Consider the following 57,671-nt stretch of genomic DNA (forward strand, 5'->3'; position numbering starts at 1 on the left):
ATACTAATCCCGAGCCGGCGGAGGATATCCAGGGACAGGCAATTATTCCCGGTAAGCGTCAGCGCTATCTGTCCAACATATCCGAGACCATTCGGGATTATCACAGCTGGGCTGAACAACAGGTAGATATTGCCAGCAAACTGGATGAAGTAACCGGTACCATTGAGCAGATAGATAACTGGGGCCCGGATGAACAGGATACTATCAAAGATAAATTGAAAACGATGCGCGAGCATTGGATCAGTAAGCTTGATTCGCGCTGTAAGAAGATTTTAGAGCAGTGGGATGATCTCTATGAAGAGTATCGTCAGGATTATGTGGAGGTTCAGGTCCGGGATAAAACATTCAAAAACAAAATGTTTCGTAAGTCACTGAGCGGACTTGAAATCCCACGCGTGGCACTGCCAAAGACAAAGCACAAAGGCGAACAACTGAAATTTGCACTTAAAGAAAATCTGCCTGGCTATTATCCTTTTACGGCCGGTGTGTTTGAATTTAAGCGAGAAGGGGAAGATCCCACGCGGATGTTTGCCGGAGAAGGGACCCCCGAGCGAACAAACAAGCGTTTTCATTATCTGAGTGAAGGCATGCCCGCTGCCCGACTGTCAACGGCTTTTGACTCTGTTACGCTCTATGGCGAAGATCCGGATCATCGTCCCGATATTTATGGCAAAGTTGGTAATTCCGGGGTAAGCATCTGCACCCTTGATGATATGAAGAAGCTCTATTCCGGATTTGAGCTCACATCCCGCAAAACATCGGTGTCAATGACAATTAATGGCCCGGCCCCGATGATTCTGGCGATGTTTATGAATACCGCCATCGATCAGGAAATTGAGCGCTGCCTGAAAGAGAACGGTAAGTGGGAAGAAGCCCGGGAAAAGATCCGGGAGTATTTTGATGAGCGTGGAGTCGAGCCACCGCAGTACAACAATGAACTGCCAGATACAAACGACGGTTTCGGATTGGGACTACTTGGTATTACAGGAGATAAATTAGTGGATGAAGAAACTTACAACGAGATCAAGGAAGAAGCACTTTCAGTCGTCCGCGGAACAGTACAGGCCGATATCCTCAAGGAAGACCAGGCACAAAACACCTGCATCTTTTCCACAGAATTTGCCCTGAAAATGATGGGGGATATTCAGCAATATTTTACCGATCACGAGGTACGTAATTACTACTCGGTTTCTATCTCGGGTTATCACATTGCTGAGGCGGGAGCTAATCCCATTACCCAGGCGGCATTTACGCTTGCTAACGGCTTTACCTATGTGGAGTATTACCTGTCGCGCGGAATGGATATCGATGACTTTGCCCATAACCTGTCATTCTTTTTCAGTAATGGACTGGATCCCGAATACGCCGTAATCGGACGTGTAGCCCGACGGATTTGGGCGGTGGCAATGCGTGAAAAGTACGGCGCAAATGAGCGATCCCAGAAACTCAAATATCATATCCAGACGAGCGGACGTTCGCTCCACGCGCAGGAGATTCAGTTCAATGATATCCGCACGACACTACAGGCATTGCTGGCGATATACGATAACTGTAACTCATTGCATACCAATGCTTATGACGAGGCGATCACTACACCTACCGAAGAGTCGGTCCGACGCGCGCTGGCTATTCAGCTAATTATCAACAAAGAGATGGGGACGGCAAAAAATGAAAATATCAACCAGGGATCGTACTTTATTGAAGAGCTGACAGACCTCGTTGAAGAGGCGATCCTTTCAGAGTTTGATCGCTTGACAGAGCGTGGTGGGGTTCTTGGCGCTATGGAGAATATGTATCAGCGGGGAAAGATACAGGATGAAAGCCTGCACTATGAATCCAAAAAACATAGTGGAGAAAAGCCTATAATTGGTGTCAACACCTTTATAAACGAGGATGCGGAAAGTGCTGAAGAAGAGAAAGAAGTTGACCTGATCCGTTCTACAAAGGAAGAAAAGGAGCAACAGATTGAAAGTTTGGAGGCTTTCTGGGAACGAAATGAAAAAGAATCCGAAGAGGCTATTGAGCGACTGAAAGAAGTAGCCCGCAATAACGGAAATATCTTTGAAGAGTTGATGGAAACGGTGAAGGTAGCTTCACTGGGTCAGATTTCTGAGGCACTCTACGAAGTCGGTGGTCAGTATCGACGGAATATGTAGATTTTCTTGATGCGTAATGCGTGATTCGTGATGTGAGTTCTTTGCAAATCACTATGTCATGCTGAACTTGTTTCAGCATCTGTAAGCAATTGTACTTTAAAAGATCCCGCAGTAACTGTCTCTATAAAATACATATAAAACTAAAAGTTGGTTTTTTCGATTTTAGATTTTGATTATATGATTAGGTTCCTATTTCTACTATTTGTTGGTATTTTCTTATCTGCAGGATCTGTTTCTGGTCAAATAACTGACTTTGAAGCAGAAAAGTATAGCGATGATGATGGCAATGAACTTAACTATCGTATTCTGAAGCCTGTCGATTATGATTCCAGCAAAAGCTATCCGCTCGTACTGTTTCTACACGGAGCCGGAGAACGGGGCAGTGATAATTACAGTCAGCTTAAGTGGGGCGTTTCTCATTTTGCTGATCCGAAAATGAGAAAAAAATATCCGGCCTTTGTTGTGGCGCCACAGGTCCCAGAAGGAGAATACTGGTCCACACTTGAATCTGTACGCGATACCACCTCGTTTTCAGTTCCGATGCTCGAAGAACCGGCCGAACCAATGCGTCTCACAATTGAACTCCTGGAGCAGCTACAAGAACAGTTTTCCGTTGACAGGAACCGGCTCTATGTCACCGGTATTTCAATGGGTGGTTTTGGCACATTTGATTTGATCGAACGGCATCCGAATATGTTTGCCGCTGCAGTGCCTATTTGTGGCGGGGGTGATGCTACTCGTGCTTTTTTCTTAAAAGATACGTCGATATGGGTGTTTCACGGGGCAGAGGATGAAGTTGTTCTGCCGGAATACTCGCGAAATATTGTAAATGCTATCCGTGTTGCAGGCGGTTCACCGGGTTATACCGAATATCCCGATGAAGATCATATTGGAGCATGGGTGCAAGCCTACAGCAATCCCCATCTATACGAATGGATGTTCAGTAAAACATTGAGGTAAGGTCTTACCACTAAGGGACAAAAGTTTGTCACAGATCTGCACCGATAGGACTGATTAGTCTCCCTATCCCTCTTTCAGTCGCTCTGCGGCTCACTCCACGTTAAAAGTTATTTCCGCTATTACCGGCAAGTGATCTGAGGGATAATAGTATTCACTGAAAGTTGGGATAATAGCATGTTTCAGAACCTGCACTTTATCATTTACAAAAATATAATCGATGCGGCGATTATCTTCATTTTTATTGCGGACTTCAAAGCCTTCGTATGTAAATTGTGGACCCAGGTGAGGTTGGGATGAAGCTTCATAGGCATCCTGTAATGAACTGTTTTCGGAGGTTAATGTAGCATAGGGCTTAGTATCAGGAGTGACGTTAAAATCACCCGTAAAAATTACTGGTTTACCTTCGGCTACCTCTTTTACTTTTTCAACAACCAGTTCTGCACTTTTAGCACGGGCCGTTTCACCGGCATGATCAAAATGAGTGTTGAAGACATAGAATTGCGAATTATCAGCTTTATTCCTGAACTGTCCATAGGTGACTATCCGGGGCAATGCTGCATCCCAGCTTTTACTGGGTTTATTCGGCGTTTCGGAGAGCCAAATTGTTTGTTCAGACCCCTCTACAAGTTCAGCTTTAGTGGTATCATAAAAGAGAGCTGAAAATTCTCCCTCCATACTGCCGTCATCGCGTCCGACTCCAATCCACTTATATTTGGTCAGTTCATCTTCAAGATACTCCAGCTGATGAAGTAGTCCCTCTTGTGTGCCGATAAAAGCGGGCTCGTAAAATCGAATTAGGTTTACCACCTGATCCTTGCGGGCATCCCAACGATTGGGACCGTCGTCAGGCGTATCAAATCGTAAATTGTAGCTCATTACTAACAAACTATCCCCGCTCCTGATATTTTGAGGGTTAGAATCAAAGCTAAGCCAAAAGATACACAGAAAAACAGCTACTGGTAATGCTAAATATTTGGGGATTATAGGTGGTAGATCAAATTTCATAGACAGTAGCTTAATTTTGATTTACAGCAAAACTAGGATTAGAAAGATGCTCTGCCTGGGATTCTGGTCCTTTCGACAGACATTACGATAAGTCATAAGCATTACTATGATGATTCACGTGCTTTTAGATTTACAGGTACTAAGCTTAATACTCCTTCTTGTTGATCCGGATTAGTAAATATTTCTTTCATTTTCTCCATTGTGACCAATCCCAGTTTTTCATAATCGGTATGAATTGAAGAAATGGTAGGGCGATGTCTTGTACATATAGGTAAATCATCATATCCTACAAGTGCTAAATCTTCCGGAACACGGTAGTCATTTTTTAGTGCCTCCTCCAGAAAGCCATGTCCCATTACATCATTACTGGCAAATATACAGCGCGGTTTTTTATCAGCTTTTTCAAAAGCTTTAAAAGCTTTTATACCTGATTCAAAAGTAAAATCTCCCTGATATTCCCAACACAGCTCCATATCCGAAGTTTGATAAATAAAGTCGCGGAAGCCATTTGACCGATAGCGGGCTTCAGCCTTTTTAAACGGACCTTTTATAATACCGCAACTCCCATATCCTTTTTTTCTAAAATGTTCTCCGGCAAGAAATCCACCACTGTAGCTGTCAAAGCTTACAGTTGATACTACCGGGTTTTCAATAACCGCGTTTGATACAATGGGATAATTATGAGGAAGTTCTTCTCTTAGCTGTTCATAATTTTGTTTATGAAACTCGGGGGCAAAAATAATAAGTCCCTCATACTTTTCCTGGCTTAGTTCTTTTATATCCTGCAGAGTTTCATCAAACGATTTCTTTATGCTAATCATAGAAAGCTGGGCATTATGTTTCTCAGCAGCATTATTTAGCCCATTAAACATTGAAGCATAAAATTCACCAATGTGGAATCCTGTTACCACAAAGAATATTTTAAGAGCATCAACAACTTTTTCACCATTTTCGCTTCTATAAATGGGATAGTTAAGTCGTTTGGCGGTTTGATAAATCTTGCGGCGTGCTGTTTTGCTTATTTTATCAGAACCATTGAGAACCCGGGAAACTGTGGAGATGGAATAGCCTGTTTCTTCAGCAATATGTTTTAAAGTAACTTTCACAATTAATGTTAATTAATATTGAATAAAGTAATTAAGATTACGAGATATAACTGATTCAATTTTAAAGCTTCACAAAAAATGGTTTTTTAAATTTCCTTTTATTCCATTTAATTAAAGTGAGAAATCTTTACTACCTACCTGCTGTTTGTCTCTACAAATCTATAGGTAATTTTAAAAAAATCTAAATAACAGATAACTCTTGCTATATAATGGATATTTCGCAGCACTGCCATAGTATTTGCCCACTTTTTATAGGTCTTATGCTGTTTGTTGGTGCTTGTAATTTTGAAAAAAGTGCTTCAAGATTCGAGAGTATAGATCCGGTGCAAACAGGTATTTCTTTTGAGAATATTGTTGCTCAATCTCCTGACTTTAACATAATCAATTATCTATATTTTTATGATGGGGGCGGTGTGTCCATAGGGGATATCAATAACGATGGATTACCGGATGTATATTTGACAGCCAATATGGGGCCGAATAAACTATATCTGAATCAGGGAGATTTTAAGTTTGTCGATATAACCGAAAAAGCGGGAGTTTCGGGTTTTGGAGATTGGACTACCGGCACAACTATGGCTGATGTGAATGGAGATGGTTTGCTGGATATTTATATCTGTAATGTTAACTATCGATCGAAAGAGGGAAGAAATCAACTATATATTAACAACGGTGATTCCACTTTTAGTGAGCAAGCTGAAGAATATGGCCTCGACTTTAGTGGGTATTCAAAACAGGCGGTCTTTTTTGATATGGATAATGATGGTGACTTGGATATGTATTTATTGAATCATGCAATTCATACTGAGGATTCATTTCGGCCTTCTGATCGTCGTAATAAAAGTAGTGATGAAGCAGGAGACCGTCTTTACCGTAATGATAACGGTACCTTTAAAAATGTTACAGAGGAGGCCGGTATCCACAGTAGTATTTTGGGATATGGATTGGCAGTGAATGTCAGCGATATAAATGATGATCACTATTTAGATATATATGTATCAAATGATTTTCATGAGAACGATTATCTATACTTAAATAATGGGAATGGAACGTTTCATGAGGTTTTGGAGCAAAGCATGGAACATACCAGTCGGGCATCAATGGGAAATGATATTGGTGATATCAACAATGATCTGAAGCCGGATATAGCAGTGCTTGATATGCTTCCTTCAACTGAAAAAGGGTTAAAAACCGCCGTGAGTAGTGAGCCCTATGAAGTATACTCCATTCAGAGAGAATATGGTTATCATCCACAGTATATACGTAATACGTTACAGTTGAATTTGGGGGTAAATCCCGATTCGATGCCGGTTTTTTCCGAAATTGCGCCTTTAGCTGGAGTACATGCTACCGACTGGAGTTGGGCACCCCTGCTTTTTGATATGGATAACGATGGTATGAAAGATCTGTTTGTCACGAATGGCATCTATCGGCGGCCCAATGATATGGATTATCTGAAAATGGTCAGAACGGATAATATGCAGAGATCTTTGGATCAGGGGGTTACCGATGAAAATATATCATTGATTGACAGTATGCCACATACTGAAATATCGAATGTAGCTTTTCGCAACGCAGGCAATCTTCATTTTACTGAAAAGACCGAAGATTGGGGACTAGATGCACCTGGTTATTCGAGTGGAATGGCTTATGGGGATTTGGACAATGATGGGGACCTGGACTTGGTGATCAACAATGTAAACTCAACTGCTTCAGTTTATCGTAATCTGACTACCGAAAAAGACAGCAGCTCATATCTGACAGTTAAATTGAAAGGCCACAAGAGTAACACTCAGGCTATTGGCAGTAAGGTTATTGCTTATGCTGGGGGAGAGTCACAATTGGCACAGCTATCAGTCACAAGAGGGTTTCAGTCCTCCGTTGATCCACGCATATTTTTTGGATTTGGTAAAGCTAACCGGGTAGACAGTCTGGAAATTATTTGGCCCGGAGGAGAAAAGACTGTCGAAACAAATATTCCAGTCAATCAACAGTTAACATTTCATCAAGATAGTTCCATCCAGAAAGAGATAGGAAAAAAACAGAAAAAGGATCGGCAACGGGTTAATAAGATTCAAAGTCCGTTGGATCAAAATTTCAAACATGAAGAAAATAATTTCAACGGATTTAAAGCTCAGCCGCTAATGCCCTACCAGCTTTCGAAAATGGGGCCTCCTTTGGCGGTTGGTGATGTAAATGACGATGGACTTGATGATCTTTATATAGGCGGATCCAGACATCAGAGCAGTTCACTGTTTATACAGCAAAAAAACGGTGTCTTTAAAAAACAACCGAATCAATCTTTTGAGAATGACTCTCTCTACGAAGATACTGATGCCATTTTTTTTGACGCAAATAATGATGGTACCCTGGATTTATATGTAGTAAGTGGAGGGAATGAAGACAATAATAATGTGGTCAATTTTGATGATCGTCTCTATCTTAATAACGGAGATGGGAAGTTTGTTCATGCTGTAAATGCAATTCCCGATTTCAAAGTAAATGGTTCTGTTGCGGTACCTTTCGATTTCGATAGTGACGGAGATCTGGATCTTTTTGTTGGTAGTCGATCGATCCCCGAAAACTACGGTTTAACACCTAAAAGTTACTTGCTTGAAAATCAGGGGGATGGAACTTTCATCGACATGACCGGTGAGAAAGCGCCCGGTCTCAGTAAAATAGGAATGGTTAGTGACGCTGACGCGGCAGATATTAATGGTGACGGGACACTTGATTTAGTTGTGGCCGGTGACTGGATGCCTGTGACTATTTTTCTAAACAATGGTGATAGACTGGAAAAGCTTAATGATCTCGTAACTGGTTCTGGATTGTGGCAAAGTATTCATGCTACTGACATAGACAATGATGGGGACACCGATATTTTGGCGGGGAATATGGGCTTGAACACTACTTTAGAAGCTTCTGTTGACCAAACGCTGGTGATGTATCTCAATGATTTTGACAAAGATGGCAACGCTGAACCTATTATTGGACAAACCCAAGATGGGGAAGTTTATCCTATAGCTCCGCGTGATCAACTGCTTGAGCCTTTTTACTATTTGCGGCCAAAGTTTCCCACTTATGAATCATATGCAGAAACCTCGATTCCTAATATTTTCGGTCCCAAACGTATGGAAGGGGCCTCTCGAAAAGAAGTTTCCAACTTGGCTTCTGTCCTTATAGAAAATAAGGGGAATAACAAATTTGAAGTCAATCAACTTCCTCGGGAAACTCAATTTGCACCAATATTTGACTTTCATACAGGAGACTTCAATGGTGATAGTTATAAAGATGTGGTTATGGGCGGAAATTTATTTGATGTACAACCTATGTATGGAGGACGCTATGACGCAAGCTTCGGTTGGTATCTCGAAGGAAATGAAGATGGAATATTAAATGTGTTAGAACATGGGAAGAGTGGATTTTATATAAGAGGGGAGATAAGAAATATTGTTACGGTGAAGCAGGGGGGTAAAAAAGAAATATTAATTGTTGGCATTAATGATAAAAGTCCCGTTTTTTTTGAGATACTTAAAAATGAACACTTAGTTAATAACTGAAGTGGCAGATCTGAAAATCTTCTGATTTTTTGTTATGAGAGACAATATTACAGATATCTTTTACTCATATTGTTGGTTTCGGTTAATAATAGTGGGCAGTATGTTAGCTGCTTGTACAGGTAGTTCTCCTACAAAACCAGATGTTGCATCAGAAGAATATAAAAAAGCTGTATCTGATTTTTATGTGAGCTTGTCCGCTATCCAATCTAATCAGACATTATTTGCTATTGATAAAATGCAGGAGGTGGCCAATACTTACCCGTCAGAGGCTGCGGCGTGGGCCAATTTGGGAGTTTATTCAATGCGACAGGGTAATTTTGAGCAGGCAACGGTATACATGAATAAAGCATTGAATCGGAGTAGTAACAATAGTGATATTGAATTTTTGGCTGGAAAATTGGAAAGCCGGAAGGGAAATATTGAGTCCTCACTTGAACACCTGAGAACAGCTGCCCAACTCGATTCTACAAATGCCAAAATTCTCTTTGCCTTAGTTAACGAGCTGGAGCGACAGGACCCAGAAGAAAATGCTCCGGAAATAATGACATTACTGAACCAAATATTGAAAGAGGATCCGGGGAATCTTGCCGTATTAGTGGAAGTCGTACGTACGGCTGCGAAGTGGGAGAATCAAAGTGCTATGGAACAGGCTTTAAGTAAGATGGAAGAACAGTCCGAAAATTGGTCTGAACAGCTACAAAGGGAGTTTCAGAAGCAAAAGAGTGCTATTCTGGAAAAGGAAGGGAAGAATATTACTTTTGAGCTGGCTTTTTTGCGCAACAATTTAAATGAAACAGATCGTTTTCAAAATGATCTTCAAAAGATACAGTTTCCATCCAACCAAGTGGGATTTTTAATCACCGAATTTTTGTGGTTACCTAATCCTGAACATTCAGCTACAGTGATGGATGATGAATTGACTTTTTCTGAGGAACTGTTAACCGGAAAGGCACAGCTTTTTAAACCAGTGGCATTGGCAAATGAGCAGGCAAATACCATCACCATCATAGAGAGTACAGCGACTATTAACGATGATATAACGCTGGCATTTCCCAATAATAGCTCTGAAGATAAGTTATCTCCGGATGCGGTAACAGTATTGGATTATAACTACGATTTTTTAAGCGATCTTGCATTTGCCGGCCCCGGCGGATTTAAATTCTATGAGCAGCAAGATGATTCTTCATTTAGTGAAGTTACTGAGTCGCTTGATCTGCCAGCTGCTGTTTTGCAAAAATCATACATCGGATCCTGGGTGAACGACTTTGATCTTGATGGCGATCTGGATCTGCTGCTGTCAGCCGATGATGGAGAATCATTTGTGTTAAGAAATAATGGAGACGGTACCTTTGATAAACGGGATCCCTTTGGTGCAACATCTAGTGTTCGAGATTTTTTATGGGCCGATTTTGATCGGGATGGCGACCAGGATGCGGTGATACTTACAGAGTCAGGAGAAATTCACTATTACAGAAATGAGCGTGCCGGCAAATTTACACAGGATACAACTCTTGCCATTTCTGATCCTGTACATGCCTTTGATTTCGGAGATCTGAATGCGGATGGTACTTTTGAGATAGTCAGCTGGCATCCTGATCATATCAGTGCTACCAGCTATAGTGATTCGACAGGAAACTGGCAGCAAAAAACGCTGGTAAATCTGGGGGATTCTGAAGAAAGTTCAGGGTTATATCCCCAGCTGTTTATTGCAGATTTGGATAATAACGGTGCCTTGGATCTGATGATTTCCGATCAAAATGAAACCTCATATTGGCTGAGTGATGAAAATGTTTCGTTATCTTCTAACACTTATCAGGCCTCTGGCTCTGTGGTTGGTTTATCGGATGTGGATGGTGACAATCGCCTGGATCTACTTGGATTAGCTGAAGAGGGACAAAAAATAATCCTGACAAATAATGGATCAAAGGATTATAATGCTCGCATAATTAGTCCCCGGGCATCAAGTCAATCCGGAGATCAGCGGATTAATTCTTTTGGCATAGGGGGTGAAATTGAAAGCCGATCGGGACTGCAATACACTAAGCAGCCCATCGACAAATCGTGGGTGCATTTGGGGCTGGGTACTTATGAAGAAGCGGAGATGGTGCGAATCAATTGGCCGAATGGGACAATGCAGGCCGAGTTTGCTGAATTGGGTTATGATGATCAGATACAAAACGAGCAGATATTGAAAGGATCATGTCCCTGGGTGCAAACCTACAACGGCGAAGAGATGGAATTTGTCACCGATTTTCTCTGGCGCACGGCACTTGGACTTAAGATCAATGCCCAGGGAGAAGCCAATGTAATCCACAGTATAGATTGGATAAAACTGACCGGTGACCAGCTGAAACCTCGAGATGGATTTTATGATATTCGCATTACAGCTGACTTATGGGAAACCCACTTTTTTGATCATGTTTCATTGATGGCTGTTGATCATCCTGAAGATACAGAGGTTTTTGTTGATGAACGGTTTATCCTGCCTGCTCCGGAACAAAAACTCTATCCTATGCAGGAGCTTTATCCTGTTGCGTCGGCAATTGATCATAACGGCAACGATGTTACGGAAGTAATTGCTGCTAAAGATGAGAATTATCTCGATTCCTTTTCTCTGACTCCGTACCAGGGACTTGCTGAAGAACACTATGTGGAGGTAGAGATCGGGGATGAAGTGCCAAAGCAAGAGAAATTAAAACTATTAGCCTCGGGTTGGGTTTATCCTACTGATACATCGATTAATATTGCGATTAGCCAGAGTAATTATGATCCACCGCACGGCATTAGAGTAGAAGTGCCTGATGGCGAAGGAGGATGGCAGGTAGCTCATGAGAATATTGGATTTCCCGCAGGAAAGAGTAAAACGGTGATTGTAGATCTGGAGGATGTATTTGAACCGGATACCGAGCGCCGCGTTCGACTGTATACAAACATGGAAATTTACTGGGATGAGATTCAGGTTGGCGTCCAGAATGATGAAATAGAATTAAATACTCAAAAACTCTCTGCCGATGTCGCCAATTTACGATATCGCGGTTTCTCGGAACTGGTGAATAAAGATCGCTTTTTGCCCACCAAATCTGACTATCAGCAGATTTCCGGTACTACTCCAAAATGGAGAGATCTGATTGGTTATTATACCCGTTTCGGTGATGTGCGAGAGCTAACGAAAGAAATAGACGACAGATATGTAATTATGAATGCCGGCGATGAGCTGGTGTTTAAATTCCCTGCACTTGAACAGCCCAAAGAAGGATGGACCCGCGACTTTGTCTTAATTGGTGATGGCTGGGTGAAAGACGGCGATTATAACACCGGATACTCTAAAACGGTTCTTCCGCTTCCTTATCATGGCATGGAAGATTACTCTGAAGAACCAGGTTTATTGCAGGATGATCCTGTTTATCAGAAGCACAAAGAGGACTGGGTCAAATATCATACTCGTTATGTGACTCCTCAAAATTTTAATACCGCATTAAAGTTTAAAAAATGATGAATATTTATAAATTTAGTTTACAGAAAGAAATCGGGGAAATATCAACTGTTGAGTTTCTTCGGGATGATCCAAAAATCTGCACGCTCAACTAGGTTTGTTAGCAATAATTGATATGCAACAGGCAAAAAATCCTAAAATACTACTCGCAATCTTTTTTGTAGCTCTTCTTGCTACACCATATCTGATTGCAAATTATGGACAGTTGACTGATTTTGGAGACCGTGAATTTGATCCACAGGCTGCACTGGACCGCTATGGATTTTATCTGGAGGATGTAACTTCGGAATGGGGCGTTGACTTTACACATCAGGCGCCCAGGTTGGATCCCAAACTCGAGCATATTATGCCGCAAGTGGCTTCGGTGGGAGCAGGCGTATCGGTTGTAGATTTCAATAATGATGGCCTGCAGGATTTTTATATCACCAATAGTGCTCATAAAGAACCCAACGCTTTATATCAAAATTTGGGTAATGGCTCTTTCGAAAATGTTGCCGAAGAAATGGGAGTAGCCAATCTTAATAATAAAGAAACCGGTGTTTCAATGGGATCGGTCTGGGGAGATTACAACAACGATGGATATGAGGATCTTTTCGTTTACAAATGGGGCAAGCCGGCACTTTATCATAACGATAAGGGTGATGGGTTTTCAAAAGTTGAATTGGGTTCGGAGTTTCCGGAATGGGTTAATTCCAATATAGCCGTTTGGTTTGATTATGATCAGGATGGACTGCTCGATCTGTTTATGGGTGGATATTTTCACCAAAGCATAAACCTCTGGGATTTGACATCCACCAAAATTATGCCCGAAAGTTTTGAGTATGCAAATAATGGTGGAAGAAAATACCTGTTTCATAACTTGGGAAATGGAGAATTCGAAGAAGTTAGCGAGGAGTTGGGTATTGTAAGTAATCGCTGGTCGTACGCTGCTGCATCGGCAGATATAAATGGCTCCGGATATCCTGATTTGGTGATTGCAAATGACTACGGGGTTGATGAACTATTTTTAAATCAACAGGGTAAAGGATTCGTCAATGCCGGAAATGAAGCGGGTATGGGTTTTGCTCCCAAAAGCGGTATGAACGTTTCGTTTGGAGATGTGATGAATCGTGGTGACTTATCGATCTATGTGACGAATATTTCAGAAGCCGGTGTCCTGCTGCAGGGGAATAATCTGTGGATCCCCACAACAGGGAACACCGAAAATGTGAAGCTGCAGAATATGGCTGCAAACCTTGGCGTGGAAGAGGGGGGATGGAGTTATGGAGCCCAGTTTGGTGACCTTAATTTGGATGGATATCAGGATTTATATGTAGCAAATGGATTTGTATCCGCGGAAAAGGGAACAGACTACTGGTATGACTTTTCTAAGGTAGCAGGGGGACATAAAAAAATAATTTCAGATGCCAAGAATTGGCCCAATATGGAAGGCCGGAGTCTTTCAGGGTATCAAGAAAATAAGATCTGGATTAATGATGGGACTGGAAAGTTTCGCGAAGTGGCAGAAGCAGTGGGGGGAGCGCTGGATCTTGATAGCCGGGCTGTTGCTTTTGCCGATTTAGACAATAATGGAAGATTAGAAATACTCGTTGCCTCGCAAAATGCTCCATTTAAAATTTATAAAACGAATGTTGCAGAAAATAAAAACTGGATTGCCTTTGATTTAAAAGGAACGGAAAGCAATAGCAGTGCAATTGGGGCCAAGGTTCATGTATATTGGGATTCAAATCAACAGGTTCAGACTGTAAGCTCGGCTAGTGGATTCAGCTCACAAAATCAGCGACCATTGCATTTTGGACTCGGTGCATCTGATCAAGTTGAGAAAGTGGTTATAGAATGGCCGTCGGGTAAAGTTGATACTCTGGATCAACCACAGGTAAACAAAATGCATACAATTAAAGAAACTGACCGGCCATCATGAAAGGAACCGGTTCGATTACTGCAAAACTGAAAGGTTTTAGCTACAGTCATAAATACACTCCTCCTCTTTTAATTACCGGTATATTACTGGCTGCACATCTTTCTTTTGGGATACTTGAGAGTTACCCAAAACTAATTACAGCAATTATTGCCAGCTTTGCTGCTGAACTGATTTTACACCGAATTATAGTTGGTAGCTGGCGTGATCTTTCCAGCGCCTATATTTCGGGTATAAGTGTAGGGATACTCATCCGATCGCCGTATCTCTGGCCTTTTGCGTTGGGATCTGCGATTTCTATAGCTTCTAAATATGTATTGCGATATAAAGGGCAGCATATCTGGAATCCATCCAATTTTGGTATAGTTGCTATGTTGCTGCTAGCCCCGCAAAGTGTGGCTGTATTAAGCATTCAGTGGGGTAACAATATGTGGGCAATGCTAGTCATCTGGATTGTAGGTGCAATATCTATATACCGGCTTCGCCGTTTTCATATTTGTGCGACATATGTAATTTCATTTCTTGTTCTTGCTCTATTCCGTGCCTGGATAACGGGCGATCCTTATTTGGCAGAGATTTCTCCCATAACAGGTCCTATGTACCAGTTATTTACATTTTTTATGATTACTGATCCCAAAACAACAGTGAGCAGCAAACGGGGACAGTATATAGTGGTAGTAGCAATAGCATTAGTAGAAATGGTATTCCGATTTTATGAAGCGGTATATGCGCCATTTTATGCTTTATTCATAGTGGGACCTATTGCTATGGTTTTAGAGATCTGGTGGAAAGACAAAAATAAAGAAGTTTCAGAGAGTGTGGCAATGGAAGAAAAAGCTGCGAATCTGTAAGAGGGATAAAACCATACTAATTACATTCTTCTTGATCATTGATAGCAGCAGAGATAACTGCCTTTTTTGTTTTGGAATTTATAAATCCTTTCGAACAGAAATCCGTCTGAAGAAAAAAATCTAATAATTAGTAGCTCCTTTCAAGACATGGTGGTAAATAAGCTCCTCAATTTAGTTTTTGCCTCCCAATAGTTGTTTAATGAAATATATTTCCAAATATATGTAAAACTATCACCATTTTATGGGAATTAATTTACTTATTTTGCAAAAATTTGATTTTTTGAAAAAAAGGTTAAATTATATCAAAGGGTTTTAGAGTAATAGAAAAAAACGTGGTTTATAGGGGCAGTATAAGAGCAAAAAGATGAATTCTTACTTTAATGAATGATTTATAAATTTTAATCTTAATTGGGATGGTTTTTAATAAGCAAGTATACTTGTCTATTTGATCATAATAACAATAAAAAGGGGACACTATGATTACGAAAGCGATACAGAGAATTAGTATTTTGCTAAATCTCCGATCTGTGAGAAGTAAGCTACAGGATGGTCTCGGATCTTTAATTGTCCGAATGTGTCTTGTGGCTTTTTTAGTTTGTGGTTTCGGACTCATGCAAAATACGCAAGCACAAGAATTGGAAGTGAGCGGTGTAGTAGTTGACGCCGAATCAGAGGAAACATTGCCGGGCGTAAATGTTACGGTAAAAGGAACATCAACTGGTACAGCTACCGATACTAATGGTGAATATTCACTAACAGTTCCATCGGAACAAGACACATTGCTTTTTTCTTATGTAGGATATGTTACTCAAGAAATTCCGGTAAATGGTCGTTCATCTATTGATGTAGAGTTGGCACCTGATGTACAAGCTTTAGAAGACGTTGTAGTTGTAGGATATGGTACTCAGGAACAGCGACAAATAACAGGGTCTGTCTCCAGTGTTCAATCTGAAGATTTTGTAAGCGGTAACATTAACAATGCTGGTGAACTGATTCAGGGTAAAGTACCCGGCCTGACGATTTCAGGAGCTGGAGGTGGTGATCCCAATAGTAACCCAACTATCCGAATGAGGGGAGTAACTACCTTTAGTGCTAATCAAGAACCGTTGGTAGTAGTGGATGGTATTATTGGTGCAAGTCTAGATAATATTGATCCTAATGATATAGAATCAATTGATGTTTTAAAGGATGCTTCTGCTTCGGCTATTTATGGTACACGTGGGGCCGCTGGAGTTATTGTAGTGACAACTAAGCAGGGTGTACAAACCGACGATCCAGGTCAGGCGGTGTCAGTTAACTACAATGGATATTATACAGTTGAAACAATAGAGAATAAACTGGATGTCCTTTCTGCAGACGAGTATAGGCAGTTAAGTAATGAAACAGGTATTGGTATTAATGATCTAGGTGGTAGTACCGATTGGTATGATCAGGTAACCCAGATTGGTTCTAATAATGTTCATAGCCTTGCATTGGCTGGAGGTTCGCAACAAACTAACTACCGTATTTCTGGTAACTTCAGAGATCGACAAGGTATACAGAAAGAAACCGGTTTTGAACAGCTGAACGGTCGTCTAAATATTACCCAAAAAGCTTTGGATGATAAGATGGATATCACTTTTAATTTGGGTGTTACCAGCAGGGAGTCTGATTTTAGCTTTGGAGAAGTGTTTCGTTATGCCCAAACGATGAATCCGACAGCTCCCGTTAAAAGTGAGGGTTTTGAGAATACAGGAGGATATACAGAAATCGGCGCTTTCGATATTCTAAATCCTGTAGCTATAATGAATACCTCCATGAATGAAGGGAAGCGTAGTGTAATTAACGGAGCGCTTAAAGCTGAGTATGAATTTGAAGATCTTGTTCCCGGCTTAGCGGCCTCTCTTTTTTATTCGATTGAAAATAGGTCTGAACTCAACAATGAGTTTTTTGCTAAAACCAATAAATGGCAAGGTCAGGCTACACAGTCGAGTCTTGGGGCAGGTTTGGCCCGTAGATTTTCCGAAGATGACAGGAATGAATTGTTTGAAGCTACCATTGATTATGTGGCGGATATCGAACAACTGCGAGTTGAATCGGTTGCGGGTTACTCTTTCAATGATTTTGTAAATGAAGGGACCTTTGCCGAAGGAGGCGATTTTGTTACAGATGCTGTTGGTGCTTCAAACTTAGGATTTGCACAAGACTTCTCGCAGGGTGAGGGTACTGTAAATAGTTTTAAAAATGAGCACCGCATAATAGGTTTCTTTGGCCGTACTAATCTGACGTGGGATGATACCTATTTCTTAAATGGTAGTATCCGCCGAGAAGGTTCCTCCAGATTTGGTGTCGATAACAAATGGGGTAACTTCTTCTCTGTTGGCGGTGGTGTTGATGTCGATGGTGTCACCGATCTGCCTGTTTTCGACCAGCTGAAATTGCGAGGAAGTTATGGAGTAACGGGACAGGATGCACCATTTAACGGTATTTCAAAATTACGCTTCGGCCCACAGGGAAACTTCTTTGTTAACGGTGAATTTGTTCAGAGTTTTGGACCGGTCAGTAATGCAAATCCCAACCTGAAGTGGGAAGAAAACAGAGAATGGAATGTAGGTGTTGATCTGCAAGCCCTTGATAACAGATTGGCTGCTACACTTGAATATTATAAGAAGAATACCGAAGACCTTTTATTTGAGGTCCAGGTCCCGGTTCCGCCAAATTTATTTCCAACGACTTGGAAGAACGTTGGTGAACTTGAGAATGAAGGCTTTGAAGCTAGCGTAGATTATGCAGTCATTCAGGGGAGCGATCTGAACTGGAATACAACTCTCAACTTCTCAACTTTTAATACTGTTCTAAAAGAATTCATTTCAGAAGACGAAATATTCGTCTCCAATGCCGGTTCACCCGGTCAAAACAGTACACCTCTTATTCGTGTAAAAGAAGGTGAACCCATTGGTCAAATTTGGGGTCTGGAATTTGCTGAAATTGGTCCTAATGGGGAGTGGTTATTCTTCGATAAAGATGGAAACACCGCAACAAAGGATGAGCTGACAACAGAGGATGAAAAAGTCTTGGGTAACGGATTGCCGGACTTCGAACTTGGCTGGTCAAATTCTGTTAACTATAAGAATTTTGACCTTAGTTTCTTCTTCCGTGGTGTGTTTGGCCATGATATGGTGAATACATTCAGACTTTTTTATGAAACACCATCCTCTATTTCTACATGGAACGTATTGGAGTCGGCGTTTGAATGGGCGGAATTAACTTCCCCTCCACAGTTTTCAAGTGTTCACGTGGAGGATGCTTCGTTTGTCAAATTGCAAAATGCTACTTTGGGCTACACGGTGCCTATTGGTGAAAATAATCAAATCCGAAGGTTGAGACTGTATGTATCAGGAAATAACCTGTTCACTATTACGGATTATAAAGGTGTTAACCCAGAGCCCAGATATATTGATGAAGTTGGTGGAGGCGGTCCGCTTGCTCCGGGCATTGAGCGCCGAAATACCTGGATCACTACACGCTCAGTGAGCCTTGGTGTACAACTCGACTTCTAAGATGAATTTCAATACGAACAAAAATTTATTCGCCATGTTTACAAGATTATCAAGTATTTCAAAAAGTTGCCTGGCATTAACGTTGGCTTTGGTGCTCGTAATTTCTTCGTGCACAGATCTTACAGAATCAATAAACAGCGAGGTAACTTCTGATCAATTCTTTCAAAGCGATGAGGAGTTTATTTCAGCACTCGGTGATTCCTACAATGTCTTATCGGCATGGGGAGGACACGGAGGTTGGACATCCATGAATCAAGTAGCTACTGAAGAGGCTATCATTACCCAAAAAGGAACAGACTGGGAAGATGGTGGTATTTGGATACGATTGCAGAGGCATCAACAAGTATATGATGATCCACAGTATAACAGTGCCTGGACCTTTCTGTATAGTGGAGTAAATAATTCTAATCGCCTTATTTTCCAGTTCGAATCTTTGGTTGAGGAGGGAAGTGTAGATGCTGAGCAGGCCAGTGAATTTATATCCGAGCTTAAGGTGCTTCGTGCATTCTACTATTACCTGCTCCTTGACGGTTTCGGTAATGTGCCTATAATTACCAGCTTTGAAGATGCACCGGAAGAACCTGCACAGCCGAGCTCAAATTTCCAAGATGGCCGAGATGCTGTATTCGATTTTGTTGAGAAGGAGCTGACGGAAAATATTGATGATATCAGCGATGATCCTAACAGTACATACGGGCGCGTTAATCAAGACGTAGCAAATATGATCTTGACGAAACTTTATCTCAATGCTCATGTGTATAAAGATTTGGGTCAGAACAGTTCTGAGTATATGAATTATCTGGATAAGGCTGTTCAGCATGCTGATGAAATTATCAATTCCGGTAATTACAGTCTGGCTTCCGACTATTCTGCTAATTTTGCTACGAATAATTCGGGTTCCCCGGAAAATATCTTTGTTGTTCCTTATGACAAGGTATTTCTACAGGGATTTTTCTTGCACCAGATGACGCTGCACTACCAGAGTCAGTCAACTTTTGACCTAGAGGCTCAGCCATGGAATGGATATGCAGCAATGGAAGAAATGTATAACTCTTATATCGATCCCAATAAAAATCCAGGTCCACAAGGAGAAGTTTGGGGTACACAACCGACTTCAGACGAAGATGGCTTAAACAGAGTTCAAGGTACACAGGATGACCGTTTGAGTAACTTTATTGTTGGACCACAATTCAGTTCCAGTGGTGAACGACTAACGGATCCGGGAGTTGAGGATTCAGATCCCAATGGTGCTCCATTAACGTTTACGCCAGAAATCAGGGAACTGGCTCCGAATGGACTTCGTCAGGGTGGTGTACGGATTGGCAAGTTTGAGATTGCTTCCGGTGCTACGCCTAATCTTAGTAATGATTATCCGATTTTCAGATACGCGGATGTACTTCTTATGAAGGCTGAAGCTTTATGGCGTTTAGGTCAAAATCCTGGGGAACAGCTCAGATTGGTTAATATGATTAGAAATCGTGCCGGTGTGGATGATTATACTAGTTTGGATGCTGACAAAATACTTTTGGAACGTGGACGCGAAATGTTCTGGGAGGTAACCCGACGTCAAGACTTAATCCGTTTTGACGGAATTGACGGTGGTGAAACTCGATTTAATGATCCATGGAAGTTCAAGAACATTTCGGATGAGACTAAAAATGTGTTTCCTATTCCACGGGATCAGCTAGAGGCAAACACAAATCTGGTTCAAAATCCGGGCTACGAAGGATAATTTTAATTATCAAACGGTAAATTATTTAAAGGAAACATGTAACTTGCTTACATGTTTCCTTTTTTAATTCCAGCATTTTCAAAAAAATTCTATTAATGATTTTATGAATTCTATATTTCTTTGAATTTTTTAAGTTAAATAACCAGATGATAAGAAGGGTATTGATTATTGCTGTTGGAATTGTTCCGATCGTCAGCGGCTGTAATTTATTTAATTCGGAGGTTCATGAGAATCAGTTATTTGAAAAGCTCTCTCCTTCTGAAACCGGTGTTGATTTTCGGAATGACTTAACATTTACCAAGGAGCTAAATCCATATACGTATAGAAACTTTTTTAATGGTGGAGGTGTAGCGGTTGGAGATATAAATAATGACGGATTGGTAGATATCTACTTTACGGGCAACCAAGCCTCAAATAAGCTTTACTTGAATAAGGGTGACTTCAAGTTTCATGATATAACTGAAAAAGCAGGAGTTGTAGTAAACGGTGTTTGGTCAACCGGTGCTACTATGGTGGATATAAATGGAGATGGCTTGTTGGATATTTATGTAACAAAATCGGGAAGTCCGGGCGGCGAAAATAGGCACAACGAATTATTTATAAACAATGGTGACCTGAGATTTACCGAAAAATCAAAGGAATATGGGCTGGATATCACAGGACTTGCAACAGATGCCATGTTTTTTGACTATGATCGTGATGGTGATTTGGATATGTATCTGCTAAATAACTCTTTTGATGCCTTGGGAAATACAGGTATAAAAAAGGGTCTAAGAGAGATCTACGATGAAGAGGGAGGAGATCGACTGTTTCGGAATGAGTTAGTCAATCAGTCTAAAGATGATAATCAAAAAGATGTTATTCAGGATGAGAAGCAAATAAGGTTTGTAGAAGTTACCAAAGAGTCTGGCATTTACAGCAGTAAAATAGGGTTTGGCTTGGATGTGGCTGTCAGTGATATGAATAATGACGGATGGCCGGATATTTATGTATCAAATGATTTCTTTGAGCGGGATTATCTGTACCTGAATAATAGTGACGGCACGTTCACTGAGATATTGCCGCGGCTGATGTCATCGATAAGTTTAAGTTCGATGGGAGCTGATGTGGCCGATATAAATCATGATGGCAGAACTGATCTATACGTTACGGATATGCTTCCGGAACAAGATTTCAGAGTTAAGTCAAAAACAGATTTTGATAGTTGGGAAGAGTATGAGAAGAGGGTTAATGAGGGATACCATCACCAATTCGTAAGAAATACACTTCAATTGAATAACGGTCCTTCACAGTTAACCGGTAAAGTGGCTAATATTTCTGACAGCCTTCAATTAAATACGTTCAGCGAAATAAGCCGTGTGGCCGGAGTCGAGGCTACTGATTGGAGCTGGACAACCTTGATAGCGGATTTAGATAATAATGGGCACAATGATATCTATGTAACAAATGGAATAGCCAAAGATCTGACTGATCAGGATTATGTGAATGATAGGATGAGTCTTGAAAAATTACGTGCAGTTGTAGAAGATGATCAACCAGTTACAACTTTGTTTGATGAGATTCCATCTACTCCAGTTAGCAACTATGCATTTGCCGGTACCGACAGTCTAAAGTTTGAAAATAAAGCACAAGCATGGGGTTTAGCATCGCCGGGATTTTCAAATGGAGCGGCATATGCTGATCTCAATAATGACGGTGCCTTGGATCTGATCGTAAATAATGCAAATGCAGAGGCTTCAATATACAGCAACCGTGGTAATAATTACGAAACTGGTAAAAATTGGATGATGATAAAGCTGAATGGTAAAAGTCCAAACACTTCAGCCATCGGTAGTACTATAAAGTTATGGTCGAATGACAAATTGTTTTATAGGGAGCAAATGCCGGGACGTGGATTTCAGTCATCGGTTGATCACAGGATACATATAGGGTTGGGAGAGTATCGCACTGTTGACTCATTACGCCTAAACTGGCCGGATGGAAAAACAAGCTTTATAAAGGATATTGAGGCAAATCAAATTTTGGATTTAGCTCATAAAGATGCTGTTCCAACAAAAAATAATAATCAGGCTGATACCGAGGATAATAAGGAACCCCTCTTTCAAAATATTACTGATAAAGTATCAATAAATTTTAAACACCGGGAAAACGAGTTTTTAGATTTCCGTCGCAACCAGTTACTCTTTCATAACAAATCTACAAAGGGGCCTCCCACTTGTGTAGCAGATATCAATGGAGATGGCTTGGATGATTTTTATATCGGCGGAGCTAAAGATCAGGCCGGAGCCATATTTATCCAACAATCAAGTCAGGAATTTGCTGAAATAAGTAAAGAGACTTTTGCTGATGACAAGAAATCTGAAGATACTTCTTGCACATGGTTTGATGCGAATAACAATGGCTTACTGGATTTATACGTAGCTAGTGGAGGTTCTGAGTTCCCGGCCAGTTCGGCTTCTTTATCAGATCGCCTTTATTTGAATAACGGGAATAATACTTGGTTAAAATACAACAAGGCCCTCCCGTCAAGTAGTTACGAAGTAACTTCAGTGGTAAAAGCTGTTGATTTTAATCAGGATGGGTACGTCGATCTGTTTACTGGTACATTTATGAAACCGTTTGCTTATGGGTTGCCTGTAAATGGCAATTTACTGATGAATGATGGGGAGGGAAATTTTGATAATGTCACAGCAGAGATAGCTCCGGATCTTTTGGATACAGGTCTAATTACTGATGCGGCATGGTTTGATTATGATAACGATGAGGATTTAGACTTGTTTGTCGTTGGTGAATGGATGCCGATAAAAGTATTTAAAAATAGTTACACAGAAACAGGAAATGCCAACTTTACGGAGGTCACCTCTGAATTAAACTTAGAATTGTTAACAGGATACTGGCAATCACTTGAAATATCGGATCTGGATGGCGATGGCCGCAAAGATATTATAGCAGGGAATCTAGGTACGAATTCTCGTATGAATGCTACTAACGACTATCCCTTGAAGATGTGGGTTAATGATTTTGATAAAAATGGTAGTATTGAACAAATAATTACTTATTCAAACGAAGACGGCAGTTATCCTTTGGCTCTTAGAGATGATTTATTAGCACAAGTTCCGTCACTGGAGAAGGAGTTTCCCACTTATTCCTCCTACGCAGATAAGTCTGTAGATGAAATTTTTTCTAAGGATAATCTTGATTCCTCTGTCTTAAAAAAAATAAACAACCTGGAAAGTGTTATTCTTTGGAACAATGGGGATGAAAACTTTAGGAAACAGAGGCTTGACCAGAATGCCCAGTTTTCAACCGTATATGGAATTCATTCTATGGGAGATAGTGAAAAGGGGTCCTATCTGTTATTTGGTGGAAATTTATTTGAAGTTAAACCGGAAATTGGTAGATACGATGCCAGCTATGGATCGGTTTTTAAAATAAAGGAAGAGAAAAAAATGGAATATATTCACGCTATTGATTCAGGATTTGAACTCCATGGTGAGGTACGCGGAATCTATCCACTGAAAACTGATAGAGACACCTTAATTCTGGTTACTCGAAATAATAGTGAACCGCTTTGGTTTACTAAAAATTAATTTTTCAGTATGAAGCAGTATCTATTTATATCAGTATTTTTATCGATTGTCTTGATTGGCTGTAACAGTCAAGAAATGGATTATGAAAAATGGTCCAATAAAGAGTTGGGTAAAGAAGTGCAACGGGATAGTTTGTTTCTTGGCTACCATTTCGGAATGACCCGGCAGGAGTTTTACGATCATAGCTGGTCACTTAACAAGCAAAAGAAAGTGATGCAGGGAGAAGGTAATAAATCTGTTTTATACGAGGTGGATGAACTTGACCATAAAGCTAAGATGAATTTTTATCCACATTTTTATGAGGAAAAGATATATCAAATGCCTGTGCGGTATTCTTATAAAGCATGGGCACCGTGGAACAGAGAACTTTGGTCTGACAGTTTGTTGGCTGATCTCCTTGAGTTATATGAAGATAAATACGACGCTGAATTCAAAAAAATGAATCAACCCGATTTAAATAAACCTGCATATGTTTCTATTCAAGGAAATCGCAGTATTACCATGCTTACGGAGGACGATCAGTATGTAATTGTTACCTTCACTGATCTAAATACCAGAAAGAAAATTAAAGAAAGTGGGGAGTATGCAGAGAATTAATAAATATTCCCTTCCGGTGTATTTTATTGTTATTTCAGTTTTCCTGCTGATAGGTGGTATGGCTTGCGAAGATAATCGACAAGATCATTCGACCCTTTTCAATAAACTTCCTGTCTCGAAAACAAACATTGATTTTAAAAATGAGCTAACCTTCGAACGAGATTTTAATATCTACCGATATCGGAATTTCTATAATGGGGGTGGTGTGGCTCTCGGAGATATTAATGGCGACGGTCTGGTGGATATATTTTTTACTGCGAACCAAGGTGACAACAAGCTCTATATCAACAAGGGCAATATGACCTTCGAAGATATTACCGACCAGGCTGGCGTTGCTGGAGAACGTGCCTGGTCTACAGGAGTAAGTATGGCTGATGTCAATGGTGATGGATTACTGGATATTTACGTATGTAACTCAGGCATCGTAGAGGGAGATGACAGAAAGAATGAACTTTACATTAATAATGGAGATTCGTCCTTTAACGAAATGGCCGAAGAGTATGGTATAGCTGATGAGGCTTTATCCATTCATGGGACATTCTTCGATTATGATAAAGATGGAGATTTGGATTTATACTTGGCAAATAACTCCTATAAAGCAATCGGAAGCTTTGATCAGCAGGAGGTTGACAGAAGTGATCGAGATGCCCAGGGAGGGGATAAGCTTTATCGTAATGAAGGTGGCCATTTTATTGATGTGAGTGAGCAGGCAGGGATATATAGCAGTGAAATCGGTTTTGCTTTGGGAGTTTCTGTTGGTGATGTGAATCGCGATGGCTGGCCGGATATGTATATTTCAAATGATTTTTTCGAGCGTGATTACTTTTATATCAATAACAGGGATGGAACGTTCAAGGAAGTGCTCGAAGAATCGGTAAATAGCATTAGCGCAGCGGCTATGGGTGGAGATATTGCTGATTTAAATAATGATGGATATCCGGAAATTTTTGTAACCGATATGCTTCCAGAACCAGAATCACGTCTTAAACTTGTAACTACTTTTGATGACTGGGCACGGTACAGAGAATATGTCAATAATGATTTTTTTCACCAGTTTACACGTAATACACTCCAGTATAACAATGCAGATGGAACCTTTAGCGAGGTTGGCCGCTGGGCCGGTGTTGAGGCAACAGACTGGAGTTGGGGTGCTAATATAGCAGATTTCGATCTAGATGGTCGGCGTGATATTTTTGTGGCGAATGGTATTTACCAGGATTTGACAAATCTGGATTATCTGCAAGAGATATCCACAGATGAAATGGTAAAAAAAATTGTACGGGATAACGATGTAGACTTTAAAAAATTAATAGATCTGATACCCTCAACACCAATATCTAATTATGCTTTTCGTAATCTGGGGAATGTACAGTTTGCTGACTCAGCTTCCAGCTGGGGATTGGATGAGCCTGGTTTTTCAAATGGATCAGCATATGGAGACTTGGACAACGACGGTGATCTTGATCTGATCATTAATAATATTGGCAGTGAAGCTTCGGTATATGAAAACCAAGTTACTGACTTGTACCCCAGCAAAAGATGGCTTCAAGTATCTTTGAAAACAGAGTCGAACAATACATTTGCCTTTGGAGCCCAAGTAACAGCGTGGAAGGAGGGAAAGCAGTGGTTTGCAGAGCAGATGCCTATAAGAGGCTTTCAGTCTACTATGGATCACCGTCTGCATCTTGGTTTAGGTGAGGAGATAGAAGAACTGGACTCCTTGGTAGTTATGTGGCCTGATGATTCAGTGACAAAATTTGAAAATGTAGATACAAACCAGTTGCTGGCACTGGATCAGAATGATTTATCGGAAGAGCGGGATTTCCGTATATTGAGTGAGAACGAATATGATAGCCCACCACTGCTAAAAGATGTAACAGACCAATTCAATATTAATTGGAGGCATCAAGAAAATGAATTTGTTGATTTTAACAGGGATCGTTTGCTATTTCATATGCGATCTACCGAAGGACCGGCCTTATGTGTGGGCGATGCAGATGGAGATGGGAAACAGGATTTTTATGTTGGAGGAGCAAAGGACCAAGCGGGTCAACTTTTTTTACAAACCAGCGATAGTATTTTCGAACGAAAATCATTTGAAATATTTAAAAAGGATGCATCCAGTGAAGATGTAGACTGCTCCTTTTTTGATGCAAATGGAAATGGACGAATGGATCTATATGTTGCAAGCGGTGGCAATGAGTTTCCATCAAGTAGTTCATCTTTAGGTGATCGGCTCTATTTTAATCGAGGCGAACTATCTTTTGAAAAATCGGAGCAGCCCCTGCCTGACTGGAGTTATGAGTCTACAAGTGTAGTAAGGCCTGCTGATTTTGATAATGATGGTGACACAGATTTATTTATTGGGGTAAGACTGCGTCCGTTTTCCATAGGTTTCCCGACCCGTGGATATCTGTTGGAAAACGACGGGAGAGGAACTTTTAGTGATGTGACAGAAGAGCTTGCGCCCGAAATGCTGGAAATGGGCATGGTCACTGATGCAGTTTGGTCGGATAAGAGTGGGGATGGCTATCCTGATTTATGGGCTGTTGGAGAATGGCTGCCAATTACCCTCTTTAATAATAGCAACGGAAAGTTTAATAAAACACAACCCGTCAATTCGGAGTCAACAGAAGGTTGGTGGCGATCGCTTGCTGTTGATGATCTTAATAATGATGGCAATCCAGATATAATTGCAGGTAATCTGGGGTTAAATTCTCGCTTTCAGGCTTCCCAGTCAAAACCGATAGAAATGTGGACCGGTGATTTTAACCAAAATGGGACTATTGAACAGGTGATATCTACATATAATGATGATGCTCGCTACCCTATGGCATTACGACATAACTTGTTAGATGAAATACCTTCTCTGAAAGCCAAATATCCAACGTATGAGTCATTTGCAGGTGAAACAATCGACGATATCTTTTCTGAAGAACAGTTAAGTGAAGCTCACCACAGCAGTGTTTCTCAATTGGCCAGTATAATAGCTTGGAATAAAGGAAATGATGAATTCAAGATTGAAGAATTACCTTTTAAGGCGCAGTTATCACCAATTTATGGTTTGTTACCGATTGATCTTAACGAAAATGGAGAAAAAGAGATTATACTGGGAGGGAATTTATATAATGTTAAACCGGAAATTGGACGATATGATGCAAGTTACGGAGTTGTCGTATCAAAAAAAGGTGAAGATTTTGATAGCTTGAATAGGAAACACAGTGGATTCCATGTTACTGGAGAAGTCAGAGAGATTAAAAAGTTGAGACTCCATAACGATAAAACCATTCTTATTGTGGCTAGAAATGATGATTCTTTAAGATTTTTCGAGGTTAATTCTAACAATTAAAATTAAAGTTATTGATAAATAAGAAGCAGTACATATGCTGTTTAAACTTAATTTAGAATTGATAGTTTTTGATTTAAAAATTATTACTAGAAAATAATATAGAAAAACAGGCTCAGGTCTGGATGTAGCATTTATGTTATAAAAATTGTTAATACTCCAACATCTAAAACGGGTAGAAAAATGGACAGGAAAAAATTTCTTCAATTGAGTGGTTTGGCGGCAGCGGGTGTAGGTATGCCGGGATTATTTAAGGAATCATTTTTTGGGAAAGACGATCTCTTCTTTGATATCTCGCTTGCGCAATGGAGCTTGCACCGAACGTTATTTGATGGAAAGATTGATCATCTCGAATTTCCGGCAACGGCAAAAAATGAATTTGGAATAACCGCAGTGGAATATGTAAACCAGTTTTTTGCCGACAAAGCCGAAGACAGATCCTACCTCGATGAAATGAATAGCCGTTGCTCCGATTTAGGTGTCGATCAGGTACTGATTATGATAGATGGTGAAGGAGATTTGGCTGTTAAGAATGATCAGGAGCGAATTAAAGCAGTCGAAAATCATTACAAATGGGTAGAGGCGGCAGAGTACCTGGGATGCCATACTATCCGGGTAAACCTTTTTGGTGATGGAACGGCCGAAGAACAAAAGAAAGCTTCTGTTGACAGTCTGGGACGCCTGGCTGAATTTGCACAGGATTACGACATTAATGTCACGGTAGAAAATCATGGTGGTTATTCTTCGGATGGCCGGTGGCTTACGGATGTCATGGATCAGGTAAATATGAATAATTGCGGAACTCTTCCTGATTTTGGCAATTTCTGTGTTAAAAGAGAAGACGGTTCCCGATGGGATGGGGCATGTGTGGAGGAATATGACAAGTATCAGGGAGTAAAAGAGTTGATGCCCTATGCAAAAGGAGTTAGCGCAAAAAGCTATGCTTTTGATAAAGACGGCCTTGAAACAACAATAGATTTTAAGAAGATGCTAAAAATCATTCGGGAAGCCGGATACTCCGGATATATAGGTGTGGAGTACGAGGGAGATAAGCACAGTGAATATGACGGAATTCGGGCAACAAAGGAATTATTGATTAAGCTGGGAAAGGAATTATAGCTTTTGCATTATTAATGACAAATTATTTGCATAAAATTGAAACTTGAACCAATATTTTTTAAATACTACCTGAACAAAATCTAGTCGGACCAAATAACCATTAATCATAATTAAATTAACAGTATGGGAAAAAAAGATGATGATAAATCGAAAAAGAAGGGGATATCCAGGCAAGACTTTTTAAAAACATCAGGCGCTTTGGCAGCGGGGTTTTCTATTGTACCCAGTTCTGTTGTTTCCGGTCTTGGCCATAAATCTCCAAGTGATAAACTAAATATCGCCGGTATCGGAGTAGGAGGTATGGGCAGAGCTAATTTACACAATATGAAAAGTGAAAATATTGTTGCGCTCTGTGATGTTGACTGGGATTATGCTGCTAAAACATTCAAGGATTTTCCCGATGCGCAAAAATTTGAAGACTATCGCCGCATGTTCGATGAGATGGGCGACGAGATTGATGCGGTAGTTATCGCCACCCCCGATCATACACATTATGTTACGGCTGCTGAAGCTATGAGACGGGGTAAGCATGTCTTTCTTCAAAAACCATTAACGCATTCGGTTTATGAATCCCGAAAGCTGACAGAGATAGCCCAAGAGACCGGCGTCGTTACGCAAATGGGTAACCAGGGTAATTCTGCTGAAGGTATTCGCCACATATGTGAATGGATCTGGAATGGTGAAATCGGTGAAGTTGAAGAAGTCCATGCATGGACGAACCGCCCCATTTGGCCACAGGGACTGGAGCGACCCTCGGAAACACCTTCTACACCACCAACGCTGAATTGGGATCTGTTTGTTGGTCCGGCTCCATGGCGGCCTTATCATCCTTCATATACGCCCTGGAACTGGCGGGCATGGTGGGATTATGGAACAGGTGCACTTGGCGACATGGGATGCCATATCATAGATCCGGTGTTTAAGGCATTGGAGCTCGGACATCCTGATACGATTGAAGGTAGTTCCACACAGGTTAATACCGAAAGTGCTCCTTTGGCAGAAAAGGTGTTCTACGAATTCCCCCGCAGGCCTAAGAAAGGAAAAGTCGAAATGCCGCCAGTTAAATTTACCTGGTATGACGGTGGCTTGATGCCTGAACGCCCTGAAGGACTTCCTGATGGTAAGATCATGGGCGATAGTGGCGGTGGTGCTATGTTTGTCGGTTCTAAAGGAACTTTGATCTGTAGCACTTATGCTCTTGATCCCTATATTGTTGGCCGGGAAGAAAATCCGCCTGAAGTTTCTGAAGAGTTTCGTCGTATTCCTGATGCCATGGAGGGCGGACACGAAATGGATTGGGTAGAAGCCTGCAAAGAGGAGGATCCTGAGCGGCCAAGTTCCAATTTTGATTATGCCGGACCTTTAAATGAGGTTGTCGTGATGGGTAATCTGGCTGTTCGTCTTCAGGATCTGAAAAGAACGCTCCAATGGGATGGTGAAAATATGGAGATCACTAATATTGACGAGGATGATGAGATTCGCGTAGTTACCAGTGACAGTTTTGAGGTTGTCAATGGCGATCCTCGTTTTGATACTTCATATGAGACTATTAACGCAAAAGAAGCAGCCGAGCGATATATTAAACGGCCATATCGCGATGGCTGGAGCTATGAGTAAAACACTAATTAGTAATTAATCACTAAACATTAATATTATGAAACTGAGTAATACTTTATTAATCTTCTTACTGGGAGCAGGTTTGTTGATAGCTGGCTGCCAGTCATCAGATGAAGATCAATCTCAATCTGAGGAGGAAGTTGCTGTGAATACGTTAACCGAAGCTGAAAAAGAAGAGGGTTGGCAACTGCTGTTCGATGGAGAAAATCCCAGTGAACACTGGCGCGGTTACTGTAACGATGCATTTCCTGACAGTGGCTGGACAGTCGAGGATAATGCTATCAAAGTAATCGGTACAGGAGCCGGGGAAGCTGGTGGTGGCGGAGACATCATCACGAAAGAAAAGTACAGCGACTTTGAGTTAGAGCTGGAATGGAAAGTCGAGGAAGGTGGAAACAGCGGTATTTTCTATCTGGCCGAAGAGCTGTGTGACGAAGGAGAACCAATCTGGAAATCCGCTCCTGAATATCAGATCCTTGATAACGAAAATCATCCTGACGCAGAGCTCGGTGAAGATGGGAATCGTCAGGCAGCTTCTTTGTATGATATGATTCCTGCTGATCCGCAAAATGCCAATCCGCATGGTGAATGGAATAAAGCACGTATTCTGGTGTATCAGGGCACTGTAGTTCACTTTCAGAATGATGAAAAAGTACTGGAATATCATCTCTGGACCAACGATTGGGAAGAGATGGTAGAGAACAGTAAATTTAATGAGTTTCCCGGCTTTGTTGATGTAGCCAAAGAAGGTTATATCGGTTTACAGGATCACGGAAATGATGTGTGGTTCCGTAATATTAAGATTAGAGAAAGGTAAATTAGAAATAACAGATATGATGGCCTTCTTCCAATAGGGGAGAAGGCCATCTTTTATTTGCCCACCTTATTCAGAAGATTTACAGTTAGATCTAAATTTAATTTTACGTAAAGTAGTTATGCAGATTATCGAAAGTGCGAAGGAATATGATGTATGCATTGTCGGATCCGGAGCTGGCGGTGGAATGGCCGCTCATGAATTAACAAAAGCTGGTGCCAATGTGTTAATGCTCGAAGCCGGTGGTTGGTTCGATTCAGAAGATTTTGCCATGTTTACCTGGCCCTACGAGTCACCACGCCGGGGCGCCAGTACTCGTTTGCAGCCGTTTGGTGAATTCGATGCCTGTTTTGGGGGCTGGGATATTGAAGGAGAGCCATATACCACTACTGAAGGCACCGACTTTGACTGGTTTCGGGGACGTATGCTCGGTGGCAGAACCAATCATTGGGGACGTATTTCACTTCGTTTCGGTCCGGATGATTTCAGGGTACGGAGCAAAGATGGTATGGGGCATGACTGGCCTATCAGCTATCAGGATTTGAAGCCGTATTATGATCGCTTAGATCGATTGATTGGCATATTTGGTACTAATGAAGGCATTCCCAATGCACCGGGTGGCATCTATATGGATCCACCGGAGCCCCGTTGCTATGAATACCTGATTAAAGATGCCTGCGATGACATGGGCATTCCCTGTATTCCCTCAAGATTATCAATTATAACTGAACCGCATAACGGTCGAGCAGCTTGTCACTACTGTGGACAGTGTAACCGAAGCTGTTCTACTCACTCTAATTTTTCGACTCCCTCTGTTTTATTACCTCCAGCCCTTGAAACAGGGAATTTGGAGATCATCAATAACGCCATGGTCCGCGAGGTAACGTATAGTGATGGAAAGGCGACAGGCGTCTCGTACGTGAATAAAGAGAACGGCAAGGAATACAAAGTGAAATCCAAAGTAGTTGTATTGGCTGCAAGTGCTTGTGAGTCTGCCCGTTTGCTACTGAACTCCAAGTCACGTGATTTTCCCAATGGACTAGCCAACAGCAGCGGTGTAGTGGGTAAATATTTAATGGATTCTACCGGCACTTCTGTTATGGGACTTATTCCGGACCTGATGAATATGCCGGCACATAATGAAGATGGCACCGGCGGTATGCATCTGTATATCCCGTGGTGGGAAGATAACAGTAACCTTGATTTTGCCCGCGGTTACCATGTAGAACTTTGGGGCGGACGCGGTATGCCCAGCTATGGATTTATGGGCGGTATTCAAAATTATAACGATCTGTTCCAGGATGGACCGAAAAGAGCCGGCGGATACGGAAAAGAGTTAAAAGATGACTATCGCCGATATTATGGATCGATGGTTGGGTTCTCCGGACGGGGAGAAAGTATTGCTTATGAAGATAATTACTGTGAGATAGATCCCAATGTTGTGGATGAATGGGGGATACCGGTTCTCCGATTTAATTACAAATGGAGCGATCAGGAGTATAAGCAGGTTAAACATATGCAGGAAACTTTCCGCAGCATTATTGATGAGATGGGCGGAGAACCGCTGTGGGATATGCCCTCTAAAGAGGATGGCTATGGAATTACAAAACCGGGTGAAATTATTCACGAGGTTGGTACTACCCGTATGGGGGATGATCCGCAGGAGTCAGTCTTAAATGAATATTGTCAGGCTCATGATGTAGACAATTTATTTGTTACCGATGGCGGTCCCTTCGTTTCACAACCTCACAAAAATCCCACCTGGACTATTTTGGCACTTTCGATGAGGACATCAGAATACATTGCCGACCAGATGGATAAAGGAAATCTTTAAATATTAGTAGAAAGGCTAAAGTAGAAGGTCAAAAGTATCTATTTGCTTCTACTTTATACTTTCTACTTTAAACTATACTCAATATGGACAGACGAGAACTTTTAAAAACGCTTTCGTTAGGTACACTAGCAGCAGGATTTGCTATGACGGGTTGTGAAGCTCTTCCCAAAGAAGCAGCTGAGCAGCATCAATTTTGGAAGCATGTTAGTGATGAGGATCTGGAAAAGTGGCAGACACAATTCTTTACTGATCATGAATTTGAGACCGTGAGGCAGTTGGCAAATATGATAATTCCGGCCGACGAGCGATCGGGTAATGCCGAAGATGCAGGTGTTCCGCAATTTATCGATTTTATGATGCTGGATCGTCCCGAAAATCAGACACCGATGCGCGGTGGACTTCGCTGGCTGGATGTACAGTGCCAGAAACGGTTCGATCTCAAATTTATCGATTGTTCGGAGGATCAAAAGAAAGATATGCTGGATAAGATTGCTTATCCAAATGAGGCCAAATCCGAAATGCAGGCAGGCGTAACGTTTTTCAATAGCTTCCGGGATTTGGTGGCATCAGGGTTCTGGTCCAGCAAAATAGGTATTGAAGATATTGGCTATATAGGTAACCAGCCATTCGGGTGGCAGGGTTGCTCAGATGAGGCCCATGATCACCTGGGGCTGGATAAGAATGCATAATTATGCCCATGCGCGCCCGGCTTCACCATAAGCCATGCATCCATTATAGTGGCCCGGAACAGGTGTATAATTGAGCTCTTGAGTAGCTCCGATCTCAGAGGTGTAATAGCCTACAACCGTATACTCCTTCATCATGCTGAAAAAGGGCTTTAAGTCGGTATTTGGCTTGGGGTTGGGATTATCAAGAGCTTCCTGCTCCAAAGCTTCCAGTACGGAAATTTTACGTTCTTTATTCAGGTCCAGAAAATCCCGGTTGAATTGCTCATTGCTAAGCTCGTCAACATGTTCAAGTCCTTCTAAAAAATGCGCTTTCTCTTCGTCCGTATTCCAGTTGGTGAGCATATGATCAATATACTGATTAACCTTGGCAGCCTTGGCTCCCGGGGTATCTGTTGCGGGAATGATTTGCTCGGAAAGCTCGGCAACTAATTGATCCTGAGCAGCTGACAGTGTTTGTGGAGAATAGTCTGGATTCGTCCTTGCCTTACATCCTCCCATAAAACCGGCTACGGTTGAGAAAGATAACGCTCCTCCGGTTAACAGAGCCAGTCTTTTAAGTGCTTCTCGTCGATCCATGATACGTATTTTTAAAAGTTGAAATATCTTTCTTAAGGAATTAAATATTTCCCTTTTTTAATTCTTCTACGGCATAATCTACTGCACGGGCCGTAAGGGCCATATAAGTTATAGAGGGATTCTGACAGCCAGCTGAAGTCATGCAGGCACCGTCGGTTACAAACAGGTTGGGCACATCATGCGTTTGGTTATGGGCGTTTAATACAGATGTTTCTGGGTCGCGACCCATACGCGCTGTGCCCATTTCATGAATTCCTTCTCCCAAAAGATATTCGCCGAAATAAGGCGACACATCCTTACCGCCTGCTGCTTCCAGCATTTCTACGGCTGTATTGGCCATATCTTCGCGCATATTTTTTTCGTTTTCGCGAAGGCTGCCATGAATTTCAAGTTGAGGAATTCCCCACTGGTCTGTTTTATCTTCGCTAAGTTTGGCATAGTTATCATGATAAGGCAGTACCTCTCCAAACGCTGTCATACCAAATTGCCACTGACCCGGGTCGCGTAACTTTTTCTTGAACTCTTCTCCGAATCCTTCCATAGCAGAAGCACGCCCCCAGCTTGGACGACTTGCACCGCCTTGAAAACCGTATCCCCGGACAAAGTCATCGCGCATGGTTTGTTCATTAATATTGCGGAAACGGGGAATATAGATGCCGTTAGGACGATTGCCGTGATAATATTTATCTTCGTATCCTTCAAATTTGCCGGAAGCGCCCACCCGAAAATGATGATCCATAAGATAATGTCCCAGCACGCCACTTGAATTGGCAATTCCATTGGGAAAGGCATCTGAGGTCGAATTCAACATGATTTGTGTGGATCCCAGAGCTGAAGCATTTAAGAAAATTACATCCGCGAAAAACTCTTTTGATTCATTTGTGATTCGGTCGATCACACGAACACCTTTAGCCCTGTTTGTATCCTTATCATAAATAATGCTATGGACAATGCTGTTAGGGCGAAGCGTCAGGTTTCCAGTTTGTCTGGCGGCCGGTAGCGTGCTGCTTTGGCTTGAGAAATAAGCTCCCACGCTGCAGCCGCGAGAACAGGGGCCACAATAATGACATTCACCGCGGCCATTATGAGGTTCAGTAAGTACAGCACATCGCCCGATAGTCATATACCGGTATTCAAAATTCTCCTCTATCTTTTTCTTGACATCTTTTTCTACACAATTCATTTCCATAGGAGGGAGGAAGTTGCCATCGGGAAGATGTGAAAGCCCTTCTTCCTGGCCGCTGACGCCTATAAACTCTTCAACATAGTCGTACCACGGAGCGATATCTTTATAACGGATTGGCCAGTCAACTCCAATACCTTCACGTGCATTTGCTTCAAAGTCGAGGTCACTTAATCGATAGCACTGGCGCCCCCACGTTAGCGAACGTCCGCCTACCTGATATCCACGGACCCATAAGAAGGGATCCTCTTCATCGGTTTGATAGGGGTTCTCTTTATCGTTAACAAAAAAGTGATAGTTGTATTCATTAACCACATCAGAACGCAGCTGACGGGGATATTCCTCTTCAAGAAGTTTACGGTCACCTTGCCCCCGAAACTCGGCTTCCCATGGAGGCATATGTTCGGTTTTATAATCTTTTCCGTGTTCTACATTTCTTCCCCGTTCCAATACTAGTGTTTTGAGCCCTTTTTCAGTTAACTCTTTGGCAGCCCATCCGCCACTGATACCTGATCCCACAACAATGGCATCATATTCCTCGGGCGATTGTGATATATAATGACTTTTCTTTTTCATATTTGTCGTAAGTTTTTCATTATTGGGCCAACATAGATGAGGAAGGTGAGTATTTCAAGTTATAATAAAGAAGATTGACCTTGAATTATTATGAGAGTAAAATAGCCGGAGATTTTTTTGAGAGTAAGGACCACGTATTTGGTTATCTCATAAGTATAACGTGGACGTTCGTAAAATATTAAGACAGTAAAGATTTTTTTAGGGATTATCAACAGAACATTAACTAAAAATTATTGACAATTCTATGAAAATAAACCGTAAAATAAGATACGGAATGGTCGGGGGCGGTCCCGGTGCTTTTATTGGCGAAGTACATCGTATGGCAGCGGCTCTTGATGGCAAGATAGAGTTAGTAGCCGGCTCGTTTTCATCGGATCTACAAAAGACCAGAAAGATGGGGAAACAATTGCATTTAGATGAGAACCGCCTGTATGATTCATTTGAGGAAATGGCACAAAAAGAATCAGCATTACCTGAGGAGGAGCGAATAGATTTTGTGACCGTGGCTACGCCCAATCATCTGCACTTTAAAGTATGCAAAGCATTTATTGAGGCTGGAATTAATGTGGTTTGTGATAAGCCGATGACAAACACCATTGAGGAAGCCGAAGAGCTTTGTCAACTTGTTGAAAAGCACGATGTGATATTTGCTCTGACGCACAATTATACCGGGTATCCTATGGTTAAAGAAGCCCGGCAGATGGTTCGAAATGGGAAGCTGGGAGATCTTCGAAAGGTGGTCGTTGAATATCCACAGGGATGGCTGGCGGAGCCTATCGAAAGGGAAGGAGAGAATAAACAGGCGGCTTGGCGGACCGATCCTGATCGTGCGGGAGTATCGGCTGTGGTGGCGGATATCGGTTCGCATGCTGAAAATCTGGTTGAATATATAACCGGGCTCAGACTCAAAGAGCTGTATGCTGATATTCACACTTTTGTTGAAGGGCGTCCGCTCGAGGACGATGCTAACATGCTCGTTCACTACGAAGATGGCGTCCGCGGTGTGTTGTACAGCTCTCAAATATCGGTTGGAGAAGAAAATGATTTAAAGATTCGAATCTACGGGGATGAGGCGTCACTTGAATGGCGTCAGGAAGATCCAAATTATTTGCATGTAAAATACCCTGATAAACCGGAGGAGATTTATAAACGGGGCAATCCATATCTGTCGGATGAAGCAAATTTCGGCAATCGCATACCGCCGGGCCATCCTGAAGGATTTATCGAAGCGTTTGCAAATATTTATTCGAATGTTGCCGATACGATAGCGGCACGAATTAACGACGAAAAGCCGGATCCAAAAGCGTTTGATTTTCCCACCGTATATGATGGGGCAGTGGGCGTTCACTTCATCCATAAAGCGATAGAAAGCGGTAAAAAAAGAGAATGGATAGAAATGGATTATCAGCCGCTGGGAAAGCAATAACGAATGGAAAATTTGTTGATATATCTCGTCCCAAATACCTGCTTGGGGGTATAAGTATTCGTTGGATGCAGAGCTTTCAAAGGTAGTGTTGCGAAGTAGAAACTCCGGAGCAACAAGAAATGATAAAGATATTACAAGCGCGGGAATTAATTTCCGCGCTATCGATGAGTAGTTATGAAATGTAAGTTTTGCTGACTCAGCCAAGCTTCTACCTCGTTACGTACTTCCGGTGCGTAACGATCCCATACGTCATCCTCTTCTATCCACCAACCTCACTCCGAACCTTTGAGGGGGGCTCCAATGACAACCAAAAGCACCTCTACTGTCGTCATTTGACGTTCCGAAAGCTTTCGGAGCAGAGTGGAGAAACCCATCATGACGGGAATATAATTACACAATAGTCATGACAGATTCCTATGTTCCGTTCCGACAGCTTTCAGAACTCCAATCGGAATGACATCAAAGGTCAGCAGTCATATCTCCGCCCCACGACGTCATTCCGCACTCCGATGCGGGATCTCGAACAGCAGGGAAGATATCATAGCAAGATGCAAAGAGCAGCGACTATCAATACCATTGGTTTATTAAAACTGAACACCAAACCGATCAACATTTTAGGTAGTGAGAATGGGTAAGAAAATCCCAAAAAACAAAAGCGACTGACTCAAAATGAAGCAGTCGCTTTTGTTTATGTAATTCGCTAGCTGCTATTCAGCCACTGCCAGCATACCAAGCAATTTTTGAGCTTCCGTAGCCTGGGTGGTAGCATCATACTGATCGACGATAAGCTCTGCATATTTCTGAGCTTCATTCGTATTCCCGGCATCCCTGTAGGCTTTTGCTGCCTCTAAATAATTATAGGGCGTTGTAGAATCGTTCTGATCCCACTCGGCAGCTTTAACATACATCTCTGCGGCTTCAGCGTGATTTCCCAGCTCCGTATGCAGAACGCCGTGGAATGATAACGGACCCACGCCCATAATTCCGCTGGGCACTGAAAATCCTTCAATATAGTTCAGCGCTTCCTGAGGATTTCCGAGCTTATATTCACAAACAGCTGCATAATAATGAGCTAAATTGGCAGCATCGGTTATCGAATAGTTATTGATGATCTGTTCGAATCCGACGGTAAAATCAGCCTGAGATCCGGTAAGTGCTTCCTCGTAATTTTCCTGCAAGTATGCCTGTGTTGCTGGCCCCATCAGCTGTTGAGCCTCCTCTTCTTGTGCAGAGGCATAAAAATAGTATCCTACAGAACCACCTATAAGGATGATCAAAGCTATGGCAGCTCCTATAATGTTGTTTTTATTTTTATCATAAAAGCTCTGGGCCTTCGAAAAGGTATCCAGCAGTATATCTTGTTCCAGTTCTTCTTTTACTCGTTTTTTACTCATGATTAACGCTGGTTATTAGTTATTTGCAGAAGTATGGTGAAAATAGGATTGTTTTGAATTATAGTAAAATTTATACGGCTTCTAACTTACCTTTTGACAATTCATATATAACGTCTGATCTGCGCGCAATATTTTTTTCGTGAGTGATCAATAAAATGCTGACATTTTCTTCTTCACGAAGATCAAACAGGAGCTTCAGCAGGATTTCTGTATTTTCTTCATCGAGATTGCCAGTAGGCTCATCGGCTAAGATGAGATCTGGTTCATTCATGAGGGCGCGAGCCATAGCCACACGCTGTTGCTCCCCGCCTGAAAGTTGCGTAGGACGATGTTCGGCACGTCCCGGAATACCAAACTGTTCGAGAAGACTTATAGCTCTTTGTTGGGCTTTGTCGGGTGACACGCCGCGTATCAGAGCAGGCATCATAATGTTCTCAAGAGCCGTAAATTCGGGCAGCAGATGATGAAACTGAAAAACAAAACCAAGCTTTTGGTTTCGGAATTTAGCCAGTTCTTCTTTAGACATATCGTATATGGATTGATCCTCCCATAACACGGTGCCTGAATCCGGTCGATCAAGACCGCCTAAAATATGAAGCAATGTACTTTTTCCACTTCCACTCATACCTGCTACAGTAACAATGGATCCTTTTTCAATAGCAATAGAAGTATCTTGCAATACCGTGAGCGTGCCTTGATTTGACTCACTTTGGTAACGTTTGGTAATATTTTTTCCTTCTAAAATGATTGGCATGCAGGATCAGTCTTCGAGATTGCTGGAGTTAAATTCAGGATAAATAATTGGTTCGATATGCTGACATTTTCCGCTTTCGATATCCACTTTGGCAAAGATGGCACACAGGTGATTATTTCCATTTGCCAATTTATAACGATGAGGAGTACCCAGCTTAAAACGTTTCATGGAGGTGTTTTTATCCATTCCCAAAACAGAATTAAAAGAACCAGTCATTCCAACGTCAGAGATGTAGCCCATACCATCCGGAAAAAGACGGGCATCATGAGTAGGGATATGTGTATGAGTGCCAACAAAAACGGAAATATCGCCATCCAGATGCCAGGCCATAGCCAGTTTTTCGGCTGTGGCTTCAGCATGAAAATCTACAAAGATAATATCTGTTTCTTCTTTCATTCGTTCTATCACCCAGTCAGCTGTTGTAAAAGGGTCATCAATAGGCTGCATAAAGGTGCGTCCCTGCAGGTTTAGCACACCAATCTTATGATCCATATCGGGGATATCGTACACGCCAAAACCATAACCGGGATTTCCTTTTGGATAATTCATGGGGCGCAGGATATTGCCATCTTCTTTCATGTAATCAAACACTTTCCATTTGGCAAAAGAGTGATTTCCGCCCGTAATAACATGAACCCCCAGGTCATAAAGACGGCTAATGATAGATCTGTTTATGCCCTTACCTTTATGAGAGTTTTCCCCATTGGCGATGACAAAATCCGCCTCATACTTCTCGAGAAGGCTGGGTAAGATGGTTTCTAACAGGCTTAACCCGGGTTCACCGACGATATCACCTACAAAAAAGATATTAACTAGATTTTTGGACATATTTTTCTTGGTAAATCAAAAAAGAAAGCCTCTAAAATGAAGCTCAAAAGTAAGGAAAATTACGCCTTTCTCGAATTGAATTTATAGTCTATCCCTTTATTTCTTCGATGAACTCTTCAAGAGATTTGTTGACGTTTTGGAGCACTTTATCTTCCTGTTGATTTAGCTCCCGATTACGCTTTCGTTCTTCAAAGAGCTCTTCGGCAATACTTAAGGCGGCCAGTGTCATAATTGTGGAGTCGGGCTGTTTATTGAGTTCTTTTTTGTATTGGCGGAATTTTTCATCTACATATTGCGCTATCCGCTTCATCGTTTCCTCTTCCGATTCCTCAACTTTAAGCGGATATTGCTTTCCTAATATGGTTACTTTTATTGATTTCATTCTTTATCGTCGAGATGATTATCGATTTTAGAAATCAGCCCCAGCACCTGGTGACGGAGAGAAAGGCGCTCGGATTCAGAAATAGCCGAATAGATATCTGTTTGCCCCTCTTGAATTTCTTTCAGCTTTGACCGCAACTCTTTGTTCTCCTGTTTAAGTTCCTTGATCTCTTCGTTTAATGAATGAACTTCATTACGAATCTCATCAAGTAGCTCGTTGAACTGTTCATGATATGGAGTATCGTTTGATAGCACGGGACAAATTATTGTCGAAGTTTAGCTGAGTATTCCTTTTCTAATACCTTTAGAACTTTATTAATTATAGGTTCTACATCCTTGATAGTCAATGTCTTATTTTTATCTAAGAAAGAGAGTCGAAAAGCAATACTCTTTTTGTTTTCACCCAGCGATTCACCTTCAAATACATCAAAAACATCCAGGCTTTCAAGGGATTCGCCGGCTGTTTTTTCAATCGTTTTCAGCAGATCGCCCACCTTGACTGATGTATCTACCACGACGCCAAAATCGAAGTCAAAAGCGGGGAATTTTGATACCGGTTCATAGCTGATATCGCCGATCTCTTCACGTACCTGTTGGATTTGAGTGAGCGAGAACTCAGCCACAAAAGCGGGAAGTTCTATCTCGTAATTTTCCAGCAGATCTTTGGGTACCCGGTGCAGTATCCCGATCTCTTTATCCTTATAGCGGAAACTGAGAATATCATTTGTTACAGCCGTGGTCTCCAGTGAATCATAAATATTCATCTGCTCCAGGAAACTTCGGACAGGCGCTTTCAGATCAAAAACATCATAGTGCTTGGGATCTGTTTTCCAGTGCTCAATAGACTTAAATCCTGCAAGTCCGAACAGGATATTCGTTTCTTCTTTTATATTGCTGTAATAGGTTCCGTTTTCGGTCTTCTCAAAGACGTTGCCCACTTCAAAAAAACGTACTTGTTTTGCCTTTCTGTTGAAGTTGTAGGCCACAGATTTCAGGAAACCATACAACAGAGAAGGGCGGAGAGTCGTCATATCCTTAGAGATCGGGTTGAGCGTGTGGATCATGTCATCCAGATCTCCAAGCAGTTCAGCATCCTCTTCGGGCATTAGCGAATTGGAGTAAATCTCCCGGAAACGCATCCCTTTGGCTTTTTCTTTAGCTTCGGAAACAAGTTTTTCCCAGTCCGTCAATGGTTCGGGAGAGGTAAATTTGCCGTGCTCGGGACGCGGTATATTGTTGTAATCATAAAGGCGACCGACTTCTTCAATCAGATCTACTTCGCGGTCGAGATCGGGACGAAATGTAGGGATGGAATAGGTAATAGTTTCTTTATCCTTATCTAAAAGCTCAAACTCCAGTCCATCCAGAATATCTTCAATTTCATCCGTAGAAAACTCTGTTCCCAGCAGTCGATTAACATACGATTGCCTGAGAGTAAGTTCTTTTTCTTCTGTTTTTACAGGATGGGCATCTGTGCATGCATCTACGACCGTACCGCCCGCAACTTCATGCATAAGCTGTGCTGCACGTTCGGCGGCAATGCGCTGCAGCTGTGGATCGATACCGCGCTCAAAACGATATGAGGAGTCGGTCTGCAACATCTGTTCTTTGGCCGTTTGGCGAATACTCTGCGGATCAAAATAGGCACTTTCGATAAGCACGTTCGTTGTTGACAGGCTAACTTCGGAATCCACCCCGCCCATTACGCCAGCAATGGCAACAGGCTCTTCGGCATCACAGATAAAGAGTGTACCGGCTGAACATTCTCGCTCTATATGATCCAGAGTCTCAAATGTAATTTCACTGTTATAATCCTTGACCACAATTTTGTCGCCCTTGATCGTATCGGCATCAAAAGCGTGCAGCGGCTGACCTACTTCAAACATCACGTAGTTCGTGATGTCTACTATGTTATTCACCGGACGGATACCGATTGCTTTGAGTCGATTCTGCAGCCACGCCGGAGACTCATCAATCGTCACATCTTTAACCATTTTGCCGACATAACGGTGGCATTTCCCCGGGGATTCAATATCGATATCAATCTCTTCCAGCGGATCGGCATCCTTAAAATCAGTTTTGAACGGTTTGCAAAGTTCGAGGTCCAGAGCCGCGGCCAAGTCGCGTGCAACGCCCAAATGGCAGGTTGCATCGGGACGGTTAGGTGTAATTTCAATCTCAATAATCGAATCCTCGTAGAGGTCGATTGCCTCGTGCAGTGGAATTCCGGGCTCCAGGTTTTCTTCCAAAACCATAATGCCGCTGTGATCGTCGCCCAGTCCAAGTTCATCTTCCGCGCAGATCATGCCTTTGGATTCTTCGCCGCGCAGTTTTGTTTCCCGGATGGTAAATGGCTCACCATTTTCGGTCTCAACCGGAAGGGTAGTACCTACGGTTGCAACAGGTACTTTTTGTCCCGCAGCTACATTATCGGCCCCGCATACAATTTGTAGCGTTTCGGAGCCGGTACTCACCTTACAGACATAAAGCCGATCTGCATTAGAGTGTTCGTTGACTTCCAGTACTTCTCCAACTACAACACCTTCGAGCTTGCTGCCGTAAGAGGTTACTTCTTCGACTTCTAGTCCGATCAGAGTAAGCTTTTCGGCTGTTTCTTCCGGGGATAATTCCAGGTTAATAAAATCTTTTAGCCAGTTGTATGAAATCTTCATTTAGCTGCAAATAGTTTTTTAATAGAACGCGGATGAAGCGGATAAGACGAAAACCCACAGATTTAATCAGTATAATTCCGTTTGATCCGTGTTTATCAGTGTTCTATTCTCACGTGTGTTTAATGAAACTGTTCTAAAAAGCGGACGTCATTTTCATAAAAAATGCGAATATCATCGATCTGATGACGAAGCAGGGCAATACGTTCGACACCCATACCCCAGGCAAAACCGGTATATTTTTCAGGATCGATACCGGCCGATTTAAATACATTGGGATCGACCATGCCTGAGCCAAGTATTTCAAGCCACTTTCCGTCGTCGTCTGAGTTTGGTGTTTCCCACCAGATATCCATCTCTAAGCTGGGTTCGGTAAAAGGAAAATATCCCGGGCGCAAGCGATATTTGACATCCGAGCCAAACATTAGTTTTGCAAAGCTGATAAGCGTTTCTTTTAATTCAGCTACGCTTACATCCGTATCAACATAAAGTGCTTCTACCTGGTGAAACAGAAAGTAGGATTTTGGAGAAACCGCCTCGTTGCGATAGACGCGTCCGGGCATGATGGCACGTATAGGAGGCTCTTGTTGCTGCATCAGGCGAATCTGTACCGGTGACGTGTGGGTGCGAAGTACGAGATCCTCACCGTCATCATTTTTTTCGATAAAGAACGTATCCTGTTCGTCACGTGCGGGGTGATTCGGTGGGAAATTGAGTGCCGTAAAATTGTGAAAATCATCCTCTATCTCTGGTCCGTCGGCAATAGAAAAGCCGAGACGATAGAAAATGTTTTTCATCTCCTCGAGCGTCTGCGTGAGGGGATGGTAAGAACCTGCCGAATAGGGCGGGGCGGGAAGCGTAATATCATCAGTTGCCTTTTGAGAAGCCCCGTCTTTACGGGCTAAACGTTTTTTGGCATTTTCAAAAGTTTCTTCAGCCAGACTTTTAACTTCATTCATGGCTTTCCCGACTTCCGCCTTTTTTTCATTTGGCACTTCGCTCATCCGGGAGAACATCTCCTGCACTTTTCCATTGCGCGAAAGGAACTCCAGGCGGAAAGATTCAAGCTCTTCCTCATCGGTAATAGAATAATCCTGCACCTGTTGCTTTAATGATTGTATGTAATCGATCATCAATTAACGTATTAAACAGTCGAAATTATAAGCTATCAAACAGTGGAAAAATACGATTTACAGAAGTAAATAAACACGCAAATCGAATCCGTATTGGTAGGTGGAATCTATTTAATTAAGGGGAACCCTTCAATCAAAATAAAAAACCGATCCTCCTTCGATGAGGGGGATCGGTTTCAAGTTTTTTATCACGCTATTAATCCAAAGCTTCTTCGACAATAGCAGTAAATGTGTCCGGATCAGTGACGGCAAGATCAGCTAAAACCTTGCGGTTGATCTTAATATCTTTCTTGTTTAAGGCTCCCATCAGTCGCGAGTAGGTAGTACCATTCTGACGGGCAGCGGCATTAATGCGTGTGATCCAGAGCTTTCTGAACTCACGTTTGCGTACTTTACGGTCACGATACTGATACAGCATCCCTTTTTCGACCGTGTTTTTCGCAAACTTATAAACATTCTTTCGCTTACCCCAGTAACCTTTCGCCTGTTTTAAGATCTTGCGGCGACGGCGACGGGAAGCCACCTTATTTCTTGAACGTGGCATTTTGTCTGATGTTTAAAGTTTAAAATTAATTATTAACTATTAGGAAGCATCTGCTCGACATCCTTCTTTTGCGTCTTGTTAACAAGGGTAGGCTTGCCGAGTTTGCGTTTTTTTCTGCTGGTTTTCTTTGTGAGGATATGTGCTTTACCAGCTTTCTTGCGCTTGTATTTACCGGAACCGGTTTTTTTGAAGCGCTTTTTAGCCCCACTATGTGTTTTCATCTTAGGCATAATAAAAGACCTTTATTGAAAAATTTCTTCAGATTTAATGGCTAGGAAGATAATGATTTAAACGAACAGATTAAACTCTGATGATAAAGTTATTTTGAACTAAGTTTAATGATTCTTTTTCAACCGCAGAGTAACGCAGAGGGAGATCGCAGAGTTAAGCGGATATTTTAAGAAACTCTGTGAACTCTTCCTTCGTTCTGAATTTCCTGCTTCGGAAAGTCACCCTAAGAAGCACTGTTCTCAATAAATAGTTACACTCCCAAGCAGCAGTCCTACTACGAAGGACAGGCTTGGGAATGAGATGAATAGGGCAAATACATTAACAGCATCAAGAATTGCCATAAAAAAATCCCTGCCGGCTTCGACAGGGATTAAGTTCAACTAAAGATAAGACTTGAAGAAGAATTGAAAATCAGCTCTTTATGAACCACTTTTACCGGTCGGAGAAAGCATCATAATCATCCTGCGACCTTCCATATTTGGCTTCGATTCAATTTCGCTGATATCACTCAATTCATCAGCTAAGTCGTGAAGCAGCTCTTTACCCCGGTCGGTATAAAGCATGTCTCGTCCTCGGAATTGAACGGTTGCCTTCACCTTGTCACCGTCTTCAAGAAATTCACGGGCATGACGTGTTTTAAATTCAAGGTCATGGTCATCCGTGTTTGGACGGAATCGAAGCTCTTTAACCTGAACGGTATGTTGCTTCTTTTTGGCTTCTTTCTCTTTCTTCTTCTTTTTGTACATATACTTGCCGAAATCAAGCACCTTACATACAGGAGGATCTGCATTAGGCGCTACTTCAACAAGATCTAACCCATAGGAATTAGCTATTTCCTGAGCTCGCTCAATGGGAACGACCTCGTGTTCTTTATCAGCATCCTCCGGATGTATAACTCTGACTTTTGAGGATCTGATTTCCTCATTAGCATTAGGGCGATCTTCATTGCCCCGTGGGCGTGGTCTTCTGTTTCTTGCGATAAGTTACCTCTTCTTTTTATTAACGTTTAATGTTTTGGAACTTCTTTGTTATCAATTTCGGTAGTGAGATTAGAAATAAATTCAGAAAAATCAAAAGTCCCGATATCGCCTTCTTTATGGCGGCGAACCGAAACAGTGTTATCTGAAATTTCCTTCTCACCAATTATTAACATATATGGAATCTTGCTCGTTTCAGCATCTCGAATCTTACTTCCAACTTGTTCATTTCTCGTATCTACCTCAACCCGAACGTTGTGTTCTTTTAGCTGTGAAGCACACTGGTTGGCATATTCGTTAATATCATCCGAAACCGGAATAATTTGTACTTGTGTCGGAGCCAGCCAAACCGGAAAATCGCCGGCAAAATGCTCAATCAATATACTTGTAAACCGCTCCATGGAACCAAAGGGAGCCCGGTGAATAATAACGGGACGATGTTTGTCATTATCTGAACCGATATATGTCAGATCAAATCGTTCAGGCATTACATAATCAACCTGTACAGTACCCAGCTGCCACTTTCGCCCGATGGCATCACGGATTATAAAGTCAATTTTTGGGCCATAAAAACTTGCTTCACCGCGAGCTACGGTGTAATCCAGATCCATCTCGTCGGCCACTTCTTTGATCTCTGTCTCGGCACGCTCCCAGAATTCTGTCTTGCCACCATATTTTTCATCGTTGTCGTCGCGGAAGGAAAGACGAATATCCACCGGCATTTCGAAGGTGCCAAAAACAAGTTCCGTCAGGTCGATGCAGTTTATAATCTCATCTTTAAGCTGGTCGTGCGTGCAATAAATATGCGCATCATCCTGTGTAAAGCCGCGTACTCGAGAAAGTCCGTTGAGTTCGCCGGATTGTTCATAACGATAGACGCTGCCAAATTCGGCCAAACGAAGCGGCAGATCACGATAGCTGCGCAGCTCGTTCGAATAAATCCGGTGATGGTGCGGGCAGTTCATAGGCTTGAGCAGATAACCATCTTCGTCATCATCCATCGTAATCGGGTTATATTGCGATTCCCGATAGTAGGGATAGTGCCCTGAAGTGCGGTAAAGTTCCAAATGACCAATGTGCGGAGTGATCACTTCCTTATATCCGCGTTTCTTCTGTTCTTCACGCAAAAAATCCTCTAACGTTCTGCGGAGCGTAGTTCCGTTGGGCAGCCATACCGGCAGACCCTGACCCACCATCTCCTGATCGATCATATAAATACCGAGCTCTTTGCCCAGCTTTTTGTGATCACGTTTCTTGGCTTCTTTGAGTTGCTCCAGATACTGATCAAGCAGTTTTTGCTTTGGGAATGAAATTCCATAGATGCGCGTCAGCTGCTCATTATTTTCATCACCGCGCCAATAAGCACCGGCCAGGCTTGTCAACTTTACGGCTTTGATTCTGCCCGTATCGGGGATGTGCGGACCTTTACAGAGATCGACAAAATTCCCCTGCTTGTAAAAAGTAATATTTTCATCTTCAAGCTCTTTTATAAGATCGAGCTTGTATTCATTGCCGACATCTTTATAATGGGAGAGGGCTTCTTCTTTTGAGACCGGCATACGCTCAAATTCTGATTTTTTGCGTGCCAGCTCGATCATTTTTTCTTCGATCCTCTCCAGATCGTCTTCACCTACTGTTTGATCCCCAAAATCAATATCATAATAGAATCCATTTTCAACGGGTGGACCTATTCCAAATTTTGCGTTTGGATATAGTTCTTGAATAGCCTCTGCCAGTACATGAGCCGAGGAATGCCAAAAAGTATATTTGCCATCTTCATTGTCCCATGTATTAATTGTAATCTCTCCATCTCTTTTTATGGGACGATCCAGCTCCATGATCTCATCATCAAGAGTGATGCTCAGAGCTTCACGGGCCAGTCCTTTGGATATCGATTCGGCAATTTCGCGTCCGGTAGTCCCTTTTGGAAATTCCTTTTGAGTTCCATCCGGGAAAGTTATTGTAATTTGATCAGCCATTCAGTTATAACCAGCTATTAGTAAAAATTTTATGTCTTGTTTTAAGCCTGTAAAGATATAAAAATAAAAAAAGAGGCACAGCCCCATTTTATAGGATAATTGCAGAAAAGGTTTTATTTATCCTAAGAGAATTATAGATTATTCAGGATTAATAACACCAGTTGGTTTAGGATACATGAATAAGTTAAGAATGAATGGCAATTCTACTTCCTTTTTTGATGAGCAGCCAATTTTTATTCTGGATCAGCAAACGTATGATATTTTAGATGTTAATGATGCAGCGGTTGATATTTATGGGTATTCTCGTGATGAGTTTATGAATATGAACGTTTATGATCTGGGTAAGAGGAAGAAGCGTGTTGATCTTATTCACGGCTCGACTAATGCTGAAGGCGTTGATAAGATCTGGACGCAACAAACGAAAAATGGAGATACTATTCATGTTCAATTTACTCATCATACATTCTATTATAATGGACGTCCCGCAAAAATTGCTATTGCTCATGATGTGAGTCAACAGGTTGATCAAAATGAAACGCGACGGGCCAATTTTCCGAAGTTCATTACCCATGAATCAAATTTCCCGATGGCGGCAATTGAATGGGATGCCAATATGAGAGTCAGGAGTTGGTCGGATAAGGCTGAAGAGTTATTCGGATGGAGAGAAGAAGAGGTTATTGGTCAATCGAATTTCTTTGAAAAGTTAATTTTTGATGGGGATCATCAAACAGCCAGAAAAAAAATTTTGCAGGCAGTTCAAAATCAACAATCATATTTTTCTGCTGAAGGACGGGTAAATACGAAAAATGGTGAAAAGCTTATATGTAAATGGCACAACTCGTTGATTTATGATCGAGATAAGAAGCTTTATTCTGTGCATTCCCTGATTACTGATATTAGTGGTCAAAAACAGTCGGAGAATTTATTTCGTGCTCTATCTGAAGAGTCTCTTGTAGGTGTTTATCTGATTCAGGATGGTATTTTTAAATATGTGAATCCCAGACTGGCCGAAATCTTTGAATATGAGCGCGACGAAATCATAGATAAATTGTCTCCCCTGGATTTAACACATCCCGAGTTTAAGGAAGAAGTTCGTGAGAATATATCTGAGCGAATTAATGGAAATGTTAAATCCAAAGAGTATGATTTCTTATGTACTACTAAAAGTGGTCGAACCATTCATGTAAGTGTTTATGGAACAACTATTACCTATATGGGCAAACCGGCTATTATAGGTACAATGCTTGATATAACCGAAAACAAGGAAACCATCCGGAAATATCAAGCTAGTGTAAAAAGTTTTCAGGATCTTTTCGATTCCATAGGCGATGCGATTTATATCCAGGATTCTGAAGGAATAATTGTAGAAGTTAACAGGGGCGCCGTTGAGATGTTTGGCTTTGAGCAACCTCATTTTATCGGAGAAACGCCGGAAATTTTGGCTGCACCAGGCAAAGTGGACATGAAAAAAACCAACAACAAAATTCAAAAAGCGCTACGCGGTGAGCCCCAAAGTTTCGAATGGTGGGGTAAAAAAAGCAACGGCGAAGTTTTTCCTATGGAGATGGTGGTTAACCCCGGGACCTATTTTGGACAGGATGTCATCATAACGATAGCCCGTGATATCAGTGAACGTTACAAGGCAGAAGAGCAGCTGAGAAAAAATGAAGAGATGTTTCGTCAGCTGTTTCAAAATTCGCCTATTGCTATTGTTCAGATGGACAAACGACAAGAAATCCAACGAATTAATTCCGCTTTTGAAGATATTTTTGGATATCCAATCGAAGAGATTCAGGGAATAAATATTGATCAGCTGCTGGTTCCAAATGAAGAGCTCGAAATTGGACGGGGAATTTCAGAAAAGATATTTGAGGGTAAAACGGCTCACCATTTTGGAAAACGACTCTGCAAAGATGGTACATTAAAGGATGTATTGATTTATGGTGTGCCAGTGATTGTTGATGGTAAAACCGTAGCTATTTTCGGGATTTATGTAGATATCACGGAGCGGAAAGAAGCCGAGGAAAAGATCAAGAAATCCCTGAAAGAAAAAGAGGTATTATTGGCAGAGATTCATCATCGGGTAAAAAATAATTTGGCTGTTATTACTGGTCTGTTGGAGCTACAGGCATATAATACATCATCGAAAGAAGCTACTGAAGTTTTGCAGGAAAGCCAGATGCGGGTAAACTCTATCGCGCTTATTCACGAAAAACTGTATCAGAATGAAAATTTATCTGAGATCTCTTTCGACCTATATCTGGAACAGCTAACCGGGGTGATTGTTTCCTCTCTGAAGTCTTCGCAAACGGAGATCGATATAACTATTAATGCCGATCCGGTAAAACTAACTATTAATCAGGCTATTCCTTGCGGGCTTATCTTAAATGAAATTGTTACCAATGCTCATAAACACGCTTTTCCCGATTCTCAAAAAGGCAACATCGATATTTTCCTGGTTGAAGAAGATGGTAACCTGATGATGAAAATTGAAGATGACGGGATAGGCATGCCTGAGGATATAAGTGTTGAAAAGCCTACTTCACTTGGACTTAAGCTTATACGTACACTTACCAAACAGCTCAACGGAGAATCTGCACTAACAAATACTGGTTCGGGCAGTAGATTTACCCTTTCTTTTCCCCTTGAGGAATAAGATTAATTTTCTGATTAAGCTGTAGACGATAATGCGAGTCGTCCGGTCGTGCTCATGGTTTCTAATAAAAGTGCTGAATCCATTCTCTTCATTTTTAAACCGTCTTTACCCAGTCTTGAAAGACTGGGCTAATATAAAAAGCCAAAAAGCTGTCTAAAGACAGCTCAGGCTAGGCGAGGGGAACCAGGACCGTGGATGGTTGAAACTTACTGAAGCGTCCGATCGTGCTGTTCTGTCCCTGATTTTCCTACCTATAAGTGAAGTTTCTTTATTCTAAAAAAATTCTTCCCAAGCCGGAGCTTGGGAAGAATGGAAGGTCCGTTAAACGCGTTTTTAGCTTCCGTTAAGAATATCTTCGATATCTCTCATTTTGGTTCCGAACTCTTCCCAGTCGTTGTTTTGCAGGGCTTGCTGGGCTTCTTTCCAGAGCTGACGGAGTTTGGTGAACTCTTCGGACCTTTCTATATCCTCGGCTTGTGCTGCAACTTGTTCAGGAGCCGGAGCAGTTGTATCAATTTCGGCTGAGGCTATTCGCTCCCGTTCACCGTATAGAGCCTCGATAGATTGCCACAGTGTTGGCTGCATGGCAATACGGTCACCCGAAGTTGCAATCACACGCTGTAGTTGCGGAATGTCGACTCCCTCTGCAATCAGGAATACAGGTTCCACATAAATGAAGGAATCTTCTATGGGTATAACCATCAAATTCCCCCGGATTACTCGTGAGCCACGCTGATCCCATAGGGCCAACTGTCGCGAAATCTCGGTATCCTGATCAATACGCGCCTCAATTTGTGCCGGACCAAGGATAAGCCGGTCTTTGGGTAATTGGTAAACAGTAACCTCTCCGTAGTTTGGTTCATCAGAATTGGCAGCCATCCAGCCAATCATATTATCGCGGTTGTTAGGTGTGAGCGGACTAATCAACAGATATTGTAGTTCCTCCTGACCGGGTAACTTCGTTAACACATAATAAGGCTCCATTTTAATGGGTTGCCCGGCGTATGTCTCATTCGGACGTGTCCACAAGTCTTCATTATTGTAAAACACCTGAGGATTTGTCATGTGATACTCATTATATTTCTCAATTTGGACGATAAAATAGTGGATTGGATAGCGAATATGTTGACGTAAACCTCCGGGCATATCATCGATCGGCTGGAACATATCCGGGAAAATATCGCGATACACATCTAAAACAGGATCTTCTTCATCCGATACATAAAAATCAACCGAGCCATTATATGCATCAACTACTACTTTGACCGAGTTGCGAATATAGTTGTACTGATTATTATAGGGCTCGGAATAGGGATAATGCGGAGAGGTAGTGTAAGCATCCTGGATCCAGTATAGCTTTCCTTCATTTAGCACGAGATACGGATCGTCTTCCATTTCAAGGAAGGGCGCTATACGTTCCACACGTTCCTGAATACGTTTCCAGAAGATAATTTTGCTTTCGTCGTGGATATAATCGGTCAGCAGAATGTTAATATCGCCGAACTCCCACGCAAACAGCAGCTGGTTAAATAAGCCGCCAATCGGTACCCCACTGGTGCCTTGGTAATGTGTATACACATTTTCGTCTCCACTGGGATAGTCAAGCTCTCGTACATTTGTGTTGACGATCTTATAGTCCGAATTATGTTCTCCGAAATAGATAGCCGGTTGTTCGACCTCAAGTCCCAATCCGGCCTCGACTACCGGTGGAATATCCTTAATAGATAGTTGCGGATCGCCCTGCAAACCCTCTTGTGCCACAGGACTCATAACCAGACCATAGCCGTGCGTGTACTGCAGGCGCCGGTTTACCCATGTATCAGCTTGCTCGGGCAGGTCTTCGGTCAACTCGCGGGCGGATACCATCATCTGTTTGTATCCCGTATTGGTGTGGTAGCGGTCAACATCCACATCATAAAATTGATAATAAAGACGAATTTCCTGCAGCTGTCGATAGGTTTGTATCAACAGTCGCGGATCCCACAGACGTATATTCTCAATAGTTTCTTCATTTGCATCGATTGTTGATCGTGACATCTGCTCTGACGGCTGTGCACTATAAGGTTGAGTAGTCATTTGATCCAGAGCATATGCCTGTCGCGTTTGATCAATGCTATTTTGAATATGTTCCTCTTCGAGCTGAAGTTCGCTGGGCTGAACCACATACTGTTGAATAATGCCTGGTAATAATCCATTGCCGACTATCCCAATTACGATAGTAGTTGCAGCAGCTATTAAGAAAAGCTTAAATCGTGTTTTATACATCTGGATAAATGCAATTACCGCCAGGATCAAACACAGAACAGTCATGATCCAGATGACAGGCAGTTTGATATGTAGATCCGTATAAGTGGCACCATAAACCGCCCCGCCGGGACTATACAACAAATTGTATCGCTCGAGATAATATCCCCAAGAGAGCAGGAGGAGCCAGAGTCCCACATTGACGCTAATATGTTTCTTTATTCCGCTGGGGATATAAATATTTTTGGAGGATTGAATCGATATCGCTCCGGAGTATATGTACAAAATGATAATAGCGATAGTCACAAAGAAAACAAGTGATACCAAGCTGTTTTGGACCAGTTCTATGAAAGGGAGCCGAAACAGATAAAAACCTATATCATGGCCAAAGATGGGATCTACCTGTCCAAACGTCTCGTTCCAGTGGAAACGAAAATAAGTATCCCACCGCATAAAGAAGGCGAGTGAAAAGAACACGCTGATTATGGTTCCCAGACCAAAGAATACATTTTTTATTTTTCGTGTGCTGATATTTTGGATATTCAGCTGGGCCAGGGGCGATTGACCAAAGCTCATAGTACTGAATTTTTTGCCGAGGGTATTCATGTTGGGCAAAACATACAGCAATGCAACAATCAGTGAACCAATTAACAGGAGGGCCTGCGTCGTTTTTATTGTCCAGAAAACCTCTTCGTAACCAAGATTTTCGAGCCACATCCATTCTACAATCCAGTCGGTAAATCCACCAATAATTAAGATGGCCAGGATGATGGGAATAATAATCCAATAAATTTTTCTTGATAGTCCAGAAACATTATTCATAGTAACCTGTGACGTTTAAATAAACTTGTATTTATGTTTGCCAGCGTACAAGATTTGAGTTCTTAAAATAGTAACCATTTTTCAAAAAGAAGAATTTACGTTCCGGGAAGGATTACTTTTTTGATGTAGATACACTTTATTTAGGAAATTTTTGAAAAGCCATTTTATCGTCTAAATTTGTCTTAGCCATTCTAGATTAAGGGGCAAGAGTTGTGAAATCATACAGATTGTTTTTTTTTAAACTAAAAAAGTTTAAAATTGATTTTTTAAACTATATAGGGTTAAAATTGATTTTTTAAACTAAAATGGTTAAATAGAAATGAAGGTTAAATAAAAGATGGTCAAATAATGTCCAAGGCACTTGTTCTTATAGCGGATATAAAGAGCTCTCGGGAGATAGAAGGTCAGGAACGCAAACAATTGCAAGAAAAACTGGAAAATACCCTTGACGAGCTTAACAAGAACGGAGAGGGAGTGGTATCACCTTATACGGTTACACTGGGCGATGAATTCCAGGCTGTATTCGAAAAAGCGGACGCTGTTTTTGTACATATACTTAAAATAATGGCCGCGATGCATCCGATTGAGGTGCGTTTTTCACTTTCTGTGGGAAAAATTTCGACCCCAATAAATACCGAACAGGCTATCGGTATGGACGGACCGGCTTTCCATAAAGCCCGGGAGGGAATCGACAAGCTTAAAGAGAGCGGTTTTTTATTGCACGTTAGTACCGAAGACGACGAAGATTTGACCCTGAAAATAATCAATAACAGTTTACAGTTGCTGTCTAAACAGATCCGCAGCTGGAACAAAAAGCGGATTGTAATTTTACATATGCTTAAAGAAGGCTACAACTACAAAGAAATTATCAAGAAGCTGGATATATCGCAGACGGCTTTTTATAAAAATAAAGATGCAGGCTTACTTGATGTAATTGATGAGCTGAGCAACAATATGGCTAAAGTTATCAATAAAAAAATATCCTCATGAACTACGCTATTTTTCTGGCTATTCTGACCCTTATCCTCATTTCCCGCCTGAGACTTATTTTGAGAGATGAAGGCATAGACCGACGGGATATGCTAATCATAGGAGCAATACCAGTGTTGGCAATGCCTTTTCTTCAATTTAATATCAGCTGGATTCTTCTTTTGGTATATCTGATAGGATACCCGCCACTGATGCTGATGGCAGAAAAGTCACCAGATAAAATAAACCGAAACCGGGTACTCTTTCTGTTGTTGCATATTGTTGTTATCGGGATTTTCTGCAGTCCTTTAACAAATTTGGCTGCCAACGCTTTACCGGCTGATATTATATCGCTTTTTGATCAGGTGATGTTTGCCTCTCCGACCGTATCGATGAACGAAGTCTTTACTGCACAAATTTTTATTTTCGGATTGCTGATGGTATTAAATGAGGCAAATATCATCCTGCGTTATGTCCTGCGTCTTGCCGGACTTGATACGCTGGGGACAAAAGGAGTGGAGGTAGATCAAAAGGAATATAATACCGGGCGCATTATCGGTTTGCTTGAACGTATATTTGTATTTCTTTTTGTACTTCTGAATCAATTTGCAGCTATCGGTTTTATATTGGCTGCCAAGGGAGTGGCGCGCTTTCAGGATTTTAAAAGCCGAACGTTTGCAGAATATGTACTGATCGGTACGCTGCTATCTGCGTTGTTGGCAATGGTTGTGGCCTTTGCAGTAAAAGCTTCTTTGATGGGATAGTATCCGACACAAATAATAAACTGAAGGGCAGGGGGAGTAACCAGTTCTCCATCGGGTGGCTGAAATTGCCACCCGATGGATGCAAATACTTTTGACTGGTTTCCAAAAATATTTAAACAAGAAAAGCAATGAAATTTTACTGGCTATTAGAGGAAATGAACGTTAAACTGACTAAATGCACATTAAAAACTGAATTTTAGATAAGCCATTGAAAATGTTGAATTTATAAATAAGTAAAAGCGAAATTAAGCTATGATATTTTTTATCAAGTCAATGAACCTTTCTCTTTTAGTATCAATGGGTTAATTGTTATGATCTATAAATCACTTTAGGTAGGGGATATAATCTGGATACTTGGCGCTTTCTATTTTAGAGCAGATCCAAAGAAAATTTATAAGCTTTTAACAAGCAAAAAGAGATGACATGGTTAGCTGCCAACGCAGCAGTGAAATTAACGATGAAAGAAATTTTATTTCTACAGATTGGTTGGTCCGTCCGAGAGGCTAAGACCGCAAAAAAGCCGATAGAAAATCTTCCCTTGAGGGTCCCGATGTCTCATAGTATAGTCTATGTAGCCAAGCTACTTCGGTGCAGTAGGTCTTTAGCAACGTGGAGAATTACTACCTGCGAGCTATTTCCGGGAGATGGATTTGATTCCGGCTTAATTCAGAGCCTCCGCTCACCGTGACATCACCGTTGTTTATAGCCATCGTCCTTTTTAACAAACCCACGGAAAAGAAACTTCGCGATTGTTTGTTCCTTTTTGGATGAGCAAATCTCGAGTACTGACGGGATTTCGTCTATTTTTTGTCAACAAAAAACGGACAGTTCAATCTTTTCTCTAGCTCTGTTGGTCCAGGCCGCTGTTGAGTCAAAAAGGGGAAGAATACGCTAATGCTAAACAAGCATACAATCTGCTTTAGCGGCGATCTGTGAAATACAGCCGTCGTCAAAAATAGGTTAGAGGGATCATCCGCGAAGGCGGGCAATTAATCCCAATACAAAAAGTCCTATTAACAGAGCAACGATGCCTTCTATTGTCATCAAATGTCCTAACAGGATATCGAATCCCCATTCCAGATATGCAATACCCCACCGAATCCATTCTTTAATCATAACAAGCCAACATTTTTTGATATTAATTTCTGTAACCTTGTATGAAGATCAGCAGCAAATGTTCCGGAAAGCGAATCGCAGGAGAGTGGGATTATTTTTCAACCAGATAAATTCCGTCATCTTCAATACGGATAATATCTTCTTTATATAAGCGGCCGATAGCTTTTTTAAACGTTTTTTTGCTCATCTCAAGCCGGTTGTGTATTTCCTCGGGATCACTTTTATCGTGCAGGTCCAAATATCCCCCCATTTGCTTTAACCGCTGAAGAATATGGTCGGCATTGGGCCCTACTTTTTTGTACCCGATAGGACGCAAGGTGACGTCAATCTTATTATCGTCACGAACTTTTTTAATGTAGCCGGTAGTTTTATCTCCGTAGCTCACATCTTCAAAAAACTCATTGTGGTAAATAAGTCCTTCATGTTTTTTATTGATGATGACGTTATACCCGAGATCTGTTTCGTTCCAGATCCATAAATCAACTTCATCTCCTTCTTCAACAGTAATTTCTTCGTTATCCAG

The 57,671-nt window shown here is 41.7% G+C and carries 39 protein-coding genes (2 of these 39 cut by a window edge); 21 read left to right on the top strand and 18 right to left on the bottom strand.

Translation table 11 applies throughout. The features are described from left to right. Together ACT3ID_RS10695 and ACT3ID_RS10700 are read left to right on the top strand one after the other, a co-directional pair. On the top strand, positions 1-2,156 hold the 3' portion of the coding sequence (locus ACT3ID_RS10695) for a methylmalonyl-CoA mutase family protein (RefSeq protein WP_491542023.1). Its footprint begins 1,339 nt before the window's first position; 2,156 of the gene's 3,495 nt are visible here — the last part of the coding sequence; its start codon lies off the left edge, out of view; its stop codon occupies positions 2,154-2,156. Between the two features lie 177 nt (positions 2,157-2,333). Continuing rightward, positions 2,334-3,116 carry a carboxylesterase family protein gene (locus ACT3ID_RS10700; RefSeq protein ID WP_491542024.1) on the top strand — a complete coding sequence of 261 codons (783 nt, stop codon included), beginning with the start codon at positions 2,334-2,336 and terminating at the stop codon, positions 3,114-3,116. A 90-nt stretch (positions 3,117-3,206) separates the two neighbouring features. On the opposite strand, the gene ACT3ID_RS10705 is transcribed toward ACT3ID_RS10700, so the two are convergent. Next, positions 3,207-3,992 carry an endonuclease/exonuclease/phosphatase family protein gene (locus tag ACT3ID_RS10705; protein WP_491542025.1) on the bottom strand — a complete coding sequence of 262 codons (786 nt, stop codon included), beginning with the start codon at positions 3,990-3,992 and terminating at the stop codon, positions 3,207-3,209. Positions 3,993-4,225: 233 nt separating this feature from the next. Continuing rightward, the gene (locus ACT3ID_RS10710) at positions 4,226-5,227 is read right to left on the bottom strand and encodes a LacI family DNA-binding transcriptional regulator (RefSeq protein WP_491542026.1); all 1,002 of its coding nucleotides are present in this window, start codon (positions 5,225-5,227) and stop codon (positions 4,226-4,228) included. 209 nt (positions 5,228-5,436) lie between these two features. On the opposite strand from ACT3ID_RS10710, the gene ACT3ID_RS10715 reads away from it, so the two are divergent. The 14 genes from ACT3ID_RS10715 (at position 5,437) to ACT3ID_RS10780 (ending at position 33,926) form a co-directional block, all read left to right on the top strand. Beyond that, positions 5,437-8,787 (top strand): VCBS repeat-containing protein, encoded by a 3,351-nt coding sequence (locus ACT3ID_RS10715; RefSeq protein WP_491542027.1) that lies wholly within the window; start codon positions 5,437-5,439, stop codon positions 8,785-8,787. 100 nt (positions 8,788-8,887) lie between these two features. Then, positions 8,888-12,280 (top strand): CRTAC1 family protein, encoded by a 3,393-nt coding sequence (locus ACT3ID_RS10720; RefSeq protein ID WP_491542028.1) that lies wholly within the window; start codon positions 8,888-8,890, stop codon positions 12,278-12,280. 115 nt (positions 12,281-12,395) lie between these two features. Continuing rightward, positions 12,396-14,201, top strand: coding sequence for a CRTAC1 family protein (locus tag ACT3ID_RS10725; protein ID WP_491542029.1), 1,806 nt, complete (start codon positions 12,396-12,398; stop codon positions 14,199-14,201). Further along, complete coding sequence (locus tag ACT3ID_RS10730; RefSeq protein ID WP_491542030.1) at positions 14,198-15,049, top strand: hypothetical protein; 852 nt, start codon at positions 14,198-14,200, stop codon at positions 15,047-15,049. The genes ACT3ID_RS10725 and ACT3ID_RS10730 overlap by 4 nt, the downstream gene beginning before the upstream one ends. 476 nt (positions 15,050-15,525) lie before the next feature. After that, positions 15,526-18,588: a SusC/RagA family TonB-linked outer membrane protein gene (locus ACT3ID_RS10735; RefSeq protein ID WP_491542031.1), complete on the top strand. Its 3,063-nt coding sequence runs from the start codon at positions 15,526-15,528 to the stop codon at positions 18,586-18,588. 34 nt (positions 18,589-18,622) lie between these two features. Beyond that, the gene (locus ACT3ID_RS10740) at positions 18,623-20,320 is read left to right on the top strand and encodes a RagB/SusD family nutrient uptake outer membrane protein (RefSeq protein ID WP_491542032.1); all 1,698 of its coding nucleotides are present in this window, start codon (positions 18,623-18,625) and stop codon (positions 20,318-20,320) included. Positions 20,321-20,466: 146 nt separating this feature from the next. Next, on the top strand, positions 20,467-23,910 hold the full coding sequence (locus ACT3ID_RS10745; protein ID WP_491542033.1) for a VCBS repeat-containing protein: 3,444 nt from the start codon (positions 20,467-20,469) through the stop codon (positions 23,908-23,910). A gap of 9 nt (positions 23,911-23,919) precedes the next feature. Then, positions 23,920-24,507: a hypothetical protein gene (locus ACT3ID_RS10750; RefSeq protein WP_491542034.1), complete on the top strand. Its 588-nt coding sequence runs from the start codon at positions 23,920-23,922 to the stop codon at positions 24,505-24,507. Beyond that, positions 24,494-27,856, top strand: a complete 3,363-nt coding sequence (locus tag ACT3ID_RS10755; protein ID WP_491542035.1) for a VCBS repeat-containing protein — start codon at positions 24,494-24,496, stop codon at positions 27,854-27,856. Before ACT3ID_RS10750 ends, ACT3ID_RS10755 begins: the two co-directional genes overlap by 14 nt. A 180-nt stretch (positions 27,857-28,036) precedes the next feature. Continuing rightward, positions 28,037-28,972 (top strand): sugar phosphate isomerase/epimerase family protein, encoded by a 936-nt coding sequence (locus ACT3ID_RS10760; protein WP_491542036.1) that lies wholly within the window; start codon positions 28,037-28,039, stop codon positions 28,970-28,972. A gap of 123 nt (positions 28,973-29,095) precedes the next feature. Then, complete coding sequence (locus ACT3ID_RS10765; protein WP_491542037.1) at positions 29,096-30,589, top strand: glycoside 3-dehydrogenase; 1,494 nt, start codon at positions 29,096-29,098, stop codon at positions 30,587-30,589. A gap of 37 nt (positions 30,590-30,626) precedes the next feature. Then, positions 30,627-31,406 carry a 3-keto-disaccharide hydrolase gene (locus ACT3ID_RS10770; RefSeq protein WP_491542038.1) on the top strand — a complete coding sequence of 260 codons (780 nt, stop codon included), beginning with the start codon at positions 30,627-30,629 and terminating at the stop codon, positions 31,404-31,406. 118 nt (positions 31,407-31,524) lie between these two features. Continuing rightward, positions 31,525-33,237 carry a GMC family oxidoreductase gene (locus tag ACT3ID_RS10775; protein ID WP_491542039.1) on the top strand — a complete coding sequence of 571 codons (1,713 nt, stop codon included), beginning with the start codon at positions 31,525-31,527 and terminating at the stop codon, positions 33,235-33,237. A gap of 83 nt (positions 33,238-33,320) precedes the next feature. Next, a complete protein-coding gene (locus tag ACT3ID_RS10780; protein WP_491542040.1) occupies positions 33,321-33,926 on the top strand; it encodes a gluconate 2-dehydrogenase subunit 3 family protein in 606 nt (201 codons plus the stop codon). Here ACT3ID_RS10780 and ACT3ID_RS10785 read toward each other — a convergent pair whose 3' ends face one another. Continuing rightward, entirely contained in the window at positions 33,927-34,502 is a 576-nt protein-coding gene (locus tag ACT3ID_RS10785; RefSeq protein WP_491542041.1) for a gluconate 2-dehydrogenase subunit 3 family protein, read from the bottom strand. It abuts the gene before it with no gap. Between the two features lie 40 nt (positions 34,503-34,542). Further along, positions 34,543-36,261, bottom strand: coding sequence for a GMC oxidoreductase (locus tag ACT3ID_RS10790; RefSeq protein ID WP_491542042.1), 1,719 nt, complete (start codon positions 36,259-36,261; stop codon positions 34,543-34,545). A gap of 244 nt (positions 36,262-36,505) precedes the next feature. On the opposite strand from ACT3ID_RS10790, the gene ACT3ID_RS10795 reads away from it, so the two are divergent. Further along, positions 36,506-37,687 carry a Gfo/Idh/MocA family protein gene (locus tag ACT3ID_RS10795; RefSeq protein WP_491542043.1) on the top strand — a complete coding sequence of 394 codons (1,182 nt, stop codon included), beginning with the start codon at positions 36,506-36,508 and terminating at the stop codon, positions 37,685-37,687. 416 nt (positions 37,688-38,103) lie between these two features. Beyond that, entirely contained in the window at positions 38,104-38,322 is a 219-nt protein-coding gene (locus ACT3ID_RS10800; protein WP_491542044.1) for a hypothetical protein, read from the top strand. A 72-nt stretch (positions 38,323-38,394) separates the two neighbouring features. Here the strand turns inward: ACT3ID_RS10800 and ACT3ID_RS10805 are convergent, their stop codons facing one another. From ACT3ID_RS10805 to thrS, 11 genes are all read right to left on the bottom strand, one after another. Then, a complete protein-coding gene (locus ACT3ID_RS10805) occupies positions 38,395-39,081 on the bottom strand; it encodes a tetratricopeptide repeat protein (RefSeq protein WP_491542045.1) in 687 nt (228 codons plus the stop codon). Between the two features lie 70 nt (positions 39,082-39,151). Then, positions 39,152-39,835 (bottom strand): ABC transporter ATP-binding protein, encoded by a 684-nt coding sequence (locus ACT3ID_RS10810; protein WP_491542046.1) that lies wholly within the window; start codon positions 39,833-39,835, stop codon positions 39,152-39,154. A gap of 6 nt (positions 39,836-39,841) precedes the next feature. Continuing rightward, positions 39,842-40,663, bottom strand: coding sequence for a TIGR00282 family metallophosphoesterase (locus ACT3ID_RS10815; RefSeq protein WP_491542047.1), 822 nt, complete (start codon positions 40,661-40,663; stop codon positions 39,842-39,844). Between the two features lie 88 nt (positions 40,664-40,751). Continuing rightward, positions 40,752-41,045 (bottom strand): cell division protein ZapA, encoded by a 294-nt coding sequence (locus tag ACT3ID_RS10820; protein WP_491542048.1) that lies wholly within the window; start codon positions 41,043-41,045, stop codon positions 40,752-40,754. Further along, a complete protein-coding gene (locus ACT3ID_RS10825; protein WP_491542049.1) occupies positions 41,042-41,299 on the bottom strand; it encodes a hypothetical protein in 258 nt (85 codons plus the stop codon). The genes ACT3ID_RS10820 and ACT3ID_RS10825 overlap by 4 nt, the downstream gene beginning before the upstream one ends. Positions 41,300-41,307: 8 nt before the next feature. Further along, positions 41,308-43,716, bottom strand: a complete 2,409-nt coding sequence (gene pheT, locus ACT3ID_RS10830) for a phenylalanine--tRNA ligase subunit beta (RefSeq protein ID WP_491542050.1) — start codon at positions 43,714-43,716, stop codon at positions 41,308-41,310. A gap of 119 nt (positions 43,717-43,835) precedes the next feature. Beyond that, entirely contained in the window at positions 43,836-44,846 is a 1,011-nt protein-coding gene (pheS, locus tag ACT3ID_RS10835; RefSeq protein ID WP_491542051.1) for a phenylalanine--tRNA ligase subunit alpha, read from the bottom strand. Between the two features lie 196 nt (positions 44,847-45,042). Next, positions 45,043-45,390 (bottom strand): 50S ribosomal protein L20, encoded by a 348-nt coding sequence (gene rplT, locus ACT3ID_RS10840; RefSeq protein ID WP_491542052.1) that lies wholly within the window; start codon positions 45,388-45,390, stop codon positions 45,043-45,045. Between the two features lie 32 nt (positions 45,391-45,422). Continuing rightward, positions 45,423-45,620: a 50S ribosomal protein L35 gene (rpmI, locus tag ACT3ID_RS10845; RefSeq protein ID WP_491542053.1), complete on the bottom strand. Its 198-nt coding sequence runs from the start codon at positions 45,618-45,620 to the stop codon at positions 45,423-45,425. A gap of 420 nt (positions 45,621-46,040) precedes the next feature. Beyond that, positions 46,041-46,601, bottom strand: a complete 561-nt coding sequence (gene infC / locus ACT3ID_RS10850; RefSeq protein WP_491542256.1) for a translation initiation factor IF-3 — start codon at positions 46,599-46,601, stop codon at positions 46,041-46,043. A 26-nt stretch (positions 46,602-46,627) separates the two neighbouring features. Then, on the bottom strand, positions 46,628-48,577 hold the full coding sequence (gene thrS, locus ACT3ID_RS10855; RefSeq protein ID WP_491542054.1) for a threonine--tRNA ligase: 1,950 nt from the start codon (positions 48,575-48,577) through the stop codon (positions 46,628-46,630). Between the two features lie 175 nt (positions 48,578-48,752). Here thrS and ACT3ID_RS10860 point away from each other — a divergent pair, with 175 nt between their 5' ends. After that, the gene (locus ACT3ID_RS10860) at positions 48,753-51,233 is read left to right on the top strand and encodes a PAS domain S-box protein (RefSeq protein ID WP_491542055.1); all 2,481 of its coding nucleotides are present in this window, start codon (positions 48,753-48,755) and stop codon (positions 51,231-51,233) included. 333 nt (positions 51,234-51,566) lie between these two features. On the opposite strand, the gene ACT3ID_RS10865 is transcribed toward ACT3ID_RS10860, so the two are convergent. Next, on the bottom strand, positions 51,567-54,299 hold the full coding sequence (locus ACT3ID_RS10865; protein ID WP_491542056.1) for a UPF0182 family membrane protein: 2,733 nt from the start codon (positions 54,297-54,299) through the stop codon (positions 51,567-51,569). A 348-nt stretch (positions 54,300-54,647) separates the two neighbouring features. On the opposite strand from ACT3ID_RS10865, the gene ACT3ID_RS10870 reads away from it, so the two are divergent. Together ACT3ID_RS10870 and ACT3ID_RS10875 are read left to right on the top strand one after the other, a co-directional pair. Then, on the top strand, positions 54,648-55,289 hold the full coding sequence (locus ACT3ID_RS10870) for a SatD family protein (protein WP_491542057.1): 642 nt from the start codon (positions 54,648-54,650) through the stop codon (positions 55,287-55,289). Further along, positions 55,286-56,032, top strand: a complete 747-nt coding sequence (locus tag ACT3ID_RS10875) for a hypothetical protein (RefSeq protein ID WP_491542058.1) — start codon at positions 55,286-55,288, stop codon at positions 56,030-56,032. The genes ACT3ID_RS10870 and ACT3ID_RS10875 overlap by 4 nt, the downstream gene beginning before the upstream one ends. Before the next feature lie 969 nt (positions 56,033-57,001). Here the strand turns inward: ACT3ID_RS10875 and ACT3ID_RS10880 are convergent. Together ACT3ID_RS10880 and ACT3ID_RS10885 are read right to left on the bottom strand one after the other, a co-directional pair. Continuing rightward, a complete protein-coding gene (locus ACT3ID_RS10880; protein ID WP_491542059.1) occupies positions 57,002-57,148 on the bottom strand; it encodes a hypothetical protein in 147 nt (48 codons plus the stop codon). A 91-nt stretch (positions 57,149-57,239) separates the two neighbouring features. Further along, positions 57,240-57,671, bottom strand: the 3' portion of a protein-coding gene (locus ACT3ID_RS10885; RefSeq protein ID WP_491542060.1) for a CvfB family protein. The gene runs 414 nt beyond the window's last position; only the last 432 of its 846 coding nucleotides appear in the window; its start codon lies off the right edge, out of view; the stop codon is at positions 57,240-57,242.

The sequence above is a fragment of the Fodinibius sp. GM108 genome, assembly GCF_058386985.1.

Coding starts and splice junctions, on each gene's coding strand:
- ACT3ID_RS10700 (WP_491542024.1), top strand. CDS start 2,334: ATGATTAGGTTCCTATTTCTACTATTTGTTGGTATTTTCTTATCTGCA.
- ACT3ID_RS10705 (WP_491542025.1), bottom strand. CDS start 3,992: ATGAGCTACAATTTACGATTTGATACGCCTGACGACGGTCCCAATCGT.
- ACT3ID_RS10715 (WP_491542027.1), top strand. CDS start 5,437: ATGGATATTTCGCAGCACTGCCATAGTATTTGCCCACTTTTTATAGGT.
- ACT3ID_RS10720 (WP_491542028.1), top strand. CDS start 8,888: ATGTTAGCTGCTTGTACAGGTAGTTCTCCTACAAAACCAGATGTTGCA.
- ACT3ID_RS10725 (WP_491542029.1), top strand. CDS start 12,396: ATGCAACAGGCAAAAAATCCTAAAATACTACTCGCAATCTTTTTTGTA.
- ACT3ID_RS10730 (WP_491542030.1), top strand. CDS start 14,198: ATGAAAGGAACCGGTTCGATTACTGCAAAACTGAAAGGTTTTAGCTAC.
- ACT3ID_RS10735 (WP_491542031.1), top strand. CDS start 15,526: ATGATTACGAAAGCGATACAGAGAATTAGTATTTTGCTAAATCTCCGA.
- ACT3ID_RS10740 (WP_491542032.1), top strand. CDS start 18,623: ATGTTTACAAGATTATCAAGTATTTCAAAAAGTTGCCTGGCATTAACG.
- ACT3ID_RS10745 (WP_491542033.1), top strand. CDS start 20,467: ATGATAAGAAGGGTATTGATTATTGCTGTTGGAATTGTTCCGATCGTC.
- ACT3ID_RS10750 (WP_491542034.1), top strand. CDS start 23,920: ATGAAGCAGTATCTATTTATATCAGTATTTTTATCGATTGTCTTGATT.
- ACT3ID_RS10755 (WP_491542035.1), top strand. CDS start 24,494: ATGCAGAGAATTAATAAATATTCCCTTCCGGTGTATTTTATTGTTATT.
- ACT3ID_RS10760 (WP_491542036.1), top strand. CDS start 28,037: ATGGACAGGAAAAAATTTCTTCAATTGAGTGGTTTGGCGGCAGCGGGT.
- ACT3ID_RS10765 (WP_491542037.1), top strand. CDS start 29,096: ATGGGAAAAAAAGATGATGATAAATCGAAAAAGAAGGGGATATCCAGG.
- ACT3ID_RS10770 (WP_491542038.1), top strand. CDS start 30,627: ATGAAACTGAGTAATACTTTATTAATCTTCTTACTGGGAGCAGGTTTG.
- ACT3ID_RS10775 (WP_491542039.1), top strand. CDS start 31,525: ATGCAGATTATCGAAAGTGCGAAGGAATATGATGTATGCATTGTCGGA.
- ACT3ID_RS10780 (WP_491542040.1), top strand. CDS start 33,321: ATGGACAGACGAGAACTTTTAAAAACGCTTTCGTTAGGTACACTAGCA.
- ACT3ID_RS10785 (WP_491542041.1), bottom strand. CDS start 34,502: ATGGATCGACGAGAAGCACTTAAAAGACTGGCTCTGTTAACCGGAGGA.
- ACT3ID_RS10790 (WP_491542042.1), bottom strand. CDS start 36,261: ATGAAAAAGAAAAGTCATTATATATCACAATCGCCCGAGGAATATGAT.
- ACT3ID_RS10795 (WP_491542043.1), top strand. CDS start 36,506: ATGAAAATAAACCGTAAAATAAGATACGGAATGGTCGGGGGCGGTCCC.
- ACT3ID_RS10800 (WP_491542044.1), top strand. CDS start 38,104: ATGTTCCGTTCCGACAGCTTTCAGAACTCCAATCGGAATGACATCAAA.
- ACT3ID_RS10805 (WP_491542045.1), bottom strand. CDS start 39,081: ATGAGTAAAAAACGAGTAAAAGAAGAACTGGAACAAGATATACTGCTG.
- ACT3ID_RS10810 (WP_491542046.1), bottom strand. CDS start 39,835: ATGCCAATCATTTTAGAAGGAAAAAATATTACCAAACGTTACCAAAGT.
- ACT3ID_RS10815 (WP_491542047.1), bottom strand. CDS start 40,663: ATGTCCAAAAATCTAGTTAATATCTTTTTTGTAGGTGATATCGTCGGT.
- ACT3ID_RS10820 (WP_491542048.1), bottom strand. CDS start 41,045: ATGAAATCAATAAAAGTAACCATATTAGGAAAGCAATATCCGCTTAAA.
- pheT (WP_491542050.1), bottom strand. CDS start 43,716: ATGAAGATTTCATACAACTGGCTAAAAGATTTTATTAACCTGGAATTA.
- pheS (WP_491542051.1), bottom strand. CDS start 44,846: ATGATCGATTACATACAATCATTAAAGCAACAGGTGCAGGATTATTCT.
- rplT (WP_491542052.1), bottom strand. CDS start 45,390: ATGCCACGTTCAAGAAATAAGGTGGCTTCCCGTCGCCGTCGCCGCAAG.
- rpmI (WP_491542053.1), bottom strand. CDS start 45,620: ATGCCTAAGATGAAAACACATAGTGGGGCTAAAAAGCGCTTCAAAAAA.
- thrS (WP_491542054.1), bottom strand. CDS start 48,577: ATGGCTGATCAAATTACAATAACTTTCCCGGATGGAACTCAAAAGGAA.
- ACT3ID_RS10860 (WP_491542055.1), top strand. CDS start 48,753: ATGAATAAGTTAAGAATGAATGGCAATTCTACTTCCTTTTTTGATGAG.
- ACT3ID_RS10865 (WP_491542056.1), bottom strand. CDS start 54,299: ATGAATAATGTTTCTGGACTATCAAGAAAAATTTATTGGATTATTATT.
- ACT3ID_RS10870 (WP_491542057.1), top strand. CDS start 54,648: ATGTCCAAGGCACTTGTTCTTATAGCGGATATAAAGAGCTCTCGGGAG.
- ACT3ID_RS10875 (WP_491542058.1), top strand. CDS start 55,286: ATGAACTACGCTATTTTTCTGGCTATTCTGACCCTTATCCTCATTTCC.
- ACT3ID_RS10880 (WP_491542059.1), bottom strand. CDS start 57,148: ATGATTAAAGAATGGATTCGGTGGGGTATTGCATATCTGGAATGGGGA.